The sequence below is a fragment of the Kitasatospora sp. NPDC051984 genome (assembly GCF_044593455.1).
Taxonomy (GTDB): Bacteria; Actinomycetota; Actinomycetes; order Streptomycetales; family Streptomycetaceae; genus Kitasatospora.
Genome location: NZ_JBIUCB010000001.1, coordinates 269130 through 326066 on the forward strand (window position 1 = coordinate 269130; position 56937 = coordinate 326066).

At 72.8% G+C, this 56937-nt stretch carries 51 protein-coding genes and 1 tRNA gene (1 of these 52 cut by a window edge); 32 read left to right on the plus strand and 20 right to left on the minus strand.

Annotated elements, in window-relative coordinates; translation table 11 throughout:
- Window positions 1-93: 93 nt before the first annotated feature.
- Window positions 94-1104, plus strand: a complete 1011-nt coding sequence (locus tag ACIHEI_RS01240; RefSeq protein WP_396605205.1) for a LuxR C-terminal-related transcriptional regulator — start codon at window positions 94-96, stop codon at window positions 1102-1104.
- 169 nt (window positions 1105-1273) lie between these two features.
- Here the strand turns inward: ACIHEI_RS01240 and murJ are convergent, their stop codons facing one another.
- A complete protein-coding gene (gene murJ / locus ACIHEI_RS01245; RefSeq protein WP_396605206.1) occupies window positions 1274-3499 on the minus strand; it encodes a murein biosynthesis integral membrane protein MurJ in 2226 nt (741 codons plus the stop codon).
- Between the two features lie 304 nt (window positions 3500-3803).
- A complete protein-coding gene (locus ACIHEI_RS01250) occupies window positions 3804-4616 on the minus strand; it encodes a phosphatase PAP2 family protein (protein ID WP_392952317.1) in 813 nt (270 codons plus the stop codon).
- A 322-nt stretch (window positions 4617-4938) separates the two neighbouring features.
- Here ACIHEI_RS01250 and ACIHEI_RS01255 point away from each other — a divergent pair, with 322 nt between their 5' ends.
- The gene (locus ACIHEI_RS01255; protein ID WP_387638242.1) at window positions 4939-5910 is read left to right on the plus strand and encodes a sigma-70 family RNA polymerase sigma factor; all 972 of its coding nucleotides are present in this window, start codon (window positions 4939-4941) and stop codon (window positions 5908-5910) included.
- Window positions 5911-5976: 66 nt separating this feature from the next.
- Window positions 5977-6144: a hypothetical protein gene (locus ACIHEI_RS01260; RefSeq protein ID WP_396605207.1), complete on the plus strand. Its 168-nt coding sequence runs from the start codon at window positions 5977-5979 to the stop codon at window positions 6142-6144.
- Between the two features lie 11 nt (window positions 6145-6155).
- Here ACIHEI_RS01260 and mscL read toward each other — a convergent pair whose 3' ends face one another.
- The 4 genes from mscL to ACIHEI_RS01280 all read right to left on the minus strand — a co-directional run bounded on the left by mscL (window position 6156) and on the right by ACIHEI_RS01280 (window position 10560).
- Complete coding sequence (gene mscL, locus ACIHEI_RS01265) at window positions 6156-6569, minus strand: large conductance mechanosensitive channel protein MscL (RefSeq protein ID WP_392952312.1); 414 nt, start codon at window positions 6567-6569, stop codon at window positions 6156-6158.
- A 582-nt stretch (window positions 6570-7151) separates the two neighbouring features.
- On the minus strand, window positions 7152-7445 hold the full coding sequence (locus tag ACIHEI_RS01270) for an FmdB family zinc ribbon protein (protein ID WP_396605208.1): 294 nt from the start codon (window positions 7443-7445) through the stop codon (window positions 7152-7154).
- 94 nt (window positions 7446-7539) lie between these two features.
- Window positions 7540-8832, minus strand: a complete 1293-nt coding sequence (locus ACIHEI_RS01275; RefSeq protein WP_396605209.1) for an MFS transporter — start codon at window positions 8830-8832, stop codon at window positions 7540-7542.
- Between the two features lie 207 nt (window positions 8833-9039).
- Window positions 9040-10560, minus strand: a complete 1521-nt coding sequence (locus ACIHEI_RS01280) for a potassium/proton antiporter (RefSeq protein ID WP_392952307.1) — start codon at window positions 10558-10560, stop codon at window positions 9040-9042.
- 217 nt (window positions 10561-10777) lie between these two features.
- On the opposite strand from ACIHEI_RS01280, the gene ACIHEI_RS01285 reads away from it, so the two are divergent.
- Window positions 10778-13522 (plus strand): penicillin acylase family protein, encoded by a 2745-nt coding sequence (locus ACIHEI_RS01285; protein ID WP_396605210.1) that lies wholly within the window; start codon window positions 10778-10780, stop codon window positions 13520-13522.
- A gap of 418 nt (window positions 13523-13940) precedes the next feature.
- On the opposite strand, the gene ACIHEI_RS01290 is transcribed toward ACIHEI_RS01285, so the two are convergent.
- On the minus strand, window positions 13941-14537 hold the full coding sequence (locus tag ACIHEI_RS01290; protein WP_387638223.1) for a 5-formyltetrahydrofolate cyclo-ligase: 597 nt from the start codon (window positions 14535-14537) through the stop codon (window positions 13941-13943).
- Between the two features lie 60 nt (window positions 14538-14597).
- On the opposite strand from ACIHEI_RS01290, the gene ACIHEI_RS01295 reads away from it, so the two are divergent.
- The 9 genes from ACIHEI_RS01295 to ACIHEI_RS01335 all read left to right on the plus strand — a co-directional run bounded on the left by ACIHEI_RS01295 (window position 14598) and on the right by ACIHEI_RS01335 (window position 23568).
- Complete coding sequence (locus ACIHEI_RS01295) at window positions 14598-15437, plus strand: GGDEF domain-containing protein (protein ID WP_392952299.1); 840 nt, start codon at window positions 14598-14600, stop codon at window positions 15435-15437.
- A gap of 57 nt (window positions 15438-15494) precedes the next feature.
- On the plus strand, window positions 15495-16415 hold the full coding sequence (gene galU / locus ACIHEI_RS01300; protein WP_387638219.1) for a UTP--glucose-1-phosphate uridylyltransferase GalU: 921 nt from the start codon (window positions 15495-15497) through the stop codon (window positions 16413-16415).
- Between the two features lie 26 nt (window positions 16416-16441).
- Window positions 16442-17755, plus strand: coding sequence for a gephyrin-like molybdotransferase Glp (glp, locus tag ACIHEI_RS01305; protein WP_387638217.1), 1314 nt, complete (start codon window positions 16442-16444; stop codon window positions 17753-17755).
- A gap of 116 nt (window positions 17756-17871) precedes the next feature.
- Entirely contained in the window at window positions 17872-18309 is a 438-nt protein-coding gene (moaC, locus tag ACIHEI_RS01310; RefSeq protein WP_387638881.1) for a cyclic pyranopterin monophosphate synthase MoaC, read from the plus strand.
- Window positions 18306-18797, plus strand: a complete 492-nt coding sequence (locus tag ACIHEI_RS01315; RefSeq protein WP_396605211.1) for a molybdenum cofactor biosynthesis protein B — start codon at window positions 18306-18308, stop codon at window positions 18795-18797. The genes moaC and ACIHEI_RS01315 overlap by 4 nt, the downstream gene beginning before the upstream one ends.
- Window positions 18794-19420 (plus strand): GNAT family N-acetyltransferase, encoded by a 627-nt coding sequence (locus tag ACIHEI_RS01320; protein WP_396605486.1) that lies wholly within the window; start codon window positions 18794-18796, stop codon window positions 19418-19420. The genes ACIHEI_RS01315 and ACIHEI_RS01320 overlap by 4 nt, the downstream gene beginning before the upstream one ends.
- A 163-nt stretch (window positions 19421-19583) precedes the next feature.
- On the plus strand, window positions 19584-20651 hold the full coding sequence (gene glpR, locus ACIHEI_RS01325; RefSeq protein WP_396605212.1) for a gephyrin-like molybdotransferase receptor GlpR: 1068 nt from the start codon (window positions 19584-19586) through the stop codon (window positions 20649-20651).
- Window positions 20652-20791: 140 nt separating this feature from the next.
- Window positions 20792-20865 (plus strand) — tRNA-Ala (locus tag ACIHEI_RS01330).
- A gap of 201 nt (window positions 20866-21066) precedes the next feature.
- Window positions 21067-23568, plus strand: a complete 2502-nt coding sequence (locus ACIHEI_RS01335; protein ID WP_396605213.1) for a tetratricopeptide repeat protein — start codon at window positions 21067-21069, stop codon at window positions 23566-23568.
- Between the two features lie 12 nt (window positions 23569-23580).
- Here the strand turns inward: ACIHEI_RS01335 and ACIHEI_RS01340 are convergent, their stop codons facing one another.
- The 7 genes from ACIHEI_RS01340 to ACIHEI_RS01370 form a co-directional block, all read right to left on the minus strand.
- Window positions 23581-25266 (minus strand): hypothetical protein, encoded by a 1686-nt coding sequence (locus ACIHEI_RS01340; RefSeq protein ID WP_396605214.1) that lies wholly within the window; start codon window positions 25264-25266, stop codon window positions 23581-23583.
- 39 nt (window positions 25267-25305) lie between these two features.
- Window positions 25306-25500 (minus strand): hypothetical protein, encoded by a 195-nt coding sequence (locus ACIHEI_RS01345; protein WP_396605215.1) that lies wholly within the window; start codon window positions 25498-25500, stop codon window positions 25306-25308.
- A 56-nt stretch (window positions 25501-25556) separates the two neighbouring features.
- On the minus strand, window positions 25557-26201 hold the full coding sequence (locus tag ACIHEI_RS01350) for a response regulator (RefSeq protein WP_387638198.1): 645 nt from the start codon (window positions 26199-26201) through the stop codon (window positions 25557-25559).
- Complete coding sequence (locus tag ACIHEI_RS01355; RefSeq protein WP_396605216.1) at window positions 26153-27430, minus strand: sensor histidine kinase; 1278 nt, start codon at window positions 27428-27430, stop codon at window positions 26153-26155. The genes ACIHEI_RS01350 and ACIHEI_RS01355 overlap by 49 nt, the downstream gene beginning before the upstream one ends.
- A complete protein-coding gene (locus ACIHEI_RS01360) occupies window positions 27427-28200 on the minus strand; it encodes a lysostaphin resistance A-like protein (RefSeq protein WP_396605217.1) in 774 nt (257 codons plus the stop codon). Before ACIHEI_RS01360 ends, ACIHEI_RS01355 begins: the two co-directional genes overlap by 4 nt.
- Window positions 28201-28328: 128 nt before the next feature.
- Entirely contained in the window at window positions 28329-28565 is a 237-nt protein-coding gene (locus tag ACIHEI_RS01365) for a response regulator transcription factor (protein WP_387638189.1), read from the minus strand.
- Between the two features lie 34 nt (window positions 28566-28599).
- On the minus strand, window positions 28600-28803 hold the full coding sequence (locus ACIHEI_RS01370) for a hypothetical protein (protein WP_396605218.1): 204 nt from the start codon (window positions 28801-28803) through the stop codon (window positions 28600-28602).
- A gap of 314 nt (window positions 28804-29117) precedes the next feature.
- On the opposite strand from ACIHEI_RS01370, the gene ACIHEI_RS01375 reads away from it, so the two are divergent.
- Window positions 29118-29543: a hypothetical protein gene (locus ACIHEI_RS01375; RefSeq protein WP_396605219.1), complete on the plus strand. Its 426-nt coding sequence runs from the start codon at window positions 29118-29120 to the stop codon at window positions 29541-29543.
- Window positions 29544-29707: 164 nt separating this feature from the next.
- On the plus strand, window positions 29708-30202 hold the full coding sequence (locus tag ACIHEI_RS01380) for a hypothetical protein (protein WP_396605220.1): 495 nt from the start codon (window positions 29708-29710) through the stop codon (window positions 30200-30202).
- 11 nt (window positions 30203-30213) lie between these two features.
- Here the strand turns inward: ACIHEI_RS01380 and ACIHEI_RS01385 are convergent, their stop codons facing one another.
- Window positions 30214-30534 carry a hypothetical protein gene (locus ACIHEI_RS01385; RefSeq protein ID WP_396605221.1) on the minus strand — a complete coding sequence of 107 codons (321 nt, stop codon included), beginning with the start codon at window positions 30532-30534 and terminating at the stop codon, window positions 30214-30216.
- 205 nt (window positions 30535-30739) lie between these two features.
- Between ACIHEI_RS01385 and ACIHEI_RS01390 the strand changes: the two genes are divergently transcribed.
- Window positions 30740-32932, plus strand: a complete 2193-nt coding sequence (locus ACIHEI_RS01390; protein WP_396605222.1) for a germacradienol/geosmin synthase — start codon at window positions 30740-30742, stop codon at window positions 32930-32932.
- 170 nt (window positions 32933-33102) lie between these two features.
- On the opposite strand, the gene ACIHEI_RS01395 is transcribed toward ACIHEI_RS01390, so the two are convergent.
- Window positions 33103-33972: a peptidase gene (locus ACIHEI_RS01395; protein ID WP_396605223.1), complete on the minus strand. Its 870-nt coding sequence runs from the start codon at window positions 33970-33972 to the stop codon at window positions 33103-33105.
- Window positions 33973-33974: 2 nt separating this feature from the next.
- Entirely contained in the window at window positions 33975-35297 is a 1323-nt protein-coding gene (locus ACIHEI_RS01400; RefSeq protein WP_392952258.1) for a VWA domain-containing protein, read from the minus strand.
- A gap of 95 nt (window positions 35298-35392) precedes the next feature.
- On the opposite strand from ACIHEI_RS01400, the gene ACIHEI_RS01405 reads away from it, so the two are divergent.
- The 8 genes from ACIHEI_RS01405 to ACIHEI_RS01440 all read left to right on the plus strand — a co-directional run bounded on the left by ACIHEI_RS01405 (window position 35393) and on the right by ACIHEI_RS01440 (window position 44742).
- Window positions 35393-36223, plus strand: a complete 831-nt coding sequence (locus ACIHEI_RS01405; protein ID WP_396605224.1) for an ATP-binding cassette domain-containing protein — start codon at window positions 35393-35395, stop codon at window positions 36221-36223.
- The gene (locus ACIHEI_RS01410; RefSeq protein WP_396605225.1) at window positions 36220-36870 is read left to right on the plus strand and encodes an ABC transporter; all 651 of its coding nucleotides are present in this window, start codon (window positions 36220-36222) and stop codon (window positions 36868-36870) included. Before ACIHEI_RS01405 ends, ACIHEI_RS01410 begins: the two co-directional genes overlap by 4 nt.
- Window positions 36871-36972: 102 nt before the next feature.
- Complete coding sequence (locus tag ACIHEI_RS01415; protein ID WP_396605226.1) at window positions 36973-37476, plus strand: DUF1269 domain-containing protein; 504 nt, start codon at window positions 36973-36975, stop codon at window positions 37474-37476.
- A gap of 76 nt (window positions 37477-37552) precedes the next feature.
- Complete coding sequence (locus tag ACIHEI_RS01420; protein ID WP_396605227.1) at window positions 37553-38890, plus strand: FtsW/RodA/SpoVE family cell cycle protein; 1338 nt, start codon at window positions 37553-37555, stop codon at window positions 38888-38890.
- 86 nt (window positions 38891-38976) lie between these two features.
- Window positions 38977-40398: a penicillin-binding transpeptidase domain-containing protein gene (locus ACIHEI_RS01425; RefSeq protein ID WP_396605487.1), complete on the plus strand. Its 1422-nt coding sequence runs from the start codon at window positions 38977-38979 to the stop codon at window positions 40396-40398.
- Between the two features lie 87 nt (window positions 40399-40485).
- Entirely contained in the window at window positions 40486-41913 is a 1428-nt protein-coding gene (locus ACIHEI_RS01430) for an amino acid permease (protein WP_392952249.1), read from the plus strand.
- Window positions 41914-42001: 88 nt separating this feature from the next.
- The gene (locus ACIHEI_RS01435) at window positions 42002-43264 is read left to right on the plus strand and encodes a glycosyltransferase 87 family protein (protein WP_396605228.1); all 1263 of its coding nucleotides are present in this window, start codon (window positions 42002-42004) and stop codon (window positions 43262-43264) included.
- The gene (locus ACIHEI_RS01440) at window positions 43261-44742 is read left to right on the plus strand and encodes a N,N-dimethylformamidase beta subunit family domain-containing protein (RefSeq protein WP_396605229.1); all 1482 of its coding nucleotides are present in this window, start codon (window positions 43261-43263) and stop codon (window positions 44740-44742) included. The genes ACIHEI_RS01435 and ACIHEI_RS01440 overlap by 4 nt, the downstream gene beginning before the upstream one ends.
- Before the next feature lie 40 nt (window positions 44743-44782).
- Here the strand turns inward: ACIHEI_RS01440 and ACIHEI_RS01445 are convergent, their stop codons facing one another.
- The gene (locus ACIHEI_RS01445; protein ID WP_387638149.1) at window positions 44783-46510 is read right to left on the minus strand and encodes a penicillin-binding transpeptidase domain-containing protein; all 1728 of its coding nucleotides are present in this window, start codon (window positions 46508-46510) and stop codon (window positions 44783-44785) included.
- A gap of 114 nt (window positions 46511-46624) precedes the next feature.
- Entirely contained in the window at window positions 46625-48415 is a 1791-nt protein-coding gene (locus ACIHEI_RS01450; protein ID WP_396605488.1) for a dolichyl-phosphate-mannose--protein mannosyltransferase, read from the minus strand.
- 139 nt (window positions 48416-48554) lie between these two features.
- Between ACIHEI_RS01450 and rsmI the strand changes: the two genes are divergently transcribed.
- The 6 genes from rsmI to ACIHEI_RS01480 all read left to right on the plus strand — a co-directional run bounded on the left by rsmI (window position 48555) and on the right by ACIHEI_RS01480 (window position 53664).
- The gene (rsmI, locus tag ACIHEI_RS01455; RefSeq protein WP_392952240.1) at window positions 48555-49400 is read left to right on the plus strand and encodes a 16S rRNA (cytidine(1402)-2'-O)-methyltransferase; all 846 of its coding nucleotides are present in this window, start codon (window positions 48555-48557) and stop codon (window positions 49398-49400) included.
- 323 nt (window positions 49401-49723) lie between these two features.
- A complete protein-coding gene (locus ACIHEI_RS01460; protein ID WP_396605230.1) occupies window positions 49724-50146 on the plus strand; it encodes a hypothetical protein in 423 nt (140 codons plus the stop codon).
- 179 nt (window positions 50147-50325) lie between these two features.
- A complete protein-coding gene (locus tag ACIHEI_RS01465; protein ID WP_396605231.1) occupies window positions 50326-51207 on the plus strand; it encodes a TatD family hydrolase in 882 nt (293 codons plus the stop codon).
- A 54-nt stretch (window positions 51208-51261) separates the two neighbouring features.
- Window positions 51262-51837, plus strand: a complete 576-nt coding sequence (locus tag ACIHEI_RS01470) for a Uma2 family endonuclease (protein ID WP_396605232.1) — start codon at window positions 51262-51264, stop codon at window positions 51835-51837.
- A gap of 16 nt (window positions 51838-51853) precedes the next feature.
- Complete coding sequence (rsmA, locus tag ACIHEI_RS01475; protein WP_387638138.1) at window positions 51854-52735, plus strand: 16S rRNA (adenine(1518)-N(6)/adenine(1519)-N(6))-dimethyltransferase RsmA; 882 nt, start codon at window positions 51854-51856, stop codon at window positions 52733-52735.
- Entirely contained in the window at window positions 52735-53664 is a 930-nt protein-coding gene (locus ACIHEI_RS01480) for a 4-(cytidine 5'-diphospho)-2-C-methyl-D-erythritol kinase (protein ID WP_396605233.1), read from the plus strand. The genes rsmA and ACIHEI_RS01480 overlap by 1 nt, the downstream gene beginning before the upstream one ends.
- On the opposite strand, the gene ACIHEI_RS01485 is transcribed toward ACIHEI_RS01480, so the two are convergent.
- Window positions 53645-54223, minus strand: a complete 579-nt coding sequence (locus ACIHEI_RS01485) for a Uma2 family endonuclease (protein ID WP_396605234.1) — start codon at window positions 54221-54223, stop codon at window positions 53645-53647. The two genes, ACIHEI_RS01480 and ACIHEI_RS01485, sit on opposite strands and share 20 nt — an antisense overlap.
- Window positions 54224-54441: 218 nt before the next feature.
- Between ACIHEI_RS01485 and ACIHEI_RS01490 the strand changes: the two genes are divergently transcribed.
- Both ACIHEI_RS01490 and ACIHEI_RS01495 read left to right on the plus strand, forming a co-directional pair.
- Window positions 54442-55428: an aldo/keto reductase gene (locus ACIHEI_RS01490; RefSeq protein ID WP_396605235.1), complete on the plus strand. Its 987-nt coding sequence runs from the start codon at window positions 54442-54444 to the stop codon at window positions 55426-55428.
- Between the two features lie 234 nt (window positions 55429-55662).
- Window positions 55663-56937, plus strand: partial view of an ABC-F family ATP-binding cassette domain-containing protein gene (locus ACIHEI_RS01495; protein ID WP_387638129.1) — the 5' portion only. Its footprint extends 537 nt past the window's final position; the window shows 1275 of its 1812 coding nt (coding positions 1-1275); its start codon is at window positions 55663-55665; its stop codon lies beyond the right edge, outside the window.

The following is a 56937-nucleotide window of genomic DNA, read 5'->3' on the forward strand; positions in this document are numbered from 1 at the left end:
ACCCGGGGGCAGCGCCGCGAACCGGCGCATGGAGGCCGAGATGAGAAGAGCGACGCGCACCGGCACCGGACAGGACATACGGAAGACCGAACGTTGACCGCCGGCGGCCCGATCGGGCTCGACGCGTTCGGCGAAGCCGTCTACCGGGCAATGCTGCTGCACCCCGACCTCGACACCGGCGGCCTCGCCACCCACCTGGACAGCACCGAGACCGAGGTCTGCGCCGCTCTCGACCGCCTCGCCGACCTCGCCCTCACCCGCCCCACCAGCTGTGGAACCCGCTGGCGCGCCGTCAACCCGGAACGCGGCCTGGCCGCCCTGCTCGCCCACCAGGAGGCCGAGGCAGCCCGCCGCCACCGCGAAATGGAACGCAGCCGCGCCGCGATGGCCGGCCTGATCGCCGAGTACGCCCACCTGCACTCGCCCGGCGAACAACGCGGCGTCGAAATGCTCTTCAGCCTCGACCAGGTCCGCGACCGGCTGATCCAGCTCGCCTCCGACGCCACCGCCGAAGTGCTCTCCTTCGCCCCCGGCGGCCCGCAGCCCGCCCAGGTGATGGAGGCCAGCCGCACCCTTGACCAGGAGACCCTGGAACGCGGCGTACGGATGAGAACGGTTTACCAGGACAGCGTCCGCAACGACCCCGCCACCGTCCAGTACGCCCGCTGGCTGCACGGCCTCGGCGGCGCCGTCCGCACCGCACCCACCCTGCCGCTGCGCATGATCCTGGTCGACAACGCCACCGCCATCGTCCCGATCGACCCCGCAGACCCCCGCAAGGGCGCCGTATTACTCCAGAGCCCCGGCGTGGTCGCCGCCCTGCGCGCCCTGTTCGACCAGGTCTGGGACCACGCCCGCCCGCTCGGCGAATCCACCCAGCGCGACCCGCACGGCCTCACCGGCCAGGAACGCGAACTGCTGCGCCTGCTCGCCGACGGCCTCACCGACGAACGCGCCGGCCAACGCCTGGGCGTCTCCCTCCGCACCGTCCGCCGGATGATGGCCGACCTGATGGTCCGGATGGACGCCCGCAGCCGCTTCCAGGCCGGCATCCAGGTCGCCGGCCTCGGCTGGCTGGAAGCCGCCGAGGACGCCCCCGCCTGACGCCGCGAGGCGGTGTCCCCGGCCAGGGCCTGTCTCCGAGATCCCGCCCGCCCCACGGCGCGCGCCCGGCTCTCGGCCGGGAGGCGTCCCCGGGCGAGGCCTTCCACCCCGGCACACCGAGAGCACGCACCGGACACCGCCCGGCACCGCCCGGCACCGACGGCGGACCCTAGCGCCGGTGCTTGCCCCCGCCGGCCGGCGCCGGCGTCGGGTACGGGATCCGCAGCTTGCGGGCGAACGGCGCCACCGACGCGCCCACGCCCAGCGGACGGGCCAGTACGAACAGCGACACCAGCACCGCCAGCGAGCCCACCGCCAGGCCCGCCAGGCTGCCGAACAGGCTCTCGCCGAACCGCCCCGCCAGCCAGTGCGCCGCGAACGCGCCGGGCAGGCACGCCACGATCAGGCCCACGTGCAGGGTCACCAGGCGGAAGCCCTCCAGCCCACTGCCGCGCCGACCACCGCGCCGCACGCCCAGATCCATGGTGGCGTTCGCACCCGGCGCGAAGGCATCGGTGCGCAGCACCATCGTCGAGTCCAGGTCCGGCTCCGCTGGGGCGGGCGCCGCAGCCAGGGGAGCACCCTTGCTGAGCCGCCGGCCAAGCGCGACGCCGGTCACCACCACCGACAGGATGGCGGCCGCGGTGTGCGCCGCCGCCATGCCGATCACCTTGTTCTGGAGCGGCAGCGTCTCGTACGCCACCCAGCAGAGCGCGGCGTTGGTGCCGGTGGAGATCAGGGTCAGCCAGAACGGCGTCTTGGCGTCGCCCATCGCGTAGAAGCCGCGGGCCAGGCCGTACTGGGCGCAGAACGCGGGCAGGCCAATTGCGAAGGCCATCAGCAACGAGGCGATCACCATCGCGTTGTCGTGCACCTTGGCGCCGGAACCGTAGCCGTACGCGGCCATCGCGATCTGCGGGGCCAGCGCGAAGAACAGCACGGCGGCAGTCACCACCATTGCGGCCGAGGAGCGCAGCACTCCCGACAGGTCCTCGCCGATCTTCCGGTAGTTGCCCGCCGTCGCCGCCCGCGACATGCCCGGCAGGAGCGCGGTCACCAGGGACACGGTGATCACGCCCTGCGGGACCACGAACAGCGCGTAGGCGCTGTTGTAGGCGGTGAAGCCGCGGCCGCCGGGGATGTGCGCGTCATCCGCCGCCTTGCCCGCACCGGTGCCCAGGCTGCTGATCACCGCGAAGGACAACTGGGTGGCCGCCACCAGGGCCAGCGCCCAGCCTGCCGCGCGCAGTGGCCGGGTGAGGCCCGCACCGCGCCAGTCGAAGCGCGGACGGTAGGTGAAACCGGCCTTGCGCAGCGAGGGAAGCAGTGCGGCGGCCTGTACCACGATGCCCAGCGTCGAGCCGACGCCCAGCAGCAGCGCGTCGCTGCTGCTCACCTCCTCGGCCTGGTAGGCGTGGTGTCCCATCGCCAGGTAGCCGCCGAACACACCGATGGCCACCACGTTGTTCAGCACGGGCGTCCACATCATGGCGCCGAACCGGTCACGGGCGTTCAGCACCTGCCCGAGCAGGGTGAACACGCCGTAGAAGAAGATCTGTGGCAGGCAGTACCGGGCGAAGGTGATCGCCAGCTCGCGTTGCACCCCGTCGAAGGTGGAGTAGAGGTCGACGATCTGCGGGGCGAACAGCCACGCGCCGAGCGTCAGCACCACCAGGATCGTCCCGCACAGGGTGAGCAGCCGGTCGGTGTACGCCTGGCCGCCGTCCTTGTGGGTCTGCATCGCGTGCACCAGCTCCGGCACGAACACCGAGGCCAGCACACCGCCGAGCAGCATCATGTAGACGATGTTCGGCAGTGAGTTCGCCACGTTGAACGCGTCACCGGCCGGGCCGGTCGCCAGCGCCGCCACGATCACCGCGCTGCGCACGAAGCCCAGCGCACGGGACGCCAGCGAGCCCAGCGCCATGATCAGACCGTTGCGCCCGGTGGACGCGGCGGGCTTGGTCTCCGGCTTCTCCGCCTGTTCCTGCTTCTGCTCCTCGCTCGCCCGCGGCGCAGGCACCGGCACCGGGGCCTGCGGTGGGGGCGGCGGGTAGCCGACCTGGTCGTACTCGCCGAACTGGTCGGGGATCCGGCTGAACTGCATGGTCGGCGGATCCTGCGGAACGGCCGGCGGATCCTGCGGAACGTACGGCCCGCGCTGCCGGGGGTACTGGCCAGCCTGCTGGGGGTGCTGCGGGCCGCCGTGCTGAGGATATTGCGGGCCGCCCTGCTGGGGGTACTGACCACCCGGCTGCTGGGCGTACTGGCCGCCCTGCTGCGGGTACTGGCCGCCCTGCGGAACGTACGGACCACCCTGCTGCGGGTACTGGCCGCTCTGCTGCGCGTACGGGTCGTACGGGTCGGTCGGGCCGTCCGCGGTGTGCGTGGTCATCGGACCCCCCGTCGATCGGTGCCCGTGCGGCGTTGCGTGGGAATGTGCGGGAGTTCCGGTCCGGCCGGGCTCCATCTGCCGGTTGCAGGGTGCATCCAGCCGCAGAAGTCTGCCGTAATTCGGCACCCGATGGGGAGTCGGGTGCCGTTCGGGGGCCGATCCGGCCCGTCGCGGTGGGCGTTCGGAGGCCGTGGCGGGTCGTCTGCCGAGCGCCGTTTCCGCCCGGAAACATGCGGAATGCCGCCCACGTCCGTTCCCTCCCCCGGACGACCCGGATGCGGAGTGTGACCTTGCTCACGAACCGTCAGGAACGGCCCGGGTCGCCGTCCGCCTCGACCGGCAGCGGCGGGGCCAGCACTCGCTGCACTCGGGGCCGCAGCCGCCAGTGCAGTCGGCGGACGTCCCGGCCGAGCCGGCCAGGCAGCCAGAGTTCGACCGCCAGCGTCACCCCGGCCAGCACCGCGGCCGCCGCCGCCCAGCCGGCCAGCACGTCGCTGGGGTAGTGCACGCCCAGTGCGAGCCTGGTCCAGCCGACGCCCAGCACGGTGAGCGCCGCGCCGGTGCCCGCCACCGCCCGGACCGCCCGGTCCGCCCGCGGCCAGAGCAGGACCAGCAGCGCCCCGCAGGCCACCGCCGAGGCGATCGCGTGCCCGGACGGGAAGCCCGCGCCGGAGCCCACCGCGACCGGGTCGGCGAAGTGCGGCCGGGCCCGGCCGATCAGCGCCCGGCCCGCCCCGCTGACCGTCCAGCCCAGCAGGCCGACCGCGACCACCCAGCCGGCCAGCACCCGGGCGCGCACGCACCACAGCCACAGCGCGGCGGCGCCGAGCAGGGCGCGCATCGTCCACGGGGCGCCGATGTCGGCCAGCGTCTGCATGGCCGCCGTCCACACCGGGTGCCGCAGCGCGTACCGGTGCAGCGCCGCCACCCAGCCGTGGTCCAGCCGGTCCAGCGGCGACCAGCCGGTTCTCACCAGAACCAGCAGCACCGTGAACAGCAGCAGACCCGTCAGCCCGATCCAGGCACAACGGAGCAGTGTCCGGCGTTGAACCGGAGAGCGGCGGCGGCCGGCCGGGGGCCGGTCGACCGACGGGGAGCCATCGGTGGACTGGTGCATGACAGACACCTTCCCAACGGCGGGAGGCCAGCCGGCCGTCCGTCGATAGCGATTCGGCATCAGTTGTGCGGATGTGTCGCGAAGACTCCGCACCGGTTCGGTGGCGGCGGGTGGATGCGGGGTGTGCGAGCCACGTCACGCTGAGTGTATCGACGGATGAAAATCGGCAGGATACTGCATGGCTCACGAAAAACTGAGCCACTTGGGAATGTTGTCCGATTTCTGTGCGTTGGATCGTTACGTGTGAGCCGGGAACTGGCCCACACGGTTGTGCCAGGCGGCGGAACGGAGCGCCCCCGGCCTCGTCAGTGAGGGAGCAAGCATGGCCACCCGTGCCGTCGTACGCGACAGGGCCGATCGGACTCGCACCGCCCGACCGACCAACCTCGAAGCCGACCGCGATCTGGTCGGCATGTACCTCGACGAGATCGCCAGGACGCCCCTGCTCGACGCCGCCGAGGAGGTCGAGCTGTCCCTGCGCATCGAGGCCGGAGTCTTCGCCCAGCACCTGCTGGACGAGGAGGAGCAGCTCGACGGCGCCAGCACGGAGGAGCTCCGCGCGATAGCCGACGACGCCGAGCGCGCCAAGGACGTCTTCATCCGCTCCAACCTGCGCCTGGTGGTCGCCGTCGCCCGCCGCTACCCGCGCAGCGGCCTCCCCCTGCTCGACCTGATCCAGGAGGGCAACGCCGGCCTGGTCCGTGCGGTGGAGAAGTTCGACTACTCCAAGGGCTTCAAGTTCTCCACCTACGCGACGTGGTGGATCCGCCAGGCGATCACCCGCTCGATCGCCGACCAGTCCCGCACCATCCGGCTGCCCGTCCACCTGGTCGAGGAGCTCGGCCGGATCCGCCGGGTGCAGCGCGAGAAGGCCAAGGAACTGGGCCGCGAGCCCGAGCCCGCCGAGATCGCCGCCGAGCTGGACACCACCGAGCAGCGGGTCAAGGACGTACTCGACTGGGCCCGTGACCCGGTCAGCCTGAACATGGCGGTCGACGACGAGGGCGAGACCCAGTTCGGAGACCTGGTGGAGGACACCGGGGCCGTCTCGCCGGAGGACGCCGTGCTGGTGATGCTCCGCCGCGAGGAGCTGGACGGCCTGATCGGCCGCCTCGACGACCGCACCGCCTCCATCATCCGCAGCCGCTACGGCATGGAGGACGGCCGCGAGCGGACGCTGACGGAGGTCGGCAAGCAGCACGGCCTGACGCGCGAGCGGATCCGGCAGATCGAGAAGCACGCGCTGGCCGAGCTGAAGAAGATCGCCGACCACGCGGGCTTCGAAGCCGCGTGACCATCGACGCACAACCAGTCCTTCGGGCGCCCCTGCGGGGGCGCCCGTCGGTTCTAGAGTGGACGAATGACCGAGCAGGACGAGACGAACAAGCCCAAGCCGCGACTGGTCTTCAAGGACCCGTTCGAGCAGCAGACCAGTGACGACACCGACCGCGGCTGGGGTGAGCCGCAGGGCGGGCGGGGGCTGGACTGGTACCTCGACCAGCGGCCCCCGCACCACGGCGAGAAGTAGCAGCGCAGCTCTCAGCGGCTGACCAGCGCGTCGCGGATCTCGGTGAGCAGTTGGACCTCCTTCACCTCGGCGCTCAGTACCTCTTCCTCGACCGTCTTCCGCTTCTCCATGTAGTGGTTCATCGGCAGGACGATCAGGAAGTACACAACAGCGGCGATGATGATGAAACTGATCACGGCACTGATCACCGAGCCCCACAGGATGAAGATGCCGGAGGTCACGTTGCCACTCGCGTCCATCGAGCACGGCCCCCGGAGGCAGGACGCGTAGCTGTTCAGGTCCTTGGTGCCGATCAGCCCGAGGAGCGGGTTGATGATGCCCTTGACGAACGCATTGACGACGTTGGTGATGGCCGCACCGATGACGACGGCGACGGCCAGGTCCACCACGTTGCCGCGGAGCAGGAATTCCTTGAAGCCTTTCATGCCGCGTCGAACGGCGGCAGTACGCGTAGGTCACGGGTGAATCCACAGCCCTCCGGTTGACGCCCGGGGGCATCCGGCGGCTCCCAGACCGGGCGGGGGAGCGGGCCGCAGCGGGCCCGAGGTGAACGCGGCGGCCAGCGCCAGGCAGGCCACCGCGAGCAGGCCCGGACGCCGGCGCACGGCCTGCCGCAAGCGGTGGCGGCCCCGCGCGGTGCCCCGGATCGGTGGAAAATCGGGCACTTCGCGGCGCGGCGGCACCGGCGCGGCGGGCAGCGGGGGAAGCACGAAGGCGGTCATGGCGGCAGGCCCTTCCTCGGGAACGGCGGCCCCGACCGGGGTCGCGGCAGCCATCCTGCGCCCGCCCCGCGGCCCGCGCCCGCCGATATCCCCACCCTGTGGATAACCCGGCCCTGTGGAAAACCGCCGTCACCCGCAAGGCTGAACCGCTGCGCCGTTCGGAGCACACCCCGCAGGCGCCGCGCCCCGCCGTCCGGAGGAACCCGGGTAACCGCCCCGGACACGCCAGCAGGCCCCACCCGGTCGGTACCCGGGCGGGGCCTGCTGCGCTGCTGCTTCGGGCGATCAGCTCGCGGCCGGAGCCGAGCTGGTGCTGCTGGTCGACGAAGTCGACGAAGAAGTGGTCGAGGTGCTCGACGACGACGAGGCCGAGGACGACGAGCTCAGCGAGCTGCTGGAGCTGCTGCGGCTGTCGGTGCGGTAGAAGCCGGAGCCCTTGAAGACCACGCCCACGGCCGAGAAGACCTTACGGAGCTTCCCCTGGCAGACGGGGCACGTGGTCAGCGCGTCGTCGCTGAACTTCTGCACCGCCTCGAGGCTGTTGCCGCACTCGGTGCACTGGTACTGGTACGTGGGCACTTTCCGCTTCCTCCTGCACTCCCCCTGGCACTCTCACGCTACGAGTGCTAACGACGGTCCATGATGCGGCATTCCGCTGGTGGAGTCCAGCGGCTCAGCCGCGCAGGCCCGCTCCGGCCGGCTCCTGACGGGCGTCGGCACCGTGAACCACCGTACGGCCGGGGGCGGCCGGAGCGAGCAGCAGGCCGCGCATCGTGACCATCGCCACCAGGCCGAGGCCGGAGCCGATCAGCGCGACGGCGAAGCCCAGCGAGGGCCCGGAGTGGTCGATCAGCTGGCCTGCGGCGGTGGAGCCGACCGCCAGGCCGAGGCCGATGGCGCCGGTCAGCCAGGTGAACGCCTCGGTCTTGGCGCCGTCCGCGACCAGGGTCTCCACCAGGGTGTAGCCGGTGATCAGGGTGGGGGCGATGGCCAGGCCGCAGAACAGGCCGGCGATCGCCAGCGAGACCAGGTTCGGCATCGCCCACAGGGTGGAGCAGCCGATCACCAGCAGCGCGTAGCAGGCGAGCATCCGCTGCCGGGCCGAGCTGCGCCACGGGATCAGGCCGTAGAGCACGCCGGCGACCATCGAGCCGGCCGCGAACAGGCCGTAGACCGGTCCGCTGAGGCCGGGGGTGCCGGCGTCCTCGGCGAAGGCGGTGATGGAGACCTGGAGCGCGCCGAAGACGGTGCCGAGGCCGAGGAACCCGCCGGCCAGCAGTCGCACGCCGGGGGAGGCCAGTGCGGAGGCGCGGCGCAGGCCGGGGGCGGCGGGGCCGCTGGGGGCGGGGGCGGTGCCGCGGCGGGCGGCGAAGGCCAGGCCGCCGATCACGGTGAGGGTGGCCTCGGCGATCAGCCCGACGGACGGGTTGACCGCGGTGGCGATGCCGGTGGCCAGCACCGGGCCGATCACGAAGGTGAACTCGTCGGTGACGGACTCGAAGGCGAACGCGGTGTTCAGCAGCGCGGGCCGCTGGTTCAGCCGGTTCACCCAGCGGGCCCGGACCATGGCGCCGACCTGCGGCACGGAGGCGCCGGCCGGGGCGGCGGCGAGAAACAGCGTCCACTCGGGGGCGCCGCCGTGGGCGAGCGCGATCAGCGTGCCCACCGCGGCGGCGTGCACCAGGACGGCGGGGACCAGCACGGCGGCCTGGCCGTGCCGGTCGGCGAGCCGGCCGGTCTGCGGGCCGATCAGGGCCTGCGAGACGGCTGCGGTCGCGGCGACGGCGCCGGCCAGGCCGTAGGAGCCGGTGGTGTCGCGCACCAGCAGCACGATGCCGAGGCCGAGCATGGCGTACGGCAGTCGGGCGACCAGGGCGGGGAGCAGGAAGGTCCAGGCGCGCGGGGTGCGCAGCAGGGCCACGTAGCCGTTGGAGGTGGTGTCGTCGACCGGTCGGCGGGCCGCCACGGTCGGTCCTCTCTGCTGCCTGGTAGCGCGGGACCGGGCAAGCGAAAAGGAACCGGGACCGGCGCCGAGAGTCGTCCTCTCGCGCGTCGACCGGGGTTGTTACCGGGCCCGGGCGGTGCGCCTCGGGGCCCGGCCGCCGAGCGGTCGCGCCGACTCTGCATCAGGCAGATGCGGGGGAATCGGGGTTTCAGCCTTCAGCTTAGCGGTTCAGCCCGCTTTCCTTCTGGGAACGGAAGGTGAAGCCTCGGCATTGTGCAGCCAGCCGGCCAGCTTGCCGCCCTGGTCGACGGCGCGCAGCCGGTGTTCGGCGGCCTCCGAGACCTCGTCGGTGGTGACCACCAGCAGTTCGTCGCCCTCGCGCAGCACCGTCATCCGCTCCGGGACGAAGCTGGAGCCCTCGCGGACCACCAGGGTGACGGCGGCGCCCTTGGGCAGGCGCAGCTCGGAGACCTCGACGCCGGACATCCGGGAGCCGGCGGCCAGCTGCACGGACAGCAGGTGGCCGTGCAGCTTCTCCAGCGGGGCGGATTCGATGTCCAGGTCCTGGCCCATGTCGCCCTCGCCGATCTTCAGCCAGCGGGCGACCATCGGCAGCGTCGGGCCCTGGAGCAGGGTGAAGACCACGACCAGGATGAACACCACGTTGAACAGCTGTTCGGCGTCGGCCGCGCCGGACACCAGCGGGATGGTGGCGAGCACGATGGGCACGGCGCCGCGCAGTCCGGCCCAGGACAGCAGGGCCTGCTCCTGCCAGGAGATCCGGAACGGCGTCATGCTGACCATCACCGACAGCGGCCGGGCGACGAACACCAGCACGGTGCCGGCCACCAGGCCCGGAATGATCGCCGAGCCCATGCTCGCGGGGGTGACCAGCAGGCCGAGCAGCACGAACATGCCGATCTGGCCGATCCAGGCGAGTCCGTCGGCGAAGCCGCGCACCGCGGGGCCGTGCGGCAGCTTGGAGTTTCCGAGGACCACCGAGGCGAGGTACGCGGCCAGGAATCCGGAGGCGTGCAGCAGCGCGCCGCCCGCGTAGGCGAGCACGATCAGCCCGAGCACCGCGATCGGGTACAGGCCGGAGGAGGGCAGCGCGACCCGGCGCATCGCGTACGCGCCGAGCTTGCCGACCGCGAGTCCGACGGCCGCGCCGATCGCCAGTTCCATGGCGATGGTGCCGAGCAGCACGTACCAGGAGTCGAGTTCGCCGGTGGTGGCGAAGGCCACCACCAGGATCACCACGGGCGCGTCGTTGAAGCCGGACTCGGCCTCCAGCAGGCCGGTGAGGCGCTTGGGCAGCGGGACCGTCCGCAGCACCGAGAAGACCGCCGCGGCGTCGGTGGAGGAGACGATCGCGCCGAGCAGCAGCGCGGTGCGCCACTCCAGGCCGACCAGCCAGTGCGCGCCGGCGGCGGTGACGAACACCGAGACCGCGACGCCGACGGTGGCGAGCACGGCGGCTGCCGGTACGACCGGTTTGATCGCCTTCCAGCTGGTTTTGAGTCCACCCTCGGCGAGGATGACCACCAGGGCCGCGTAGCCCAGGACCTGAGTGAGTTCGGCGTTGTTGAAACTTATGCCGATGCCGTTCTGGCCGAGCAGGACACCGATGCCGAGGTACAGCAGCAGTGACGGCAGCCCTGTTCGGGTGGAGAGCCTGACGGCGCCGACGGCGACGAGCAGGATGACGGCGGACTCGAGAAGCAGCTCGTTCAGGTGGTCAACGGTCACGCAGGGGCACCTCGGGGCAGGAAGGGCGGCTGACGGATCGTTACTCAGTCTAACATTTTACTTGATCTTTACGCTAGTCCCTCCTTTCATCCAGGCCCGATAGGGTCCGAACGGCACCGGCGAAGCCCTGCCGGTGTCCCCCGTGCACAGCTGCCGCTGCCGTCGCCCTAATGTGGTGACCTGTTACGGCTGCACGCTCCCTCATACAAGGACTCGGATGCCCCGCTCGAAGAAGTTCCGGCGCGCACGTCTGATCGTGATCCTGCTGGCCGTGATGCTGGTGGCGGGTCTGGCCGGCGGCGGCTGGTGGGCAGCGGACACCGTCCGCTCGTCGTTCCCGCAGGTCAGCGGCACCGTCAAGGTGCCCGGCATGTCCGCCCCGGTGGACGTGGTGCGCGACGACAAGGGCATCCCGCAGCTGTACGCCGACACCGACGCCGACCTGTTCCGCGGCCAGGGCTACGTCCAGGCGCAGGACCGGTTCTGGGAGATGGACGTCCGACGGCACATCACCGCCGGCCGGCTCTCCGAGATGTTCGGCTCCGGCACGGTGGAGAAGGACAGCTTCCTGCGCACCATGGGCTGGCGTCAGGTGGCCCAGAAGGAGTGGGACACCACGCTGTCCGAGGAGACCAAGCGCAACCTGACCGCGTACACCGAGGGCGTGAACGCCTGGCTGGCCGAGCACCCCGGCGGGGCCGGCGCCTCGGTCGAGTACGCGCTGCTCGGCGCCGTCAACTCCGGCTACACGCCCGAGAAGTGGGACCCGGTCGACTCGGTGGCCTGGCTGAAGGCGATGGCCTGGAGCCTGTCCGGCAACATGCAGGAGGAGATCGACCGCTCGCTGCTGACGCAGAACTTCACCACCGAGCAGATCGCCCAGCTCTACCCGGACTACCCGTACGACCGCAACGGCACCATCGTGAAGACCGGCAAGGTCGTCACGGACGGCACCTACACCCCCGGCGAGGGCGCCACCGTGCCCGCCCAGCCCGGCAGCGCCGCCGCGGTGACCACCGCTCAGGCCCGGGCCGTGACCCAGCAGCTGCTCGGTGACCTGTCCGGCAAGATGGGCGAGATGCCGCAGCTGCTCGGCCCCAACGGGCAGGGCATCGGCTCCAACTCCTGGGTCGTCTCCGGCGCCAACACCACCACCGGCAAGCCGATGCTGGCCAACGACCCGCACCTCGGCCCCGGCATGCCGTCGATCTGGTACCAGATGGGCCTGCACTGCCGCGCCGCCTCCGCCGCCTGCACCTACGACACGGCCGGCTACACCTTCGCCGGCATGCCGGGCGTCGTCATCGGCCACAACAAGGACATCGCCTGGGGCTTCACCAACCTCGGCGCCGACGTCACCGACCTGTACCTGGAGAAGGTCACCGGCCCCGACACCTACCTGCTCGACGGCAAGGACGTGAAGTTCACCGTCCGCAAGGAGACCATCAAGGTCGCCGGCGGCTCGGACCGGACCATCACCGTCCGCACCACGCAGGACGGCATGCCGATGATCTCCGACCAGTCCTCCGAGGACCAGAAGATCGGCAGCTACGCGCCCGCCGGCAACGCCGCCCCCGACCGGGCGGCCGGCTACGGCGTCGCGCTGCGCTGGACCGCGCTCGTCCCCGGCAAGACCATGGACGCCGTCTTCAAGCTCGACAAGGCCAGCGACTTCACCACCTTCCGGGCCGCCGCGCAGGACTTCGCCGTCCCCGCGCAGAATCTGATCTACGCCGACACCAAGGGCAACATCGGCTACCAGGCCCCCGGCCTGATCCCGGTCCGCGGCAAGGGCGACGGCCGCTACCCCGCCCCCGGCTGGGACTCCACCTACGCCTGGAACGCGAACTACCTGCCGTTCAAGTCGCTGCCCTACGCGTACAACCCGCCCGAGGGCTACATCGTCACGGCCAACCAGGCTGTCGTCGACGACACCTACAAGCCGCTGCTCACCAAGGACTGGGAGTACGGCACCCGCGCCAAGGAGATCACCGACCAGATTCAGTCGAAGCTGAAGAACGGCGGCAAGATCTCCCTCAACGACATGCAGTCCATGCAGCTCGACAACACCAGCGTGCTCGCCAAGGAACTCGTCCCGCTGCTGCTCAAGGTCCAGATCGACGACCCGTACGTGCGCGAGGCCCAGGACCTGCTGAAGGACTGGAACTACCACCAGGACGCCGACTCCGCCGCCGCCGCGTACTACAACGGCGTCTGGCGGAACCTGCTGATGCTCTCCTTCGGCCAGAAGTTCCCGGCCGACCTGCGGGTCGAGGGCGACTGCCTGCTGGTCCGCCAGAAGCGCGACAACACGCTCCCCGACGACGCGCTCGGCGGCGCCGCGCAGGCCGTCACCGAGTGCGGCACCCGCAAGCCCTCGCTGGCCCAGCCCGACGGCGGCGACCGCTGGATGGAGGTCGTCCGCCAGCAGCTCGCCGACCCCAAGTCGCCGTGGTGGGACTACATCGACTCCAACCACCAGCAGCAGCACGGCCTGGACAAGCTGCTCGCCGAGGCCCTCAAGGACGCCCGCCAGGACCTCACCTCGCGCCTCGGCAAGGACATCTCCACCTGGAGCTGGGGCCGACTCCACCAGCTGACCCTGCAGGAGCCCACGCTCGGCACCGACGACTCGTCGATCGCCTCCACCGCCGTCCACAAGCTGCTCAACCGGGGCCCGTACAAGATGTCCGGCGGCAGCGCCGCGGTCGACGCCACCGGCTGGAACGCCGCCGCCGGCTACGACGTCGACTGGATCCCCTCGATGCGCATGGTCGTCGACCTCAGCGACTTCGACGCCTCCCGCTGGATCAACGTCGGCGGCGCCTCCGGCCACACCTTCCACCCCAACTACAACGACCAGACCGACCTCTGGGCCAAGGGCGAACTCCTCCCCTGGTCCTACACCAAGGACGCCGTCACCAAGTCCGGGAAGAACACCCTCACCCTGACCGCCGGCTGACAGCCCCTGCCCCAACCGAGGCGGACCCCCAACGACAAGGGGGTCCGCCTTCGGCATGAGTTCCGGAGAGAAGAGGGGGACTCCGGCTGCTGCTCATGGACGACGGCCATGACGCCCCCGGGTGCAGCGACCGGCACGCTCCGCCTCCGGCGGGGCCGGGAATCCGCCGACGAGCAGACGGGCAGGGCTCTCCCGCCTGCGGCGGGCGGTGACGCCGGCTCCGTACCTTGCGTACCGCCAACCCTGCGGGGGCCCGCTCACGGCCGGTGGCCGCGCCGACCCCGGTGCACCGCAGAGCGCCCGCCTGCGGCGGGTCGTTCCTGCCACGACCCGGGCGGATTCTCACGCGTGCCGCCTCCGGCGGTTCCGCGCCGCTTCCCGCAAGTGCCCCGGGCCGCCGGAGGCAGGTCTCCTCGAGTCAGTCCGCGAAGCGGGTCACGCCGGCCGGGGTGACCACGGCGTGGACCGGGAGGTCATGGGGTTCGGCGGGGACGGCGGGGAGGAGCTCGTGCGGGTAGAGCAGGGTGGCCAGCAGCGGGTGGGCGCCGGCGCGGGCGAGGCGGGCCAGGACGCGGTCGTAGGAGCCGCCGCCGCGGCCGAGCCGGATGCCGCGGGCGTCGACGGCCAGGCCGGGGAGCAGGACGACGTCGGCCTCGCGGACGGCGTCGGGGCCGAGGCGGTCGGCGAGCGGTTCGAGCAGCCCGCGGGTGGCGGGTGCGAGCCGGGCCTCGCTCTCGTAGGGGGCCCAGTCGAGGTCGTTGTCCGGCAGCAGGACCGGCAGCAGGACCCGCGCCCCGGCGGCCGCCAGCGCGGCCAGCAGCGGGCGGGTGCCGGGTTCGGCGCCGACCGAGACGTACGCGGCGACGGTGCCGCCCGGCGGCACCAGCTCCGTCGCGTGCTCCGCCAGCGCCCGGGCCGCGGCGGCCCGCTGTTCGGCGGTGAGGGCCCGCCGTTCGGCGAGCAGCCGTGACCTGAGCGCCGCCTTGTCGTTGGACAACTGATCCGCAGACACCATCCGTATCCCTTCGGCTCCGTCATTCGCAGTGACACGAGCCTGACACGTCGAGGCCGCCGCATGCCCACCCCGCTCCTGCTCCAGGCCCTGGCCGTGCTCGGCGCGGCCGCCCCGGTCGCCGCCGGCGTCGCGGCGCTGCGCCGCCGCGGGGCCGGGGCCGCGCCCGGCGGCAGGGAGACGGAACTTCTGGCGAAGATCGCGGAACTGACGGCGGAACGGGACGAGTTGCGCCGCACCGCGTCCTGCGACCCGCTCACCGGGGTGTGGAACTACCGGCACCTCCAGCTCACCCTGGACCAGGAGATCGAACGGGCCCGCCGGGCCGAGGCCACCGCCGTCGACCCGCGCCCGCTGTCGGTGCTGATGGTGGAGCTCGTCGGCTTCGACGCGCTGGTCGCCGAGCACGGCCGCTCGCGCGCCAACGGGATGCTGCGCGACCTCGCCCAGCGGCTGGCCGTGGAGATCCGCAGCTGCGACACGCTGGGCCGATACGGCGGCGAGGAGTTCCTGGTACTGCTGCCCGACACCGCCCCGGAGGGCGCCGCCCAGGTCGCCGAGCGGCTCTGCTGGTCGGTGCGCCGGCACCGCCTGACCGACCGTCACCCCGGCGAGCCGGCCGACCCGGAGGCCCGCAGCGGGCTGACCGCCGCGATCGGCCTGGCCGTACTGCCCCGGGACGGCGCGCACGCCGCCGTCCTGCTGCGGGCCGCCGACCGCGCGCTCGCCGAGGCCAGGGCGGCCGGCGGCGACTGCTGGCGCCCCGCTCCGTCCGGCCCGCCCGCGTCGAGCGGTCCGGACGCTTCACCGGTGCCCGGTAAGGTGTTTTCCGGCCCCGGCGGGAACCCCCTCGCCCCGCCCGTGACCACCGTCGGCCCCCATACGACCGGTGACCGGCCCTGACCGACGATTCATCCGCCTCTCAGCGGGGTGGAGTTCCTGCCTTAGTAAGGTCGACGCATGACGAACAAGCACGCCCGCACGCCGGTCACCAAGGCAGTCGTCCCCGCTGCCGGCCTCGGCACCAGGTTCCTCCCCGCCACCAAGGCCACGCCGAAGGAGATGCTCCCGGTCGTCGACAAGCCGGCCATCCAGTACGTCGTGGAGGAGGCCGCCTCGGCCGGTCTGTCCGACATACTGATGGTCACCGGTCGCAACAAGCGTGCTCTGGAAGACCACTTCGACCGCGCGTACGAGCTGGAGGAGCTGCTCACCCGCAAGGGCGACCACGACCGTCTGCGCCGCGTCCAGGAGTCCGTGCAGCTGGCCAACATGCACTACGTCCGCCAGGGCGACCCGAAGGGCCTCGGCCACGCCGTCTCGGTCGCCGAACAGCACGTCGCGGGCCAGCCGTTCGCCGTCCTGCTCGGCGACGACCTGATCGACCCCCGGGACCCGCTGCTGGCCCGCATGATCGAGGTGCAGCAGGAACTCGGCGGCTCCGTGGTCGCGCTGATGGAGGTCGACCCCGCGCAGATCCACCTTTACGGCTGCGCCGCCGTCAAGCCCAACGGCTTCGGCGAGGACGTCTTCCAGGTGACCGACCTGGTCGAGAAGCCCGACACCGCCGACGCCCCGTCCAACTACGCGGTCATCGGCCGCTACGTGCTCGACCCGGCCGTCTTCGACGTGCTGCGCGAGACCCCGCCCGGCCGCGGCGGCGAGATCCAGCTGACCGACGCGCTGCGCGAACTCGCCACCCGCGACGAGAACGCCGGCGGCCCGGTCTACGGTGTGCTGTTCAAGGGCCGCCGCTACGACACCGGCGACCGCGCCGACTACCTGCGCGCGATCGTCCGGCTGGCCGCCGAGCGCGAGGACCTCGGCCCCGAATTCCGGACCTGGCTGCGGCAGTTCGTCGCCGCCGAGATGCAGGGCTGACCCACCACGAAGGCGAGCGTGAGGCGATGACCGGGAAGCACGACCCCTGCGGAGAGGGCGCCGGCTCCCCGGCCTCGCCGCGCCTGTGGAGCGTCGACGAACACCTCGCCGACGTGCTCTTCGCGGCCGCCCCGCTGCCGCCCATCGAACTGCGACTGCTCGACGCCCAGGGCTGCCGGCTCGCCGAGGACGTGCGGGCCGGCGCCGACCTGCCGCCGTTCGACAACAGCTCGATGGACGGCTACGCGCTGCGCACCGCCGACACCGTGCGGGCCACCGGGCAGTACCCGTCGGTGCTCGCCGTGGTCGGTGACATCGCCGCCGGGGCCGGCGACCTGCCCAAGGTCGGCCCCGGCCAGGCCGCCCGGATCATGACCGGCGCCCCCGTCCCGCCCGGCGCCGAGGCCGTCGCCCCGGTCGAGTGGACCGACGGCGGCACCGGCACCGGGCAGGCCGCCGACGCGATGGGCGGCGCCGACGAGGGCACCGAGGTGCGGGTGCTGCGCCCGGTCTCCGAGGGCGCGTTCATCCGCCGCCGCGGCAGCGACGTCACCGCCGGGGACACCGTGCTGGAGGCCGGCACCGTGCTCGGCCCCACCCAGATCGGCCTGCTGGCCGCGATCGGCCGGGCCACCGTCCGGGTCCGCCCCCGGCCGCGCGTCGTGGTGCTCTCCACCGGCAGCGAACTCGTCCAGCCCGGCGAGGAGACCGGCCCCGGCCGGATCCACGACTCCAACTCCTTCACCCTGACCGCTGCCGCGATCGCCGCCGGCGCCGTCGCCTACCGGGTCGGCGGCGTCCCCGACGAGGCGTCAACTCTCCGCGCGGTACTGGAGGACCAGCTCGGCCGGGCCGACCTGATCGTCACCAGCGGCGGCGTCTCCGTCGGCGCGTACGACGTGGTCAAGGAGGTGTTCGCCGACTACGCCGGCGTGGACTTCCGGCGGCTGCGGATGCAGCCCGGCAAGCCGCAGGGCTACGGCCGGATCGGCGGCGAGCGGGGCGTGCCGCTGCTCGCGCTGCCCGGCAACCCGGTGAGCGCGTACATCTCGTTCGAGTTGTTCGTCCGCCCCGTCATCCGCACCATGCTCGGCGCCCCCGACGTGCACCGCCCCGTGGTGCGCGCCACCACCACCGCCGCGCTGCGCTCCCCGGCCGGACGGCGGCAGTACCTGCGCGGACGGTACCGCCCGGCGGACGGCACGGTCGGTCCGGTCGGTGGCGAGGGATCGCACCTGGTCGGGGCGCTGGCCCAGGCCGACTGCCTGATCACGGTGCCCGAGGACACCACCGCACTGCCGGCCGGCAGCCCCGTCGATGTGCTCCTTCTCACGGACTGACCCGCGCGGGGCGGTACGGTAGCGCGAGATTCGCACCGTGTTACTGGAGCCCATTCGTGACCGACACACCCCCCGGCGACCGCCTCACGCACGTCGACCACACCGGCGCCGCCCGGATGGTCGACGTCTCCGAGAAGGCCACCACCACCCGGGTCGCGGTGGCGGCCGGCCGCGTCCGGGTCGCCCCCCGGGTGGTCGAGCTGCTGCGCGGCGAGGGCGTCCCCAAGGGCGACGCGCTCGCCGTCGCCCGGATCGCCGGCATCATGGGCGCCAAGCGGACGCCCGACCTGATCCCGCTCTGCCACCCGATCGCGCTCACCGGCACCACCGTCGACCTGACGGTCACCGACACCGCCGTGGAGATCACCGCCACCGTCCGCACCGCCGACCGCACCGGCGTCGAGATGGAGGCGCTCACCGCCGTCGCCACCGCCGCGCTCACCGTCATCGACATGGTCAAGGCCGTCGACAAGGCCGCCGCCATCGAGGACGTCCGGGTGCTCAGCAAGACCGGCGGCAAGAGCGGCGACTGGGTGCGGGAGGACGCCCGATGAGGGCGCTCGCCGTCACCGTCTCCAACCGGGCCGCGGCCGGCGTGTACCAGGACAAGGGCGGCCCCCTGCTGGTCGCCGGACTGCGGGAGATGGGCTTCGCGGCCGACGGCCCGACGGTCGTCCCCGACGGCGACCCCGTCGAGGCCGTGCTCCGCGAGGCCGTCGCCGCCGGGTACGACGTGGTGCTCACCACCGGCGGCACCGGCATCTCCCCGCAGGACCTCACGCCCGAGATGACCGCCCGGGTGATCGACCGCCCGATCCCCGGCATCCCCGAGGCGATCCGCGCGTACGGCCGCGAGCAGGTGCCCACCTCGGCGCTCTCCCGCGGCCTGGCCGGCCTCGCCGGACGCACCCTGATCGTCAACCTGCCCGGCTCCACCGGCGGCGTCCGCGACGGCCTCGCGGTGCTCGCCCCGCTGCTGCCGCACGCCGTCGACCAGTTGGCCGGCGGCGACCACCCGCGCCCCGCGGGCGGTGCGCACTGAACGCGGGCTGGCCGGTCGAACTGGCCGAGGGCGACATCGTGCTGCGGCCCATCCGCCGCCGCGACCAGGCCGAGTGGCAGGAGGTCAGCCGGCGCAACCGGGAGTGGCTGCGCCGCTGGGAGGCCACCGTCCCGCCCGCCCCGCCCGGCCGCGTCCCGCTGCCCCGGCCGACCTTCCGGCAGATGGTCCGCTACCTGCGCGCGGAGGCCGCCGCCGGCCGGATGCTGCCCTTCGTGGTGGTCTACCGGGGCCGCCTGGTCGGCCAGTTGACCGTCGGCGGGATCACCTGGGGCTCGATGTGCTCCGCCAACATCGGCTACTGGGTGGACGAGGCGGTGGCCGGCCGAGGCATCACGCCCACCGCCGTCGCGCTCGCCGTCGACCACTGCTTCCGCGACCTGGGCCTGCACCGCATCGAGGTGTGCATCCGCCCCGAGAACCGGCCCAGCCGTCGGGTGGTGGAGAAACTCGGCTTCCGCGCCGAGGGAATGCGCCCCCGCTATCTGCACATCGACGGCGACTGGCGCGACCACCTGGTCTACGCGCTCACCGCCGACGAGGCCGCCGACGGCCTGCTGCGGCGCTGGCACTCCCTCAGGAGTGGTCCTCCGCAGGAGAATTGAATATCTGTTCGAATAGTAGATATCGATATGGCATCGGCGGGGCGCCGGAGCCGGGGCGAGCCGCCACAAATGGCGGCAAAATAGTCTGAGAATCAGCTTGATCGGACGACACGCCGTCCCAAATTGCTGCAGCGCCTTACCCCGCGCCCGTACCGTGTGAAACGTGAGCAGCAGTGGCCTTATCTACGCGGTCATCGTAGGGGCCTGGGCCGCCTATCTGGTGCCGATGTGGCTCCGCAGGCAGGACGAGCTCAACGAGTCGCGTCCGACGGAACGGTTCAGTACCGCGATCCGCCTGCTGGCCGGGCGATCGGCCATGGAGCGGCGCGCGGCCCGAGCCCTCGGCGAACAGACCGCCGACCAGCAGCACCCCGCCGGGGAGCCGGACGGGGTCCTCGCCGACCCCGCGGACGTCCCCACCCGGCCCGCCGGATGGGACGGCGCCGAGGCGGCCCCGGCCTCCGGGCCCGGGTCCGAGCCCGACGCGCCGGCCGAGCCGGTCGCGACCGCCGAGAAGGCCGCGCCCGCCGCTGCCGTCCAGCCGGTCGCTCCCGCCCCGTCCGCGCCGCCCGCTTCGGCGGTTCCGTCGGCCTCCCCGGCCGGGAAGGGCGCTCGCGGCGAGCAGGACGAGCGGCGCTCCGCCGAGCGGCGGGCCCGGCTGCTGGCCCGGCGGCGGCGGATGGTCTCGATGCTCTTCCTCGCCTTCGCGCTCGGTGCGGTGGTCGCCGCGGTGGCCGGTGTCGCGTTCCTCTGGGTGCCGGCCGTGCCCGGCATCCTGCTCACCCTCTACATCGGGCACCTGCGCCGCCTCGAGCGGCAGCGCTACGAGGTCAAGTTCGACCGGGTCCGGGCCGCGCAGGCCGCCGAGCGGCTGCGGGAACGCGAGCGGGCCCGGACGGCCGACACCGCGACCGCGCCGCACGGCATCGACGTCCCGACCGAACCCGCCGCCCGGGCCAGCGCCCTCGCCGACGCGACCGAGCACGAGGAGTGGGTCGACGGAGTCCGCGCCCGCGCCGCGGCCGGACCCGACTCCTGGGAGCCCGTCCCCGTCCCGCTGCCCACCTACGTCACCGCGCCGGTGGCCCCCCGGGTCAACCGCGGCCTCGACCTCGCCGCCCCGAACACCTGGGACTCCGGCCGTCCCGCCGCCACCCCGCTGTTCGACCAGTACGGCGAGCCCGGCCACCAGGCGGCCCCCGAGTACCGCCCCCGCGCCGCCAACGAGTAGCCCGCACCTCCGAGCGCCCCGCCCATCGATCCAGGTGGCCGGGGCGTTCGTGTTTTCCGGGGCTTCGAACGTCCAGTCACGGCCGCCCGGCGACCATGGTCATGAGTACCCCTCCAGGGGTGATAGAGTTTCTTCTTGTTGGGGCTGTGGCGCAGTCCGGTAGCGCACCTCGTTCGCATCGAGGGGGTCAGGGGTTCGAATCCCCTCAGCTCCACCCAACAGAAGTCCCGCCCGGGTCACCCGGGCGGGACTTCTGCGTTGCGGCGATTCGGTAGGCAGGCGTGGCGGGCGGGGTCGAACGGGCGGCGGCCGTGGTGGAGTTCTGGCGGGCGGTGGAACTGTTCAGCGCTCAGGCGGTGCCGGCGCCGGACGAGAAGCAGAAGGTCTACTCGCTGGACGCCGACGGGCTGTTCCCGTGGCAGGACGGTCACCCGCTGCGGCGGACGAAGCCCGCGCCTGGGCATACCTGGCAGCACGGGTCTACGGCAGGCTGTTCCCGCTCGCGGAGGTGCGCAACACCTTGATGGAGGTGTTCGGCCGCGACCCGGAGAGCCACGACGGGCGGCTGGACAGCCAGGGCGCGCTGTTCGCGCTCACCGTGGACGACTCCGGGTCGGTGCTGGCCGATTCCACCGTCATCCCGACCTGCGGCTGGGCGGTCGGCCGGACCGCTGCCGGGGCCGGGGGCCGGGAAGGCGTGCTGACGGAGGGTGGTGTGCAGGCTACCGTTGGGCGCGTCGGGTGGAGTGGGCGGAGGCCGTCGTCTTCGCGCACGGTACTGAGGGGTGGGGGCATGATCGATCCGCTGTCGGTCTCGGCGGTCGCGGGGGTGCTGGGCACGATCGGCTCGGCGATGGCCGGGGAAGCCGGGAAGTGGGCCTGGGAGTCGATCGGGAACCTGGCCCAGCGGGTGACCGGCCGTCAGCTCGCGGCGCCCTCCGGGGCCGAGGAGCGGGAGGAACTCGCCCGGCTGCTGGTCGAGGGGGCGCGGCGCGATCCGGCCCACGCCCGGGCGCTGGCCGCGTGGTTGACGGGCCTGGCCGACGGGGAGTCCGAGCAGGCCGACGCGGTGCCGCGGCTGCTGCCCGTCTCCACCCGGTACTTCACCGACCGCAAGGGGCCGCTTGCCGCGCTCGACAAGGAAGCCGGACGGAAGGCGGACGGCCGGCCCCGGCAGGTGCTCCTGCACGGCCCGGACGGCATCGGCACCAGCGCGGTGGCGATCCACTGGGGCGGCCGGGAGGCCCACCGGTTCCCCGACGGACAGCTGTACGCCGACCTGCGCGCCGGCGGACAGCAGGGCGCGGCCGACCCGGCGACCGTGCTGCGGCGCTTCCTGCAGAAGCTCGGCGTCCCCGCCGACCAGCTGCCCGCCACCGTCGAGGACCGGGCCGAACGGTTCGGGCAACTGCTCGCCGGGCGACGGCTGCTGGTCGTCCTCGACCACGCGCACTCGGCCGCCCAGGTGCGGCCTCTGCTCACCGCCGCCCCCGGCGTCGTCACCGTCATCACCGCGCGCCGCCCGCTGGCCGGGCTGGACGCGCTGAACCTCCCCGTCGGACCGCTCGCCGACAAGGACGCCCGCCGGCTGCTCACCGACCTGGCCGGCAAACACGCCGTCACCGCCGCCAAGGCCGCCCTGCCCGGGGTGCTGGACCGCTGCGCCGGCTCACCGTTCGCGCTGCGCGCCGCCGCCACCGTGCTGGGGGAGACCGCGCCGCGGGCGCTCGCCGGGCAGGTCTTCGCCGACCCCGTGGAGGCCGCGACCGCCGACCGGTACGCCCGCCTCGCGCCGAACAGCGCCTCGGTGTACCGCAGTTGCGCGCTGCGCCGATGGCCCGCGATCGGGCCGGCCGCCGCCGCGGCCGCCACCGGACTGACCGAGGCCGAGGCCGCCGAGGCGCTGGACGAACTCGCCGCCGCCGGACTGCTGGAGACCGCCCTCGACGGCCGCCACCGCTACCGCCCGGCCGTCCGCCGGCACGCCGAGGCAGCAGCCATTCGGGAGGACGGGCTCGCGGCCTGCGCAACTGCCGTGCGGCGCACCGTCGATCACTACCTGCGGCTCGCCGTCCGCGCCGACTACGCGGCGCTCCCGCAGCGCTGGCACCTCGGCCCGCTGTACGCGGAGCTCGGACCGGACGGCTACCCCGGCGAGGCCGAGGCGCTGGCGGCGCTCGGGGCGGAACTGCCCAACCTGGTGGAAGCCGTGGGCGCCGCCGAGGAGTTCGCCGCCCCCGACCTGGTCTGCCAGCTGGTCGAGGCGCTGTGGGCGGTCCAGTTGAAGGCCGGCCGGCACGACGAACTGCTGCCAGCGCTGCGGGCCGGTGCGCGGGCCGCGTCCGCCGTCCGGCCTTCGGTGGCGGCCCGGATGCACGTCCAACTCGCGCTGGCGCTCACCGAGTTGCAGGAGTACGGCGAGGCCGAGCAGCAGTTGGTGCTGGCCGCCGAGGTGGAGGAGTCGGACGGTCACCTGCGCGGGCAGGCCACCGCCGTGGAGACGCTCGGCCTGCTGCGGCTGCGCCAGTGGCGCTGGGCCGAGGCGCTGGAGTGCTTCGACCGGTCCGTCGGACTGCTCGACGGCATCGGGGACGGTGACAGCGGGCAGGCCGACCTGCCCCGGGCCCGCGCCCTGCTCGCCCGGCACCGCGGCCGGGCGCTGCGCGGACTGGGCCGGTTCGAGGAGGCCCGGGCGTCGATCGAGCAGGCGGTGGCGTTCTTCCGCGGCACCGGCGAGGCATACAACACCGCCCGCGCGCTCACCGACCTGGTCCAGACGCTCATCGACCAGGGGCACGGGGCGCAGGCGCTGCCGCTGCTGGACGAGGCCGGGGTGCTGCTGGAGCGCGGCGGCGCGGTGTTCCACCTGGTGCCGCTCGCGGTGCTGCGGTCGCTGTGCGGCGGCGCGGGCGAGTGACCGAGCTGCACGTCAGCGGGGTTGAGCGACCGTCACCCGGTGGATCGTGGTGGCGGTGCGGACGGTCAGGGTGCCGGTGGCCGGGCCGAGGGCGAGCAGGGCGGAGGCGGCGGTGGCCGGGTCGAGGCCGTCGAGGGAGGTCAACTCCAGGTTCGCGCCGGAGCGGTGGCGGGCCGTGCAGGTGGTCGGGCCGGTGATCTGGACGGCCAGGGTGCAGGAGGCGTGGCGGGACAGGGTGTGATCGGCCCAGGCGAGCGGCGGGTCGAGCAGGGGGTCGTCGAGGGTGCCGTGGCGGACGATGACGTCGGCGAGGGCCAGGGTGCCCGGGTCCAGGGTGTCCTCGTGGGCGACCAGGTGGGCGGTGCCGGGGCCCTCCGGCTCGTGGCGGGGAGCGGCGAACCGGCGTATCTCGACCGTGCCGTCCTTGGCGGCGTGGGCCAGGACCCGGACGGGTGCCGTCACCAGGGGCGGCTGGTGGGCGGGCAGGGGCAGCAGGTCGAGCAGTGCGGGGGCGGGCGGTTCGGGGAGGTCGAGGAGTCGGTGGAACAGCGCGCGCAGCAGACCGGCGGACTCGCCCGGGCGGGAACTGGTCAGCTCGGCCGGTCCGGCCGGTGCCGTGCCGCGGGCGAGCAGCTCCGCCAACTGCGGGGCCAGCGCGGCGTGCAGGTCGAGCTTCGGGGCCTCGCGGACGAACGCGGCGACCTGGGAGCCGTCGTCGAGGACGGACGCGCCGGCCGCCGCCAGCACCACCGGGGTGCCGAGGGCCGCCGCATAGTAGCTGACCGAGCCGAAGTCGCCGATCACGGCGTCCGCGGCGATCAGGGCCTGCCGCCAGTCCGCGACCGGGTCGACCAGCGTCACGCCCGCCCGGCGGGCCCCGTCGAGCCAGAGCCGGACCTGGCCGGGGCCGTGGCCGTGCCACACGTTGGGGTGCAGGACGACGGCGACCCGGTACTCGTCCAGCGGAAGCTCCGGCAGGCGGGAGAGCAGCAGCGGCAGGACGTCCTCCGCGCCGCCGTCGCCGAACAGCGAGGTGGGGTTCCAGGTCGAGTTGAGGACGATCAGGCGCTGCCCGGGGCGGACGCCGAACGCCCGGCGGAACGCGTCGCGGCGGGGGCGGGCCGCAAGGATGCGGTCGAAGCACGGGTCACCGCCGAGCACCGCCGTGCCGGCCGCCTCCGGGCAGGCCGCCGCGAGCCGGTCGAGCTGATCGGGGTGGGACAGCACCAGTGCATCGGCGACCGGGACCCCGTCGTGGAGCAGCCACTCGCGCGAAAGCCCGAACACCGGCGCTCCGGTGTCCGGTGTCCGGTGTCCGGTGTCCGGTGTTGCCAGCTTCTTATTGTAGCCAACGCCGTGCGAGAGGATGACCAACTGGCCTTTGAGCTCGTGCAGTTGACCGCCGAAGCTGGCCGAGATCGCCAGCTCGGGGGCGAGCTCGAGGGCCTGCTCCCAGGGGACGACGGGGACGCCCAGGGAGTGGAGGAGTTCGGGCAGCCCGGAGCGGAACGGGGAGCTGCCGGGGCAGGTGGCCAGCAGTTGGACGCGCAGGTCGTCGCGGAACAGGCCGACCACGTCGAGCAGCCGGGTCGCCGAGGTGACGTTGTGTGCCACCAGCAGGACCCGCCGGCACTCGCCCCGGGTGGTCCACCGTGCGGAGTCGTCGCCGACCGGCACCCTGATCCACTCGCCCCGCAAACCGTTCCTCCGTGATCGTTCCACCACCGCCCCGGCAGCTTAGCGATCACGGGCGGGCGGCGGACCGGCTTCCGGGGACAGGCTCCGGCGACGCAGCAGCAGGCCGAGTCGCGGGGCGAGCAGCGGCCGCAACAGGCGGGCCACCAGGGGAGTGGACAGCAGCAGGGCGAGTGCGGCGGCCCCTGCGGTGAGGGCGAGTTGGCCCGGGGGAGGGTTCGGCGAGCGAAGTGGCACTCCAGGTTCGGCGGTTCCTCAGGACCGTACGAGCCCGACTGCGCGGCGCCAGGGCGTCAGCGCTTCAGATAGGCGAGGACGGCGAGCACGCGGCGGTTGGCGTCGGGGGTGTTGTCGATCCGGAGCTTGCCGAAGATCGCGGCGGTGTGTTTGGCCACCGCGCTCTCGCCGATGTGCAGTTCGGCCATCACCGCGGCGTTGGAGCGGCCCTCGGCCATCAGGCGCAGTACGTCGAGTTCGCGGGGCGACAGGTCGGCGGTGGTGCCGCGGGCGGTGGAGCGGGCCATCAGGCGGGCGATCACCTGCGGGTCCATCACGGTGCCGCCGGAGGCGACGGTGCGGACGGCGTCGACGAACTGCGCGGTGTGGGTGACCCGGTCCTTGAGCAGGTAGCCGACCGCGCCCTCCCCGTCGGCGAGCAGTTCCTGCGCGTACAGCTGCTCCACGTACTGGGACAGCACCAGCACCGGCAGGGCGGGCCGTTCGCGGCGGACGGTCAGCGCGGCCTGCAGGCCCTCGTCGGTGTGGGTGGGCGGCAGGCGGATGTCGACGACGGCCACGTCGGGGCGCAACTCGCGCAGGGCGCGCAGCAGTTCGGGGCCGTTGTCGACGGCGGCGACGACCTCGAAACCGTGTTCGGCGAGGGTGCGGCTCAGGCCGTCACGGAGGAGGAAGAGGTCTTCGGCGAGGACGACGCGCACGGGAGCTCCAGGGTCGCGGTGGTCGGTCCGCCCGGCGGGCTGACCAGGGCGAGGGTGCCGTCGAAGGCGGCCAGTCGGCGGCGCACCCCGGCCAGGCCGCTGCCGCGGGCCGGGTCGGCGCCGCCCCGGCCGTCGTCGGTGACGGTGGCGCGCAGCAGGCCGTCGGCGCAGCGCAGTCGTATCCGCACGGTGCGGCCGCCGGAGTGCTTGCCGGCGTTGGCGAGCAGTTCGGCGACCGCGAAGTAGGCGGCGCCCTCGACGGCGGCGGGCAGCCGGCCGGGCAGGTCGGCGTCCACCTCGACGTCCAGGAAGGCGTCCAGGGCGAGCGAGCGGACGGCGTCGGGCAGGCCGCGGTCGGCGAGTACCGGCGGGAGGATGCCGTGGACCAGGTCGCGCAGCTCCTGCAGGGCCCGCTCGGAGCTGGCCCGGACTTCGCCGAGCAGCCGGCGGGCGGCGGCCGGGTCGCTGTCGACCAGCCGGTCGGCCTGGTCGAGGGTCAGGCCGAGGGCGACCAGCCGGGCCTGCGCGCCGTCGTGCAGGTCGCGTTCGATCCGGCGCAGTTCGGCGGCCTGGGTGTCGAGGGCGTCGGCCCGGCTGTCCGTCAGCTGGCCGATCCGGCGCTCCAGCCGGGTCGCGTACGGGTCGCCCAGCAGCTTGCCGGTCCACTCGCCGTAGCGGACCAGCACCGGGACGGTCAGCCACAGGCCCACCGCGACGAAGGCCAGGCCGAGCGCGGCGGCGGCGAGCGCGGTGCCGGTGGACTCCACCGGGACGAAGGCGTACCAGTTGTCCGGGCCGAGGTACTGCCAGATGAACGGCTGCACCAGCGCGCCGAACAGGCCGAAGCCGACCAGCGTCGGCGGGACGGCGACCAGCAGGCCGGTGCTCCACGGGCCGAAGCAGGACCAGGCGAGGTCGCGCCAGAAGGCGTGCGAGCCGAGCACCGCCACCGCCCGGCCGGTGACGGTCGGGGCGGTGGGCAGCGGTTCGGGATCGTCGAGCACGGTGCCCGTCCAGCGGGCGGTGCGGTCGCGTTCGCGGTCGCTGCCGCGGCGCAGCAGGCCGGCCGCGGACGGCAGGAGCAGCAGACCCAGGCCGACCGGCAGCAGTGTCAGCGCGCCGAGCGCCGCGAGCCCCCGCAGTGACGTCACCAGGGCGTCCAGCGAGAGTCGTTGGCAGCGGGCCAGGGTGACCAGTGGTCCCCGGAAGCGCATCTGTCGGTCCGTCATGTCGTCGCGAGCCTATCCGCACGGGCCGGGCGGCGGTCGGCCAGGACCCAGGGCAGCGCGACCAGCACGCTTGCCGCGCCGAACAGCAGCATCGGCTCCACCGCGCCGGACTCCTCGTCCAGGAACAGCAGCATGCCCAGGTTCACCAGGGTGTGGAAGCCGCCGGCGAGCAGCAGCCGGTGGGCGCCGATCCGCTCCCAGGCCAGGCCCAGCAGCACCGACATGGCGACCGTCGCCGCCAGGAACCCGGCCGCGTACGCCGGGGCCTGCGCGAACACCTGCACGTGCCAGGCGCCCCAGAGCAGACCGACCGCGGCGGACGAACCGAGCGGGCCGAAACGGGTGCGCAGCAGCGGCTGCAGCAGGCAGCGCCAGCCGATCTCCTCGCCGCAGGCGCCCACGAACTGGGCGACCACCACCACGCCGAACGGGGCGGCCAGCGAACCCGGGTGGCGCACCGGGACACCGCCGTGCAGCAGCAGGGCGCCGGCCACCGCCAGCGCGGTGATCGCCACGGCGCTGAGCAGCAGCGCCCCGCGCGGGCCGCGCGCCCCGCCGGCCGTCAGCAGGCCCCATACCTGCGACGGCCGCATCAGGGCGACCGCGGCCACGCCCAACGCCGGGCCGAACTGGGTCAGTTGGAGGACTTCGTCGGGCAGTCCGGTGAGCGGCTGGACCGCGCCCAGCAGGCCGGCGGCCGGAAAGGCCACCGCGAGGAAGAGCGCGGCGGGGCCGAACCAGCCGGTCCGGGTGGCCCGGGTGTTCCGCATGGGAGTTCGCCTCTCGATCGGGATCGTCGTGTCACCCATGACGATCCCGGGCGGCGCTTCTCGTGCCATTGCAGCCACCTGCCCGGCCGGGGTGCACCTAGCTGCACCCCCTCGCCCCTTCCTAGGTCCTAGGCGGCTGCCGGCGTGGGCAGCCGGGAGGCCAGCAGCGCGAGCTGGACCTGCGAGCTGACACCGGACTTGGCGCGGATCCGGCGCAGATAGGTGTCCACGGTGTGCGGGCTGAGCCCCAGCCGGCGGGCGATCGTCGCATAGCTGGCGCCCTCGCCGACCAGGTGCAGGACCTGGAGCTCGCGGCGGCTGAACCCGACGGTGGCAGCGGGGTGCTGGACGGTGGAGGTGTGCATGGAGAACTCCCGGAGGTCGAGGTGGCAGCGGGGGTCAGTTCCAGGGCTTGCAGAGGGGGGTCTCGCAGGCGCCGCCCCACGAGGTGTCGCCGCCCATCGGGGTGTCCGGCAGGTCGACCGTCACCTGCTGCTGCAGCGTGGTGGAGCCGGTCGGGGCGGCGGTGTCGGCGGAGGCCGGGGAAACGGCGGCGAACAGGGCCGCGGCGGTGACGGCGGCGAGGGCGAGGGCGCGCTTCATGGGGGCCTCCGAGGGCGGTTGTGGGGTGGGGAGCGGGCCGGTCGGGCGGTGCTGCCCGGTGCTGTTCGGCCTGCATCCAGCATGTCCGCCGGGCCACCGCCGGACCACCGGGTGGCCACCTCATCAACTGCGCTGGCAGCAAAGTGACCAGGGGGCGAAACAGGTCACATCGGTTGAAAGGCCACGTCCTGCCGGAATGGTTGTACGGGGTCGGGTGTCACGCGATCTCGTGACTGTCCATCAGGTTTGAGAGCGGCCCAGGATGGTTCGGCGGTGCCCGAGACGGCTCGGCGCCCGCTCCGGAGGGGGCAGTCGTGCAGTGGTACGAAGGGGAGGACCGGCGGTCCCCCGAACCTGACGGCCAGGTCGTCGAGTTGGCGGCCTTCCTGCGGGGCGGCACCGCCCGCTCCGGGCCGGCGCTGATGTGGAGCGAGCAGGAGGAACCGGCCCCGGACTGCTCCGCCGATGCGCTGGCCGCCGCCCTGGAACGCGAGTTGGCCCGCCCCGTCCTGGCCGTCCCCGACCGCCTCGCCGGACCGTGGCAGCACGGCCATGCCGCCGTGCTGCTGGTGCAACGGCGCGGCGCCGCGGCGGTCCAGCTGAGCCCGCCCCCCGGCTCCGCCGCCGGCCGCAGCACGCTGCGCCTGCGCGCCGCCCAGTGCCTGCTGGTGCCTGCCGACTGGAGCTACCGACTCGACCCCGGCAGCCCCGTCCGGCCGCTCGTGCTTGCGCTGCCCTGACGCCCCGGCAGCGCCGTCCGGCCGCTCGTGCTCGCGCTGCCCTGACGCCCCGTCGGCCTCTTCGGCGGCGGAAGATACCCTGCGCTTGGTGTACGAAGATCGAACTGTGGTTCGGAGCGTGCACTGCTCGGCCCGGACGACGTGAGGACCCTGGAGGCATTCGGATGAGCAACTGGCACCCACCGGCCCCACCCGGCCTCCGTACCGGCCCACTGCCGCAGCGCTCTGCGTTCGGGCTGCGGCTCCAGTTCGGGCTGCAGTGGTTCTGGCTGCCGATCCGGGTCCTCTGGGACTTCCTGGACGGCTCGGTGGCGCTCGACGGCACGGCCGAGCCCGGTGCGTCCAAGTTCGTTCTCACGCCGAGCCGTTACCGCCTGGAGCGGCACGGCACCCGCGAGGAGTGGGAGGCGTGGGCCGCGCGGGCGCTCGACCGGGGCATCGAACGGGAGCTGGCCAGGGTGCGGTCGCGGCTGGAGCACAACAAGAAGTACCGCTACAAGTACAAGGGCAAGGACTTGATGCCCAGGACGAGCATCCGGCGGCGTTACTACCGGGGCATCGGCCTCGACGGGCTGGCCGCCCTGGCCGCAAGCCGCGGCTGGCAGGTCGACTGGAGCAGCGACCTGGCGGAGGCCCAGATCTTCCGGCCACAGACCTGACGGGCGGTGCGTCAGTCGTCCTCGAACGGTTCCTCGCTGAAGCGGAACCACGCCTGCGGCGGCTCGATGTGCAGCAGGAACTCGGCGACCGGGCCGTCCGGGGCGTGCAGGGTGCAGTTCTTCGTCAGCGCGGTGTAGAACGGGTCCCACGCCTCCCACTCCTCGGCCTCGACCAGCCGAAGGCTCTCGGCGAACCCGGGCTCGGCGGCCGGCCAGCCCGGGCCGGGCAGGAAATCGCCGGACAGCCACGGGAAGTCGGCTTCGGTGATGCGGATCTCGCCGACCAACTCCTCGCCGCGCACCAGGCGCCAGGTCTCGTCGGTGAACGCCATGCGAGGCTCCAAGGGGCGGGGGAGGCGGGCGGTGACAGTCTGGCGGAGGGGTCGGACAGCACCCAATGTCACGCGATCGTCCCCGAGTTCACTCGTACGAGTGGATTGTGGCGTCGGGGCGGCGGAGCCGGGTAGCGGTGACCGAGGGTCGGAGGGCTCGTTAGGCATCGCGCCGATCTCTGTCGTCGAAAAGGGGCGGGACCCAGTGGCTCAGCCGTTCGAACTGCCGGACTTCTACGTGCCGTACCCGGCGCGCATCAACCCGCACTACGAGAAGGCGCGGGTGCACACCAAGGAGTGGGCACGCGACTTCGGCATGCTGGAGGGATCGGGCATCTGGGAGGAGCACGATCTCGACTCGCACGACTACGCGCTGCTCTGTTCCTACACCCACCCCGACTGCGACAGCGAGGCACTCGACCTCGTCACCGACTGGTACACCTGGGTCTTCTTCTTCGACGACCACTTCCTGGAGATCTTCAAGCGCACCCTCGACCGCGAGGGCGGCAAGGCCTACCTGGACCGGCTGCCCGCCTTCATGCCGATGGACCTCGCCGACGGCTTCCCCGATGCCACCAACCCGGTCGAGGCAGGCCTGGCGGACCTCTGGCAGCGCACCGTCCCGCACATGTCGGCCGACTGGCGGGCCCGGTTCGCCGAGTCCACCCGGAACCTGCTGAACGAGTCCCTCTGGGAGCTCTCCAACATCAACGAGGGCCGGGTCTCCAACCCCGTCGAGTACATCGAGATGCGCCGCAAGGTCGGCGGCGCCCCCTGGTCGGCCGGTCTGATCGAGTACGCCGCACACGCCGAGGTGCCCGAGGCGGTCGCGTACTCCCGTCCGCTGCGGGTCCTGCGCGACGCCTTCTCCGACGGCGTGCACCTGCGCAACGACCTGTTCTCGTACGAGCGCGAGATCCAGGAGGAGGGCGAACTCTCCAACGGCGTCCTGGTGCTGGAGACCTTCCTCGGCTGCTCCACCCAGCAGGCCGCGGAAGCGGTCAACGACCTGCTGACGTCCCGCCTCCAGCAGTTCGAGAACACCGCGCTCACCGAACTCCCCGGCCTGTTCGCCGAACACGCGCTGAACCCGGAGGAGATCGCCCGCGTCCTGGCCTACGTCAAGGGCATGCAGGACTGGCAGTCCGGCGGCCACGAATGGCACATGCGCTCCAGCCGCTACATGAACGGCGGCGGCGCGGCAGCCCCCGTCCTCGGCCCCAAGGGCCTCGGCACCTCCGCCGCCAACATCCGCCTCGCGGCGGGCATCCGCGGCCTGCGCAGCTTCGCCCACACCCCGCACCGCAAGGTCGGGCCCTCGCGGATGCCCGACTTCCCGATGCCGTACGCCGTCTCGCTCAACCCGCACCTGGACGCCTCCCGCGAGAACGTCATCGACTGGGCCCGCGAGTTCGGCCTGCTCGACCCGGAGCCCGGCGTCCCCGCCTCCGACATCTGGAACGAACAGAAGCTCCGCGACTACGACTTCCCGCTGTGCGCCGCCGGCATCGACCCCGACGGCACCGCCGCCGAACTCGACCTCAGCTCCGCCTGGCTCACCTGGGGCACCTACGCCGACGACTACTACCCCCCGGTCTTCGGCCGCCCCCGCGACCTGGCCGGCGCGAAGGCCACCAACGAGCGGCTCTACGCCCTGATGACGCTCGACGGCAGCCTCCCCTTCGAGCCCCGCAACGCCCTGGAAGCCGGCCTCGCCGACCTCTGGCAGCGCACCAGCGCGCCCTTCTCCACCTCGGCCCGGGCCAAGTTCCGCAAGGCCGTCGGCGACATGATCGACAGCTGGCTGTGGGAGCTCGCCAACGGCGCGCAGAACCGCATCCCCGACCCCGTCGACTACATCGAGATGCGGCGCGCCACCTTCGGCTCCGACCTGACGATGAGCCTGTCCCGGCTCGGGCGCGGCGAGACCATTCCCGAGGCGGTGTACGAGAGCGGCACCATGCGGGCGATCGAGAACTCGGCGGCGGACTACGCCTGCCTGGTCAACGACCTGCACTCGTACCAGAAGGAGATCGAGTACGAGGGCGAGTTCCACAACCTGGTCCGGGTGGTGGAGAACTTCTTCTCCTGCGACTACCCCGTCGCGGTGGACATCGTCGCGGACCTGATGGGCTCGCGGCTGAACCAGTTTCAGCACGTGGTGCAGGGTGAACTGCCTTTGCTGAAGCAGGACTTCGGTCTGGATGGCGAGGCGTCGGAGGCGATCGACGGGTACGTCCACGAGCTGGAGGACTGGATGGCCGCCGTGCTGCACTGGCACCAGCAGTGCCGGCGGTACACGGAGGACGTCCTCGAGCGGCACTTCGCACCCAGCACGGCTGTCACGCCGGAGCTGGGGATGTCGGCGGTGCGGATTCTTGCAACGCTCAGGGGGTAGTGCGTGGGGAACTGCGCGACAAGCGCAAGCCACGTCCGCACGGTCGCGATCACGTGCAGGTCATTGTCCTGCGTCGCGATCTTGCGGACGTGGTGCCTTCCGCTTCGCGCAGTTCCCCGCGCCCCTAGCGGGCCGGGAGGTACCCCCACGCGCCCCTGGTTGTGCCGTCCCTACTCCACCGGATGGTGGTGATGGTGGTGCGGCCGGTGTCCTCGCGGGTGGCGGGTGAGGGTGTAGCCGAGGACGCCGGCGAGGGCGGCGAGGATGCCGCCGGTGGCGGTCCACCACCAGCGGGTGTTCCAGCCGGAGAAGAGGTCCGAGTACCAGTGGGTCTCTTCCGCGGTGGGGGCCGCCGCGTACGCGGCACTCGCGCTGGGGGCGGGCGTCGCCGCGGGGCCGCTCGCGGTGGAGCCGGCGTTGACCGGCGGGACGAGCGGGGCCTTGAGCGAACCGCCCTCGGGCTGGGCGTCGTTGAGGCCGCCGGTGGTGGCGACGTGCACGTGGACCTGGGAGGCGAGGCCGAGGTCCTGCTGCGGGATGTCGCTGGTGGAGAGCCGGATGTAGTAGGTGCCGGGCAGCGGGTCGCCGGACCAGGGTTCGGCCCAGGAGCGGATCTGTCGCAGGGTGCAGCTGAGCGCGATGGTGGTGGCGCTCTGTTCGGCGGTGCCGTTCTGCGGTCCGGCGGTGCAGGCCTGGCGGCGGCGCAGGCCGTCGAAGAGTTCGACGGTCCAGGTCTGTGCGCCGTGCCGGTCGGCGGCGTCCGGGAGGGTGACCTTGACCTGGACGGTGGCGGTCTGGCCCTCGGAGGCCGGGAACGCCCAGTACAGGTAGTCGCCGGTGGAGACCGGGACGTCCGCGTCCTGGCCGGCGGCCAGCGTGGTGGCGGTCAGGAAGCTGGTGCCGACCGAGTTGAGCACCGGCTTGGCGCTGCCGCTCGCGGACGGCGAGGGCGAGGGCGAAGCGGCGGTCGCGGCGGGGGCCAGCAGGAGCAGGCCGGTGAGCGCGGCGGCCGGGGCCGCGAGGGTGAAGAGCTTGCGCATGGTCAGTTCTCCCGCCAGACGGCGATCCGCCAGCGTGCCAGCCAGCCGAAGATCAGACCGGCGAGCAGGCCGGCCAGGGTGAGCACGCCGAGCAGGATCCAGCCGCGGCCGAGGCCCATCGCGGCGCCGTCGGGCGCGGGGGAGGCGGCGGAGACGTCGACGGTCAGTTCCAGCGGCAGGCCGGGGTCGGCGGCCTGGGCGGCGGCCTGGCCGGCGAAGGAGTTGCTGACGATCAGGCAGACGGTGCGGTCGGTTTTCGACGCGCTGCCGGAGCTCGGCGACGGGGACGCGGAGGTGTCGGGCGCGGACCAGCGGACGCCGGTGGACGCCACGTCGGTGCGGCCGGAGCCGGCGTCGCTGCCGCGGACCAGTTCCTGGCCGCTGCTGTCGGTGGCCTGCAGCAGGACCCCGTAGTCGCGGGCGACGGCCCGGTCGGGGGTGACGCTGACCGAGGCGCGCAGTTCCTGGCCGGCCTTCACCGGCACCCGGTACACCCGGTGCTCGGAGAACTTCTCCCGGTCGCTGTACACGCCGGGCGCCAGGATCGGGGCGTTGGTGCACTGTTCGGCGCCGGTCACCTTGGCGGGGGTGACGGTGTGGGTGTCCTGGGCGCGGGTGACGATCTGCTTGACGCGGGTGGTCAGCTGTTCCTGGGTGCGGACGTCGGTGAAGGTGCCGCCGGTCGCGTTGGCGATGCACAGCAGCTGCTGGCGGGTCTTGTCGTCGTGCGCCAGGCCGAGGGTGTCGACCACCAGGTGGATGCCCTGGCTGGCGAGTTCGCGGGCCACGTCGCACGGGTCGGGCGGGGCGCAGGTGTCCTCGCCGTCGGTGATCAGCACGATCCGGCGGGTGGTCGGGCCGGTGCCGAGGTCCTGGGCGGCGGCGCGCAGCGCCACGCCGATCGGGGTCCAGCCGGTCGGGCGGACGGTGGCGACGGCGGTCTTGGCCTCGACCTTGTTGGTCTTGCCGACGGGGAAGAGCTGCTTGGTGTCCTTGCAGCCCTCCTTCTGGTCGGCGCCGGGGTAGGTCGCGCCGAGGGTGCGCAGGCCGAACTCGGTCTCGTCGGGCAGGGCGTCGATGACCTCGTTGATGGACTGCTGGGCGACCGCGATCCGGCTCTTGCCCTGGATGTCGGCGGTCCGCATCGACCCCGACCCGTCCAGGATGAGGTCGACCTTGGGCGCTTCGGTCGCGGCGGCGGGCGGGGCCCCGGGCTCGTCGGCGTACGCGGGGAAGCCGACCAGCACCGTGGCGCCGACTATCGTCAGCGCCCCGAGCAGGGCGGCTCCGCGGGCCGTCCGTCGTTTCTTGGTAAGGGTGATCACCGCCGCATCCTATGAACCGTCAGTTCCAATCGCCCAATGCGCGTGGTGAGCGCGACGTACCCTGAACTGGTCGGCACAGCAGGCGGGGAGAGCGCATGACGGTGCGTCTGGAAGGCGTCGGAAAACGCTACGGGCGCGGCGGTCCGTGGGTGCTGCGAGGGGTTGAACTGGCGCTCCGCCCGGGCAGCCTGGTGCGGATCGAGGGCGCCAACGGCAGCGGAAAGTCGACGCTGCTGAAGCTGCTCGCCGGGATCGAGCGCGCCGGGCGGGGAACGGTCGAGGTGCCCGCGAGCCGGGCTTACGTCCCGGAGCGGTTCCCGCCCGCGCTGCCGTTCGACGCCCGCGACTACCTGTGCCACCTGGGCCGGATCCGCGGCCTGTCCGCCGGGGAGGCGCGGCGGCGGGCCGACCACTGGCTGGAGCGGTTCGGCATCACCGGGTACGCGGGCACCCCGATCGGCCGGCTCTCCAAGGGGACGTGCCAGAAGGTCGCGGTGGCCCAGGCGATGCTCGCCGAGGCCGAGTTGCTGCTGCTGGACGAGGCGTGGACCGGGCTCGACCAGAACGCCCGCGGCGAACTCGACAGCGCGGTCGCCGAACGGGCCGCGGCCGGCGGCCTGGTGGTGTTCGTCGACCACGACCCGACCCGGCTGGCGGGCCTGACCACCGAGGGCCACCGGGTCGACGGCGGCACCCTGCACCCGATCCCGCTGCCGCGCGTCGACGAGGACGGGCCGCGCACCGCGGTCGTGGTCGAGGCCGAGACGCTGCCCGAGTGGCTGCCGGGCCGGCCCGAACGCAAACCGCTGGCCGACGGCGCCACCCGGCTGGACGTGCCGGCCGCGCACTCCGACGCGCTGCTGCGCCGACTCCTGGCCAACCATCCGCCGGTGCACATCAGGTCCGTCCAGCAGGAGGCCTCATGACGGTGCGGATGCTGACGCGCTACCACCTGGAGCTGCTGGTGCGCTCGCAGCGCTGGCTGCCGCCCGGACTGGTGTACCTGCTGCTGATGGGCCTGGGGGTGTCGGGCGGCGACGAGGCACTGTCGGCGGCGGCGTTCTCGGCCGGTCTGCTGGTGCCGGTGACGGGCTGGCTGGTCCGGTCGGCGGTGACGGCGGAGCCCGCGCAGTCCCGGGCCTGCCTGGTGGCGGCCGCGGGCTGGCGGCCGGTGCACCTGTCGGCGCTGCTGGCGGCGGCGCTGGCCGGGCTGGCGCTGGGCGCGGCGGGCCTGGCGGCGGTGCTGCTGGTGGGCAGCGGCAGCTCCGGGCCGGCGGTGGCGGCCGGTCTGCTGGCCACCGTGGTGTGCGTGCTGACGGGCACGGCGGTGGGCGCGGTGTGCAACCGTCCGGTGGTGGCGGCCACGCAGTACGCGGTGCCGCTGGGGCTGGGCGCGATGGTGCTGGTGCTGCTGGTACCGGGCTCGCCCGCCAACGTGGTGGTGCGGGCGCTGGTGCTCGGTTCGCGGCAGCACACGCTGGCCGTGCCGTGGTGGACGTTCCCGGGCGCGGTGGCGCTGGCGGCCGCCGCCGGGTGGGCGGCGGTGGCGGTGGCGGAGCGCCGGGGCGAGTGAGCGCGGGGGAACCGGACACACCGCAGTAGATGGGATTAAATACCGCGAACCATGGCTAGGGTGCTGGTGACGTGCCCGATGCCCTGCCGGAAGGACCCTGCTGTGAGCAACCTGTTCGCGATCGCCTACCCCGATGTCGCCACCGCGCAGAAGGTCCGGGACGAGCTGATCGGTCTTCAGAAGCAGCGGCTGATCGACCTGGAGGACATCGTGGTGGTCGAGCGCCGCGCGGACGGGAAGATCAAGCTCCACCAGGCGGCCTCCAACACCGGCCTGGGCGCGGCCTCCGGCGCCCTGTGGGGCGGCGTGATCGGCCTGCTGTTCCTGATGCCGGTGATCGGCGCGGCGATCGGAGGCGCGACCGGCGCCGCCGTCGGCGCCTCCACCGACACCGGCGTGGACGACAACTTCATGCGGCAGGTCGGGCAGAAGCTGGCCCCGGGCAGCGCCGCGGTGTTCGCCCTGGTGCGCACCGCCACCCAGGACAAGGTGATCCCGGCGGTCGCGCAGTTCGGCGGCGAGCTGATCCAGACCTCGCTGAGCCACGACGAGGAGGAGCACCTGCGGGAGATCGCCCGCGCGGCGAACCCCACGTCCACGCTCTGACGCTGCTTCAAGGTCGCACCGGCGGGGTCGCTCGGACCCCGCCGTTCCTGCCCCTCCGAGCCGGCGAGGATGCCCGGTGGCCACTGACTACGCGATCCTCGCGGCCGGCGCGCGGCGGCCCCGGCGGTGGACCGAACTGCTGCTGGTGGTGGCCGCGGTGGGGATCGCGGTGTTCGGGTACGTCGAGGTGGGCGTCAACATCGACGGCAAGGCGCCGCCGGACGCCGCCCAGTACGGCGCCGCGTTAGGGGTGCTGGCGCTGCTCGCGCACGGCGCGGTGCGCTGGCGGGCGAAGTGGGCGGACCCGCTGCTGCTGCCGATCGCGGTGCTGCTGAACGGCATCGGGCTGGTCGTCATCTACCGGCTGGACCGCAACACCCCGCACCACGAGGCCGCCCCCACCCAGCTGTTGTGGTCCACCCTCGGGGTGGGCCTGTTCATCGCGGTGCTGCTCCTGCTGCGCGACCACCGCCGGCTCCAGCGCTACGCGTACATCGGCGCGTTCGTGGCGCTCGTCCTGCTGGTGCTGCCGGTGTTCTTCCCGCCGGTGTACGGCTCGCGGATCTGGATCACGCTGGGCCCGCTGTCCTTCCAGCCCGGCGAGTTCGCCAAGGTGCTGCTGGCGATCTTCTTCGCCGCCTACCTGGCGCAGCACCGCGACGCGCTCGCCCTGACGGGCCGCAAGGTGCTGTGGTTCCGGCTCCCGCTCGGCCGGGTGCTCGGGCCGGTGCTGCTGATCTGGGCGGCGTTCGTCGGCGTGCTGGTGCTGGAGACCGACCTCGGCACCTCGCTGCTGTTCTTCGGCCTGTTCGTGGTGATGCTGTACGTGGCCACCGCCCGCACCGGCTGGATCGTCATCGGCCTGCTGCTGTCGGCCGTCGCCGCCGTCGGGGTGGGCTGGCTGTCGCCGCACGTGCACAGCCGGGTCACCGCGTGGCTGCACCCGCTGGCCTCGATCGAGGCCGGGCAGGGCGCCAACCAGATCGCCCAGTCGCTGTTCGCGTTCGCCTGGGGCGGCGAGCTCGGCACCGGCCTCGGCCTCGGCCACTCGGCGCTGATCGGCTTCGCCACCAAGTCCGACTTCATCCTCGCCACCATCGGCGAGGAGCTCGGCCTGACCGGCCTGCTCGCGGTGTTCCTGCTGTACGCGCTGCTGGTCTCCCGCGGCTTCCGTACCGGCATCGCGCTGCGCGACCCGTTCGGGCGGCTGCTCGCGATCGGCCTGGCCGCGCTGGTCGCGATCCAGGTGTTCGTGGTGGCCGGCGGCGTGCTCGACCTGATCCCGCTGACCGGCATGACGCTGCCGTTCATCGCGCAGGGCGGGTCCTCGGTGGTCACCAACTGGATCATCGTGGCGCTGCTGGTGCGGATGAGCGACGTCGCCCGGCGCCCCGTCCCCGAGGAGGCGGCGTGAGGTTCACCCGCCCCGAGGGCACCAACGGCGGGCCGCAGGGCCTGCCCGGCATCTCTACCACCGGCCGCCGGGCCGCCACCTTCTGCATGCTGCTGATCATCGCGCTGGCCGTCCAGGGCACCCGGGTCCAGGTGTTCCAGAAGCAGGAACTGGACCACAACAGCGCCAACCAGCGCGCCACCATCCAGCGGTACGCGCAGCCGCGCGGCAATCTGATCGTCGGCCAGCCCGTCACCGGCTCGGTCGCCACCGGCGGCCGCCTGGCGTACAAGCGCACCTACACCGACGGCCCGCTGTACGCCGCCGTCACCGGCTACTCCTCGCAGCTCTACGGCAACACCCAGCTGGAGGGCGTCTACGACGACCTGCTCACCGGCACCGACCCCCGGCTGGCCGGCTGGGCGGTGTGGGACGCCATCACCCGCCACCAGCAGCCCGGCGGCGACGTGGTCACGACCATCGACCCGGCCGTGCAGCGCGCCGCCATGCAGGGGCTCGGCGGCCAGCAGGGCGCCGTCGCCGCGATCGAACCCGCCACCGGACGGATCCTCGCGCTGGCCTCCACCCCCAGCTACGACCCCGGGGCGATCGCCGGCACCGGCTCCGCCGACCAGGCCACCTGGGAGAAACTCCAGGCCGACCCCGACCAGCCGATGCTCAACCGGGCGCTGCGGCAGATCTACCCGCCCGGCTCCACCTTCAAGGTGGTCACCGCCGCGGCCGCCCTCGCCAACGGCACCGTGACGGACATCCAGGCCCCCACCGGCGCGCCCTACCCGTACGTGCTGCCCGGCACCACCACCACGCTCAACAACGACACCAGCGGCTGCGACCGGGAAGGGCTGTCGCTGGACCAGGCGATGACGATGTCCTGCAACAGCGTGATGGGCTGGCTCGGCGTGCAGACCGGCCTCGACCGGATGGTCGCGATGGCGAAGAGCTTCGGCTTCGACGACGCCAGGCTCGACGTTCCCGTGCGGGCCGCCCGCTCCAACTTCGACACCACCATGAACAGCTCGCAGCTGGCGCTGTCCTCGATCGGCCAGTACAACACCGCCGCCACCCCGCTGGTGATGGCCATGGTCGCCGCCGGGGCCGCCGCCGACGGGCGGGTGATGTATCCACAGCTTGTGGACAGGCTCACCAAGGCCGACGGCACCCAGGTCCAGCTGATGCGCCCCACCCTGTACCGGCAGGCCCTCGGGCCCGGCGTCGCCGCCGAGCTGCGCACGCTGATGGTGAACGTGGTGAACAACGGCACCGGCGGCAACGCGCAGATCCCCGGCGCCGAGGTCGGCGGGAAGACCGGCACCGCCGAGCACGGCGTCGACAACACCGGCACCCCGTACGCCTGGTTCATCGCCTGGGCCCGCCCGGCCGGCTCCACCGCCACTCCGCCGGTCGCGGTCGCCGTGGTGGTCGCCGACAGCCAGGCCACCGACGTCACCGGCGGAAAGCTGGCCGCGCCGATCGCCAAGGCCGTCATGCAGGCCGCCCTGAACCGGTGACCGCCACAAGGCTCCAACGTCGCATAATTATGCATAGCGGTGCATTTGATACAGTTCCTCCCTGATCCCCACCAGAAGGACAATTCGATGAGCACCACCCGCCTGCTGCGGCGCAAGCCCGTGGACACCCTGATCGCCGAAGCGGGCGGAACCGGAGCCGGGCACCTGCGCCGGTCCATCGGCCTGTGGCAGCTCTCCGCGATCGGCATCGGCGCCACCGTCGGCACCGGCATCTTCTTCGTCCTCACCACCTCCGTCCCCGAGGCCGGGCCGGCCGTGGTGATGTCCTTCGTGATCGCCGCCGTCACCGCCGGCCTCACCGCGCTCTGCTACGCCGAGCTCGCCTCCGCCATCCCGGTGGCCGGCTCCTCGTACTCGTACGCGTACGCCACCATGGGCGAGATCGTCGCGTTCGGCGTCGGCGTCTGCCTGCTGATGGAGTACGGCGTCTCCGCGTCCGCGATCGCCGTCACCTGGGGCCAGTACCTCAACCAGTTCGCCGACCTGGCGTTCGGCCTGCACCTGCCCGCGGCGCTCACCGCCCCGCCCGGCGAGAACGGCATCGTCAACCTGCCCGCCGTCATCCTGGTCGCGCTGGTCACCGTGCTGCTGATCCGCGGCGCCGGCGAATCCGCCAAGGTCAACGCCGTGATGGTGGCCATCAAGCTGGCCATCCTGCTGCTGTTCGTCGCCATCGGCCTGACCGGCTTCCACGCCGGAAACTTCACCCCGTTCGCCCCCAAGGGCTGGGAGGGCGTGCAGACCGCCGCCTCCACCATCTTCTTCTCGTTCATCGGCCTGGACGCCGTCTCCACTGCCGGCGAGGAGGTCCGCGAGCCGCGCCGCACGCTGCCGCTGGCCATCCTGATCTCGCTCGGCGTGGTCACCCTGCTGTACATCGCCGTCGCCGTCACCGCGATCGGCGCCCAGCCCTGGCAGCAGTTCGACGGCCAGAAGGCCGGCCTCGCGCAGATCCTGCAGGACGTCACCGGACAGTCCTGGCCCGCCCTGGTGTTCGCCGGCGGCGCGATCATCTCGATCTTCTCCATCACCCTGGTGGTGATCTACGGCCAGACCCGGATCCTGTTCGCGATGGGCCGCGACGGCCTGCTGCCGCGCCACTTCACCAAGGTCTCCCCGCGCACCGGCACCCCCGTGTGGAACACCGTCATGGTCGGTGCCGCCGTCGCCCTGCTGGCCGCCGTCTTCCCGCTCAAGCTGCTGGCCGACATGACCTCGATGGGCACGCTGGTGGCGTTCTGCGCCGTGTCCGTCGGCATTATCGTGCTCCGCCGCACCCGCCCCGACCTGCCGCGCGGCTTCAAGGTCCCGTTCTACCCGGTCACCCCCGTGCTCAGCGCCGCCTCCTGCGTCTACCTGATCACCAGGCTGCACCGCGACACCTTCATCGCCTTCGCGATCGCGCTGGCCCTGGCCGGCGTCCTCTACTTCACCTACAGCGCCAAGCACTCCCGGCTGGCCGCCGCCCGCAGCGAGGAAACTGACACTCCGTAGCCCACGTGCCGCTGCAATTCGGGCGGAAAGGGCGAAACCGGCCCGGGCTTCGCGACAGAGCGTGTACATCCCGCCTAGCCTTCGAGCCATGGCGAGCACCCGACGGGTCCTGCGCGTGTTCGGGCACCCCGTGGTGCAGGCCGGCGGGTGGCTGGCGGCAGCGGGCTGGGCGGGGGCGTTTCCGCTGGTGTCGCACCTGGCCAACCAGGTCGCCTGGGGGCGGTTCGCGGCGCCCGGGTACCTGCTCGCCGCGGTGCTGACGCTGACGCTGCCGCGCGGGATCGCGGCGCGGGCGGCCGCCGCCGCGGCGGCGCTGAGCGCGGTGCTGCTGCCGCTCGGGGCGCTGGCGCTGGCCGGGCGGCACCAGTCCGAGGTGACGGTGGTCGAACGGTCGGCGGCGCTGCTGCTGCACACCGGAAGCCCGTACCTGCCGCACCCGGTGCACGTCGTCGACTACAACCCCTACCTGCCCGCGATGTCGCTGTTCGGCCTGCCCCGGCTACTGCTCGGCGCGGCCGGCGGCCCGGCGGTGCGGGTGCTGGGCGACGCCCGGCTGTGGTTCGCCGCGGCGTTCCTGGCCTGCCTGCTGGCCGGCTGGCGGCTGCTGCGCCCCGCCCCGGTGCGGGCGCCGGCGCTGCCGCTGACGGTGCTCACCGCCTCGCCGCTGATCGCGCCCGCGCTGACCGTCGGCGGCGTCGACCTGCCGCTGATCGGCGTCTGCTGCCTGGCCATGGCGCTCGCCGAACGCGGCCACCCACTGCGCACCGGCCTGGTGCTGGCGCTGGCCTGCACGCTGAAGTGGACGGCCTGGCCGGCGCTGCCGATCGCGCTGCTACTGCTGCACCGCCGTCACGGCCTGCGCCCGGCGCTGCGGGCCGCCTGGCCGGTGCCGGCCCTCGGCGGGGCGGTGATCGGCCCGTTCGTGGTGCTCCACCCGCGCGAACTGTACGAGCAGGTGGTGCGCTTCCCGCTCGGGCTGACGGCCGTCCACACACCGGCCGGCAGCCCGCTGCCGGGCAAGGTGCTGGCCGGTCTCGGCCCGCTCGGCCACACCCTGTCGCTGACCCTGCTGTGCCTGGGTGCGCTGGCCGTCGCGCTGTGGCTGCGGGCCCACCCGCCGGCCACCGCGGTCGCCGCCTGCGACCTGCTGGCGGCGGGCCTGACGGTGGCGTTCGCGCTGGCCCCGGCCGGGCGGTTCGGCTACCTGGCGCTGCCCGCCGTCCTGGTGCTGTGGCCGCGGCTGGCGGCGGCGCCCGGGCGGCCGTTTCCGGTGCCCCGGCGCCGGGCGACGCAGCGGCGGCCCCTCGCAGTGCCTATGGTGTCCCGGGACACCGTACGAACACGGGAGTGATCTTGGGCGCCACCGGACGACGCCGCTTCCTGGGCCTGGCCGCCGGCGCGGCCGCCGCCTCGCTCGCCGCCTGCGGCCCGAATCGCACCGCCACCGGAGGCAGCGGCGGGGCTGCCGCGCCGAGCCCCGCACCGTCCGCCACCGCGGTGGAGAACGCCAAACCGGGCAACGCCGACTGGGCGATCCGCAACGCCGGCCCGGCCGACGCGATCGAGGGCTGGGCGGACCGGGCCGGCGTGCTGCCCGGCGAACAGGTCGGTCTGCACGTCTCCACCACCGCGCCCGGCTACACCGTCACCGCCTACCGGATGGGCTGGTACGGCGGGGCGCGCGCCCGGCAGGTGTGGAAGTCGGAGCGGCTGCCCGGCAGCAAGCAGCAGCCGTTCACCGTCGAACAGCCCACCCGCATGGTGATCACCGCCTGGCCGCGCAGCACCGCCGTCGACACCACCGGCTGGCCGGAGGGCTGCTACCTGCTGCGGCTGGACGCGGACGGCGGCGCCGGGCAGCGGTACGTGCCGCTCACGGTGCGCTCGCGCAGCACCGCCGGCACCACCGTGGTGGTCAACGCGGTCTCCACCTGGCAGGCCTACAACGAGTGGGGCGGCTACAACCTGTACAACGGCCCGTCCGGCGGCCTGCCGACCCGCTCGCTCCAGGTCAGCTTCGACCGGCCGTACCAGTACGACGACGGCGCGGGCCTGTTCCTGGTCTACGAGGCCCCGCTGGTCGCGCAGGCCGAGAAACTCGGCATCCCGCTGTCGTACACCACCGGCATCGACGTCGCCGCCGACCCGAACCTGCTGCACGGCGCCAAGGCGGTGCTCTCGCTCGGCCACGACGAGTACTGGTCGCCCGAGCAGCGCGCGCACTTCACCGCCGCCCGCGACGCCGGAGCGCACCTGGCGATCCTGGGTGCCAACTGCTGCTTCCGGCGGGTGCGGTACGAGCCGTCACCGACCGGGCCGGACCGCACGGTGGTCTGCTACAAGGGCGCCTGGAAGGACGACCCCGGGTACCAGGCCGGGCACCCGGCGACCACCGACTTCCGCTCCCCGCCCGGCGCCGACCCCGAGTCCTCGCTGCTCGGCGTGATCTACGACGGCTACCCGGTGGACGCCCCGTACGTGGTCACCGAGCCGGGCCACTGGCTGTTCGCGGGCACCGGCGCGAAGGCCGGCGACAGCTTCCCGCACCTGGTGGGCGTCGAGTACGACCGGGTCAACCCGTCCTTCCCGACCCCGCAGGGCATCGAGGTGCTGTCGCACTCGCCGGTGGTCTGCGAGGGCCGGCACTCGTTCGCCGACACCGCGCTGTACACGGCGGGCAGCGGCGCGCTGGTGTTCGCCACCGGCACCATGCGGTGGGTGGAGTCGCTGGAGGCGACCGGCCAGGGCGGCATCCACGGCATCGACGGGAAGGCCGGCGCGTTCACCCGGCAGGTCACCGAGAACCTGCTGCGGCGCTTCGCGCAGTAGCCCCGCCGCCCCGCAGGCCGGGCGGGGGCCCCGCCCGCCCTCACTTGTGGTTGCCGACCCCCAGCACCTTGGACGAGGCCGGACCGGCCGCGGCCGAGCCGTGTCCGGCTCCCTGGAACTCGGCGGCGACGGCCAGATCGCCGGAGTAGGCGGTGAACCAGGAGTTCGCGTCGGCGGTGTTGTCGACCTCGGCGGTGCCGGTCTTCGCGCCGGAGCCGCTCGGCAGGGCCGGCTTCACGGCCGCGGCGGTACCGGACTTGACGGTCTGCGTCATCAGCGACCGCAGGCTGGAGAGCACCTCGGGGGAGAGCGTCCGGGCGGCCTTCACCTGGTCCATGCCGGGCACCAGGATCGGCTGCTTGAACACCCCGGACTGCACGGTCGCGGCGATCGACGCCATGCCCAGCGGATTGGCGCGCACCTTGCCCTGGCCGATGAACTCGCTGGCCGCGCCCGCCATGTTGGTCTCGGTCGGGATGTCGGTGTCGAAGTTCGACAGGCCGGTCTTCCAGACCAGCCCGATCCCGAACACGTCCTTGGCGAGCGAGGGCAGGCTGTTCGCCTTGAGGGTGTCCTTGCCCTTCTCGATGAACGAGGTGTTGCAGGAATTGATGAACGCGTCGGTGAGCGTGTACTCCGGGTGCGCGCCCTTGAAGTCGTTGCTGATGGACTTGCCGGTGACCATGGTGGTCTCCGGGCAGGGCATCGAGCTGCTCGGCGTGAGGCCGGCCTCCAGCAGCGCGGCGGCGGTCAGCACCTTCAGGGTGGAGCCGGGCGCGGTCGCCCCGGAGAACGCCCGGTTCTGGCCGTTCGTGGGGGAGAAGGCGTAGGCCAGGATGCCGCCGGTGCTGGGCTCGATCGCCACCAGCGAGCCCGGCTTGCCCTGGGCGGAGACCGCGGCCTCGGCGGCCGCCTGCAGGTCCGCGTCCAGGGTCAGCTTCAGGTTGGGGACGGCCTTGGGCTCCTTCAGCGTGAACAGCTTCTCGGAGGCGCCGTTGCCGGCGGCCGGGGAGATCACCACGGCGGTGCCGGCGTCCTCCGGGCTGCCCTGCGGGGCGGCGGCCTTCAGCTGGTTGAGCAGACCGGTGAGCGAGGCGTAGCCGGCCAGCGGCTTGCCCTTGCGGTCGGTGACGGCGGAGGGCGCGGCGAACACCGGCTTGACGCCGATGGTCTCGTTGGCGTCCAGCTTCGGGTGGATCACGGTGGGTGCCCAGTGCACGGCGGCGGTGCCGTCGCTCATCTTCACCACCCCGAGCACGCCGTCGTAGTTCCACGGGGTGCCGGTGTCGGCGAACTCCAGCGAGGCCTTGAAGCTCTCGAACACCCCGGTCGGACCGGAGTCCGCCGGAGCCGGAGCCGACGCGGATGCCGGCGCCGACGCCGAGGCAGCGGCGGACTTGGAGGCGGACGGGCTGGGCGCGGTGGTGGGGCCGCCGACGGTGAGGTGGACGGCGCTGGGCTTCACGCTGTCCTTGAAGGCCTGCATCGCGGCCTGCGCCTTGTCCGGGTCGTCGGTGAGTTTGGCGGCGGCGGACAGATCGCCCTTGCCCCAGGCGTCCAGGAACGCCTTGGCGCCGGAAGCGGCGAGCTCGGGGCTGGGCGGTTCGGCGACCACGGTGCGGGGCTTCTTGGCGGATTCCTTGCTGTCCGAATCGCCGGAGACCAGGGCGTAGGCCCCGTAGCCACCGGCGAGGAGCAGCACCGTGGCGGCCGAGGCGATGCCGATCTTCGCGCCGTTGTTCACGTGGAGCCCCCCGAGATGTGTCATGGCCGTCGGAATTCAGCGGCCACGACACCATAAGCAGACACCATCCGTGCACTCACGACACGCCGTCCGTTTGTGACAGATCCGGTACACGGTTTCCGGTGTGGTTCCGGTGGCTCAGATCCAGGTACTGAGCCACATTCGGCCGTTCCAGTCCGACATGGGGATCGTCTGGCCGGTGTAGATCGGATAGAAGTACAGGAAATTCCACATGATCGCTGTGATCAGCAGACCCGCACCCGTGGCCCCCGCCAGCCGGCGGTCCGGCGAGGCGTCGGCGGGGCCCAGCATCGCGCCGATCATCATCGTCACCGCCAGCACCATGAACGGCACGAAGCACACCGCGTAGAACAGGAAGATCGTGCGCTCCTGGTACATGAACCACGGCAGGTAGCCGGCCGCCACGCCGCTCAGCAGCGCCGCCGCCCGCCAGTCGCGGCGCCACAGCCAGCGGTACAGGCAGTACAGCAGCGCGGCGATGCCCGCCCACCACAGCAGCGGGGTGCCGATCGCCAGCACCTCGCGGGCGCAGTCGGAGGTGGTGCAGCCGTCCTGGCCGTTCTTCGGCGACTCGTAGAAGAACGACACCGGGCGGCCCAGCACCATCCAGCTCCACGGGTTGGACTGGTAGGTGTGCGGGCTGTGCAGGTGGGTGTGGAAGTCCCACATCGTGTAGTGGTAGTGCCACAGGCTGCGCAGCCAGTCCGGGCCGAAGCCGCCCGGGTTCTGCACCGCCCAGTCGCGGAAGTAGCCGCCCTTGCCGGGCTGCGTCGAGGACATGATCCAGCCGGTCCAGGTGGCCAGGTAGGTGGCCAGCGCGGTGAGGCCGAGAGTCAGGCCGGACCAGAAGAAGTCCCAGGCGTGCCGCAGCAGCCGTCCGCCCTCGCCGATCGGCCGCCCGTCCGGGGTGCGGCGGATACCGCCGGCCAGGCGGCGGGCCGAGGAGTCCCAGAACGCGCTGAGCAGCAGGAACGCGAGGATCGCCGGGCCGCCGCTCCACTTGGTGCCCATCATCAGGCCGAGACTGACGCCCGCCGCCAGGCGGTAGGGCCGCCAGCCGAGGTGCCACCACTCGCCGCCGAGGCCCTGTTCGAGACGGGCGGCGACCAGGGCGCGGCTCCTGTCCCGGTCGATCAGCAGCAGGCCGAACGCGGCCAGGAAGAAGAACATCACGATCAGGTCGAGGATCGCGGCGCGGCTGAGCACGAAGTGCAGGCCGTCGACCGACATCAGCAGCCCGGCCACGCAGCCCAGCAGGGTGGAGCGGAACAGCCGCCGCCCGATCCGGGCCAGCATCAGCACCGACAGGGTGCCGAGCACGGCCATCATGAACCGCCAGCCGAACGGGTTCATGCCGTAGATCTGCTCGCCCAGGCCGATGATCCACTTCCCGACCGGCGGATGCACGATGTACGCCGGGTCGGTGCGGAACGGGACGGTCGGATTCGGGCCGGTGATCAGGTTGTTGGCGTCGTCGGACCAGTTGGTCTCGTAACCGACCTGCCAGAGCGAGTACGCGTCCTTGGCGTAGTACGTCTCGTCGAAGATCAGCGCGTGCGGCCCGCCGAGATTGACGAAGCGCAGCACGCCGGCGAACGCGGCCACCGCGATGGGGCCGAGCCAGCCGGACCAGCGGCACAGCCACGCCCAGAGCGCGTCCGGCAGCCGGATGCCCAGCCGGGCCAGCAGCGGGGACGGCGCGACGCGCTCCGGAGTGACGCCCGGCCCGTCCGGCATCGGCGGCACCAACTGCTCGTCCACCGCCGTGCGCCGCGGCGCGCGGTAGCCCACGTCGGACAGCGCCCGGGCCCACCGGGAGTCCGGCTCGGGCTCGGCGCGCGGTGCCGGAACGGCGGCCGGATCGGCCGATTCCAGCACGCTCACGCCACCCCATTCGGGGTGGTCCATACCACTGTCCATGTCGCCGCTCACGGGCCACATCGTAGGGGCAACGGCTGAAGTCACAAGGGGTCCCCGCACGGCCCGCGCCGCACCGCGCCGCGTCCGTCCCGGTGAGGACCCCCCTCCGGTAGGGGAGGATGGTGCCGTGACTGGTGTTCTCGTACTGGCAGGTACCCCCATCGGCGACGTCGAGGACGCGCCGCCCCGACTGCGCTCCGAACTCGCCGAGGCGAACGTGATCGCGGCGGAGGACACCCGGCGGCTGCGCCGGCTGACCCAGGCCCTCGGCGTGACGCCGACCGGCCGGGTGGTGTCCTACTTCGAGGGCAACGAGGTCGCCCGCACCCCGGAACTCGTCGCCGCCCTCCAGGACGGCGCCCGGGTCCTGCTGGTCACCGACGCCGGCATGCCCTCCGTCTCCGACCCCGGCTACCGGCTGGTGGACGCGGCCGTCGCCGCCGGGATCAAGGTGACCGCCGTGCCCGGCCCGTCCGCCGTGCTCACCGCGCTGGCGCTGTCCGCGCTGCCGGTCGACCGGTTCACCTTCGAAGGCTTCCTGCCCCGCAAGGCCGGCGACCGCTCCCGGCAGCTCGCCCAGATCGCCGCCGAACCGCGCACCATGGTGTTCTTCGAGGCCCCGCACCGGATCGCCGAAACCCTCGCCGCGATGGCCGAGGCGTTCGGCGCCGAACGGCCCGCCGCGGTCTGCCGCGAACTCACCAAGACCTACGAAGAGGTCAAGCGCGGCCCGCTCGCCGAACTCGCCGCCTGGGCCGCCGACGGCGTCAAGGGCGAGATCACCGTCGTGGTGGCCGGCGCCCCGCCCGCCGCCCCCGAGGAGGTCGGCCCCGCCGAACTCGCCCGCCGGGTCGCCGCCCGCGAGGAGGCCGGCGAACGCCGCAAGGAGGCGATCGCCGCCGTCGCCACCGAACTCGGCCTGCGCAAGTCCGTCGTCTTCGACGCCGTGGTGGCCGCCAAGCACGGCGGCTGACCCGACGAGTTCGGTGCCGCGGTGGCTGCCGAGCACGTTGGCTGACCCGGCGAGTTCGGTGCCGTGGTGGCCGCCAAGCACGGCGGCTGACCCGACGAGTTCGGTGCCGTGGTGGCTGCCAAGCACGTCGGCTGATCCGACGAGTGCCGGTGGCCGAAATCGGTCGTACGTTGGAATGAGCAACCCCAGCGGAGGGCCAATTCGGAACCAAGACTTGGCAAGCCGGGCATCGGACGGACCCTCCCGGGCATTCCCTGGGATGGAAAGACCCGCGCCGGGCCCGCCAGGTCGGGCGGCGGGCTCCGAGCGAAGCGAGGTGGCGCATGAGCGACACGATCGACAGCCCCCTGGAAGGCGGAGCGCCCAGCGGCCTCGGGCTGACCACCCGGCCGCGAACCCCCGTGGAGACGGTCCGTGAGGCCTACTCCTTCGCCTGCCTCAACTGCGGCTACGGCTGGGAGCAGGCGTACGACATCGAACACCACATGGACCGGGACGGACACATCCTGGTCGAGTACAAGGCGAACGGCGTCAAGGTGCCGTCCCCGCTGCGTGAACTGGTCTGCCCCGGTTGCGGCGGCGAACGGGTCCGGATCATGCGGGCCGGCCGAGTGGCCGGACTGGCCGCCATGGCCGCCGCCCCCGGCTACGCCCCCACCGCTGAACCCGAGGGTCCGCAGAAGCCCCGCAAGCCGAGGGTCCTGCACTGGTGGAACCGCCTCTTCCGGAGCCACCGCCCCCGCTGAACCGACCGACCCCCGGCCCCGGACCGCCCGTGCGGTCCGGGGCCGCGGCGTTCTCCGGTGACTAGGATTTCGTCGGGGGCCACCGCCGTGCCGCGACCCCGTGCCGGGCAACCCGTGGCGCCGTCCGCCGCCCTGCCGCCTCCGCCGCCTCGCCGACTCGAAGAGAAGATCGCCTCCTGATGGCCAGCAAGAAGAACGACGACCGCAGCACCCCGCCGCCGCTCCCCGAGCCGCTCGCCGTCCCCGTCGCCGACTCGCACACCCACCTCGACATGCAGTCCGGCACCCCCGCCGAGGGACTGGCCCGCGCCGCGTCCGTCGGCGTCACCACCGTCGTCCAGGTCGGCTGCGACGTACCCGGCTCGCAGTGGGCCGCGGACCTCGCCGCCGAGTACGAGCAGGTGCACGCCGCCGTCGCGCTGCACCCCAACGAGGCCCCGCGGATCTTCCTCGGCGACCCCGACGGCTGGTCCGGCCAGCGCCGTTCGCCCGGCGGCCAGGACGCTCTCGACAAGGCCTTGGGCGAGATCGACCGCCTCGCCGCCCTCCCGCACGTCCTCGCCGTCGGCGAGACCGGCCTCGACTACTTCCGCACCGGCCCCGAGGGCGTCGACCTGCAGAAGGAGTCCTTCCGCCGCCACATCGAGATCGCCAAGCGCCACGGCAAGGCACTCGTCATCCACGACCGCGACGCCCACGAGGACGTCATCGCCGTCCTGCTCGAAGAAGGCGCCCCCGAGCGCACGATCTTCCACTGCTACTCCGGCGACGCCGCCATGGCCAGGACCTGCGCCGAACACGGCTGGTACCTCTCCTTCGCCGGCCCCGTCACCTACAAGGCCAACCACCCCCTGCGCGAGGCCCTCACCGTCACCCCCCTCGACCGCGTCCTGATCGAGACCGACGCCCCCTTCCTCACCCCCCACCCCTACCGCGGCCGCCCCAACGCCCCCTACCTGATCCCGGTCACGCTGCGCGCGATGGCGGCCCATCTGACGCTGGGGGAGGACGAGTTGGCGACGGCGATCAGCGCCAACACGGCGCGGGCGTTCGGTTACTGACCGCATCCTTCTGGCATATGCGCTCGTTAGCATGGAGGCAGTGAGGAGGCTGTGATGAGCGCCGAACCGATTGACTGGGTGTATCCGCCGGCGAACGGCTGGACGTTTGATCAGGCCAGTGAGCTCGATCTGCCGTTCAAGTGGGAACTGGTGGATGGGGCGATCGTGGTCCGAGGACAAGCAGTGTGGTGGCACAACCGGGTGCTGAACCGTCTGCTCCATCAACTGCTCACGGTAGTCAGTGAGCCCTTGGACGCGATCGTGGAGCAGGCCGTCCTGCTTGACGAGCACAACGTCGTCCTGCCCGACGTCATGGTGTTCGACGAGACGGGCCTGGAGATCTCCGGGCAGGCGTGCATCCCGGTGCACGCGGTGGTCCTGGCGGTCGAGGTGGTCTCTCCCGGTTCGAAGACGGCCGACCGGTTCACCAAGCCCGGCCTGTACTCCGAGGCCGGCGTTCCGTCCTACTGGCGCATCGAACGGGGCGAGGACGACATCCCTGTCGTACACGAGTTCCGGCTCGACCAGGAGCAGGGCGTCTACCTCCCGGTCGCCGTGCACGAAGGACTGCTCCGTACCGACCTGCCGTTCCCCGTCGAGATCGATCTCAAGCGGCTCGTCCTGCGGTGACCCGTATCCTTGGCGGGTGAGCACCACCGAACCCACCTCTGACGGCCACCTGCTGGGGGCTGCCGACATTCGTGCGCTGGCCGAGGCGTTCGGCGTGAAGCCGACGAAGCAGCGCGGGCAGAACTTCGTGATCGACGGGAACACCGTGCGGCGGATCGTGCGGGCGGCGGAGGTGACGGAGAAGGACGCGGTGGTCGAGGTCGGGCCGGGGCTCGGGTCTCTGACGCTGGCGCTGCTGGAGGTGGCGCGGCACGTGACGGCGGTGGAGATCGACCCGCTGCTGGCGCGGCACCTGCCGGACACCGTCAAGGGCCGGATGCCGGGCAAGGCCGCCAATTTCGACCTGGTGCTGAGCGACGCGATGGACGTCACCGAGCTGCCCGGCCCCGCGCCGACCGCGCTGGTGGCGAACCTGCCGTACAACGTCGCCGTGCCGGTGCTGCTGCACATGCTGGAGACGTTCCCGAGCATCGAGCGCACGCTGGTGATGGTGCAGAGCGAGGTCGCCGACCGGCTCGCCGCCAAGCCCGGCAACAAGGTGTACGGCGTGCCGTCCGTGAAGGCCAACTGGTACGCGGACGTGAAGCGGGCCGGCGCGATCGGGCGGAACGTGTTCTGGCCCGCGCCGAACGTCGACTCCGGCCTGGTCTCGCTGATCCGCCGCGACCCGCCGTCCACCACCGCCACCCGCCGCGAGGTGTTCGCCGTCGTGGACGCCGCGTTCGCGCAGCGCCGCAAGACCCTGCGGGCCGCGCTGGCCGGCTGGGCCGGCTCGCCCGCCGCCGCCGAGGAGGCGCTGCGCGGTGCGGGCATCGACCACACGCTGCGCGGCGAGATGCTGACGGTCGAGCAGTTCGCCGCGATCGCCGAGCACAAGCCGAAGGCGCAGGAACAGTAATGGTGACGGTCCGGGTACCCGCCAAGGTCAACGTGCAGCTCGGCGTCGGCGGGGTCCGCCCCGACGGCTACCACGACCTGGCGAACGTGTTCTTCGCCGTCGCCCTCGGCGACGAGGTCACCGCCACCGCGGCCGACGGCGTCACCCTGACCTGCACCGGTCCCGACGCGGACGCCGTCCCGCTGGACGACACCAACCTGGCCGCCCGCGCCGCGCGCCTGCTCGCCGCGCACCACGGCCTCGCCGACCCCGGCGTCCACCTGCACATCGCCAAGGCCATCCCGGTGGCCGGCGGAATGGCCGGCGGCAGCGCCGACGGTGCGGCCGCGCTGGTCGCCTGCGACGCGCTGTGGGGCCTGGACACCCCGCTGGAGACCCTGCTGGAGCTGGCCGCCGAGCTCGGCTCCGACGTCCCGTTCGCGCTGCTCGGCGGCGTCGCGCTGGGCCGGGGACGCGGAGAGATCCTGGAGGCACTGCCCGTCTCCGGCACCTTCCACTGGGTGTTCGCGGTCGCCGACGGCGGACTCTCCACCCCGGCGGTGTTCCGCGAGTGCGACCGGATCCGCGAGGAGTCCGGCACCGGCGCCACCATCGACGACGTGCCCACCCCCGACGCCGACCCCGCCCTGCTCGCCGCCCTCGCCGACGGCGACCCCGTCGCGCTGGCCGACGCCCTCAGCAACGACCTGCAGGCCGCCGCCGTCTCCCTGCGCCCCTCGCTCGCCGACACCCTGCACGCCGGCACCGAGGCCGGCGCCCTCGCCGCCCTGGTCTCCGGCTCCGGCCCCACCTGCGCCTTCCTCGCCAAGGACGCCGACGCCGCCACCCACATCGCCACCGCCCTCCGCACCTCCGGCACCTGCCGCACGGCCCACGCCACGTACGGGCCGGTGCCGGGTGCGCAGGTGGTCAGCGCACCCACGCCTTGAGAGGCTCGGTGTCCAGGCTGATCCCGACCGGGTCGGGCAGCACGACGGTCTTGCCGAGGGGCCGCCGCACCAGGCTTACGTACTGGCCGTCCTCGGGTTCGCTGTGGACCAACACTTCGCAGCTGTCCCGGTCAATGAGGAGATAGACCGGGATACCGGTCTCCGCGTAGGCCCGCGGCTTCTCCTCCCGGTCGCGGCGGTCGGTGCCGCTGTCGTACGAGGTCACCTCGACCACCATGACGACCTGGTCGGCGTCGGCCCATTCGCCCTGGCCGGCGAAGCCGCCCTTCGGGGCGAGCGTGCCGTCCGGCTTGGCGTGGCCCTTGCGGTAGGTCTCCACCCGCAGCCCGCGTTCGGGGTACAGCCACAGGTCGGGGCGCTGCTGCATGCACTGCTCCATCACCCAGCGGATGATCTCGTCGTGGTCGCCGTCGGGCACTGCCTTGACTCCGATCCGCCCGTGGATGAACTCCATCCGCACGCCCTCGCGCTCGGCCGCCAGGGCGATGCGTTCGAACTCCTCGACCAGCATCTGCGGCCGGTCCTCCACTGCCGTCATCGCACACCTCCCGCTCTCCGCTTCGCCGTTGTGCTCTTCGCACGGTACCGCTCGGCAGGAACAGGCCGGGCAATTACGGGCGCTCGCCGTGCGCTGTGCGGTGGTACGGCTTGGCCGCGCGCCCGCGTGGGCCGCTGCTTGACCTGGAGCGCGCTCCGGGTTCGAGACTCGTTGCCGCGGCCCGCACCGGGCGGGCCGCGGAGACGAGGGGAACCCGGATGCGCAAGCGCACCATCGGAACCGACCCGCGCACCCGTCGCGAGGTCAGCGTGCTCAGCCTCGGCGCGATGCTGTTCGGCACGCTCACCGACGAGGCCACCTCCTTCGCCGTGCTGGACCGGTACGTGGAGGCGGGCGGCACCTTCATCGACACCTCCAACAACTACGCGTACTGGCAGGACGGCAGCCAGGGCGGCGCCAGCGAGGAGGTCCTCGGGCGCTGGCGGGCCAGCCGGGGCATCACCGACGAGGTGGTGATCGCCACCAAGCTCGGCGCCCGTCCGAAGGCCCCCGGCACCGGGTTCATCGAGAACGGGGAGGGCCTGTCCGCCGAGGTGATCCGCGCCTCGTCCGAGGCCAGCCGCAAGCGACTCGGCGTCGAGAAGCTCGACCTGCTGTACGCGCACATCGAGGACACCGTGGTGCCGCTCGCCGAGACCGTGCACGCCTTCGGGGAGCTGGTGAACGAGGGGACGGTCGGGCTGCTCGGCGTCTCCAACCACTGGTCCTGGCGGGTCGAGCGGGCCCGCCGCATCGCTGCGCAGGCCGGGCTGCCCGGCTACGAGGTGCTCCAGTACGGCCACACCTACCTGCGCCGCCGCGGCGACTGGCCCGGCCTGCTCAGCCAGGACGGCGATCAGGCCGCCGTCCAGGGCGACCTGATCGCGTACCTCAAGGAGAGCCCCGAACTCACCCTGGTCGCCTACTCCCCGCTGCTCGGCGGCGCCTACGTCCGCGACGACAAGCCCCTCGGCCCGTCCTTCGACCACGCCGGCACCCCGGCCCGGCTCGCCGCGCTCGATGCGGTGGCCCGCGAGACCGGGGCGACCCGCAACCAGGTGGTGCTGGCGTGGCTGCTCGGCGGCGAGCTTCCGGTGATTCCGCTGGTGGGGGCGTCGTCGGTGGCGCAGCTGGAGGAGAGCTTGGGGGCGCTGGAGCTGGAGCTGACGGCGGAGCAGCGGGATCTGCTGGACCGGGCGCGGTAAGGCGAATCAGGGGCGCGTGGGGGCACCTCCCAGCCCCCTGGGGCTGGGGGAGAACTGCGCGAAGCGGAAGGCACCCAGCGGCAAGATCGCGACGCAGGGCCATGACTCGCACGTGATCGCGACGTTTCGGACGTGGTGTGCGCTTGTCGCGCAGTCCTCCGCGCCCCTGATCGCTTGCTCGACGGCACTAGGCTGGGGGTTCGTTCCACCCCCCTTCCCCAGGAGTGCAGCTTCGTGGCCGTCAACCTCGCCACCATCGAGTCCGTCACCAAGGTGTACGGCACCAGGGCCCTGCTGGACGGGGTGAGTCTCGGCGTCAGTGAGGGGGACCGGATCGGTGTGGTGGGCCGGAACGGTGACGGCAAGACCACGCTGATCCGGATGCTGGCGAAGCTGGAGGAGCCGGACAGCGGGCGGATCACCCACTCCGGTGGGTTGCAGATGGCGGTGCTGACGCAGCACGACTCGCTGGATCCGACGGCGACGATCCGGCACGAGGTGATCGCGGACCGGGCCGACCACGAGTGGCTGGGCGATGCGCGGATCCGGGACATCATTCAGGGTCTGTTCGGTGGGCTTGACCTGCCGGGGTTCGCGAACGGGCTGGACACCGTGATCGGGCCGCTGTCGGGTGGTGAGCGCAGGCGAATCGCGCTGGCGAAGCTGCTGCTCGGCGAGCCGGACCTGATCGTGCTGGACGAGCCGACCAACCACCTGGACGTGGAGGGCATCGCCTGGCTGGCGAAGCACTTGCAGAACCGCCGGTCGGCGCTGGTCTGCGTCACCCACGACCGGTGGTTCCTGGACCAGGTCTGCACCCGGATGTGGGACGTTCAGCGTGGTGAGGTCCGCGAGTACGAGGGTGGCTACTCGGACTACGTGTTCGCCCGCGCCGAGCGCTCCCGGATCGAGGCGACGGAGGAGCAGAAGCGGCAGAACCTGGCCCGCAAGGAGCTGGCGTGGCTGCGTCGCGGTGCCCCGGCCCGGACGTCCAAGCCGCGGTACCGGATCGAGGCGGCGAACGCGCTGATCGCGGACGTGCCGGAGCCGCGCGACAAGTCCGAGCTGATGAAGTTCGCCAACGCGCGGCTGGGCCGGACGGTCTTCGACCTGGAGGACGTGACCGTCAAGGCGGGCGAGAAGCTGCTGCTGGAGCGGCTGACCTGGCAGCTCGGCCCGGGTGACCGGATCGGTCTGCTGGGTGTGAACGGCGCCGGCAAGACCTCGCTGCTGCGGGCGATGCAGGCCGCGTACGCGACCGAGGGCGACGTGCAGCCGGCCGGCGGCGTGATCAAGGTCGGCAAGACGGTGCGCCTGGCGTACCTCTCGCAGGAGGTGGCCGAGCTGGACCCGGAGACCCGGGTGCTGCAGGCGGTCGAGCAGATTCGCGGCCGGGTGGACCTCGGCAAGGGCCGGGAGATGAGCGCCGGGCAGCTGTGCGAGCAGTTCGGCTTCGGCAAGGACAAGCAGTGGACGCCGGTCGGCGACCTGTCCGGTGGTGAGCGTCGC

Bases quoted from the DNA above. Each gene is read 5' to 3' on its own strand.
- ACIHEI_RS01255 (WP_387638242.1), top strand. From the start codon at position 4,939: ATGGCCACCCGTGCCGTCGTACGCGACAGGGCCGATCGGACTCGCACC.
- glp (WP_387638217.1), top strand. From the start codon at position 16,442: ATGACCGGGAAGCACGACCCCTGCGGAGAGGGCGCCGGCTCCCCGGCC.
- ACIHEI_RS01290 (WP_387638223.1), bottom strand. From the start codon at position 14,537: ATGGTGTCTGCGGATCAGTTGTCCAACGACAAGGCGGCGCTCAGGTCA.
- ACIHEI_RS01370 (WP_396605218.1), bottom strand. From the start codon at position 28,803: ATGAAGCGCGCCCTCGCCCTCGCCGCCGTCACCGCCGCGGCCCTGTTC.
- ACIHEI_RS01250 (WP_392952317.1), bottom strand. From the start codon at position 4,616: ATGCACCAGTCCACCGATGGCTCCCCGTCGGTCGACCGGCCCCCGGCC.
- ACIHEI_RS01380 (WP_396605220.1), top strand. From the start codon at position 29,708: ATGAGCAACTGGCACCCACCGGCCCCACCCGGCCTCCGTACCGGCCCA.
- ACIHEI_RS01460 (WP_396605230.1), top strand. From the start codon at position 49,724: ATGAGCGACACGATCGACAGCCCCCTGGAAGGCGGAGCGCCCAGCGGC.
- ACIHEI_RS01480 (WP_396605233.1), top strand. From the start codon at position 52,735: ATGGTGACGGTCCGGGTACCCGCCAAGGTCAACGTGCAGCTCGGCGTC.
- ACIHEI_RS01450 (WP_396605488.1), bottom strand. From the start codon at position 48,415: ATGGACCACCCCGAATGGGGTGGCGTGAGCGTGCTGGAATCGGCCGAT.
- ACIHEI_RS01405 (WP_396605224.1), top strand. From the start codon at position 35,393: ATGACGGTGCGTCTGGAAGGCGTCGGAAAACGCTACGGGCGCGGCGGT.
- ACIHEI_RS01430 (WP_392952249.1), top strand. From the start codon at position 40,486: ATGAGCACCACCCGCCTGCTGCGGCGCAAGCCCGTGGACACCCTGATC.
- ACIHEI_RS01470 (WP_396605232.1), top strand. From the start codon at position 51,262: ATGAGCGCCGAACCGATTGACTGGGTGTATCCGCCGGCGAACGGCTGG.
- ACIHEI_RS01360 (WP_396605217.1), bottom strand. From the start codon at position 28,200: ATGCGGAACACCCGGGCCACCCGGACCGGCTGGTTCGGCCCCGCCGCG.
- ACIHEI_RS01465 (WP_396605231.1), top strand. From the start codon at position 50,326: ATGGCCAGCAAGAAGAACGACGACCGCAGCACCCCGCCGCCGCTCCCC.
- galU (WP_387638219.1), top strand. From the start codon at position 15,495: ATGACGAACAAGCACGCCCGCACGCCGGTCACCAAGGCAGTCGTCCCC.
- ACIHEI_RS01365 (WP_387638189.1), bottom strand. From the start codon at position 28,565: ATGCACACCTCCACCGTCCAGCACCCCGCTGCCACCGTCGGGTTCAGC.
- ACIHEI_RS01490 (WP_396605235.1), top strand. From the start codon at position 54,442: ATGCGCAAGCGCACCATCGGAACCGACCCGCGCACCCGTCGCGAGGTC.
- ACIHEI_RS01395 (WP_396605223.1), bottom strand. From the start codon at position 33,972: ATGCGCAAGCTCTTCACCCTCGCGGCCCCGGCCGCCGCGCTCACCGGC.
- ACIHEI_RS01485 (WP_396605234.1), bottom strand. From the start codon at position 54,223: ATGACGGCAGTGGAGGACCGGCCGCAGATGCTGGTCGAGGAGTTCGAA.
- ACIHEI_RS01410 (WP_396605225.1), top strand. From the start codon at position 36,220: ATGACGGTGCGGATGCTGACGCGCTACCACCTGGAGCTGCTGGTGCGC.
- murJ (WP_396605206.1), bottom strand. From the start codon at position 3,499: ATGACCACGCACACCGCGGACGGCCCGACCGACCCGTACGACCCGTAC.
- ACIHEI_RS01260 (WP_396605207.1), top strand. From the start codon at position 5,977: ATGACCGAGCAGGACGAGACGAACAAGCCCAAGCCGCGACTGGTCTTC.
- ACIHEI_RS01385 (WP_396605221.1), bottom strand. From the start codon at position 30,534: ATGGCGTTCACCGACGAGACCTGGCGCCTGGTGCGCGGCGAGGAGTTG.
- mscL (WP_392952312.1), bottom strand. From the start codon at position 6,569: ATGAAAGGCTTCAAGGAATTCCTGCTCCGCGGCAACGTGGTGGACCTG.
- ACIHEI_RS01445 (WP_387638149.1), bottom strand. From the start codon at position 46,510: ATGACACATCTCGGGGGGCTCCACGTGAACAACGGCGCGAAGATCGGC.
- ACIHEI_RS01355 (WP_396605216.1), bottom strand. From the start codon at position 27,430: ATGACGGACCGACAGATGCGCTTCCGGGGACCACTGGTCACCCTGGCC.
- ACIHEI_RS01295 (WP_392952299.1), top strand. From the start codon at position 14,598: ATGCCCACCCCGCTCCTGCTCCAGGCCCTGGCCGTGCTCGGCGCGGCC.
- moaC (WP_387638881.1), top strand. From the start codon at position 17,872: ATGGTCGACGTCTCCGAGAAGGCCACCACCACCCGGGTCGCGGTGGCG.
- ACIHEI_RS01315 (WP_396605211.1), top strand. From the start codon at position 18,306: ATGAGGGCGCTCGCCGTCACCGTCTCCAACCGGGCCGCGGCCGGCGTG.
- ACIHEI_RS01285 (WP_396605210.1), top strand. From the start codon at position 10,778: ATGCCCCGCTCGAAGAAGTTCCGGCGCGCACGTCTGATCGTGATCCTG.
- ACIHEI_RS01435 (WP_396605228.1), top strand. From the start codon at position 42,002: ATGGCGAGCACCCGACGGGTCCTGCGCGTGTTCGGGCACCCCGTGGTG.
- ACIHEI_RS01425 (WP_396605487.1), top strand. From the start codon at position 38,977: ATGCTGCTGATCATCGCGCTGGCCGTCCAGGGCACCCGGGTCCAGGTG.